Annotated in this window: 47 protein-coding genes; 24 read left to right on the forward strand and 23 right to left on the reverse strand. The window is 45.2% G+C overall.

Translation table 11 applies throughout. From position 1 onward, the window contains the following. From I3248_RS07205 to I3248_RS07215, 3 genes are all read left to right on the forward strand, one after another. Window positions 1-408: IS3 family transposase (locus I3248_RS07205; RefSeq protein ID WP_238063120.1), on the forward strand; the 408-nt coding region annotated here is incomplete at its 5' end. Window positions 409-438: 30 nt separating this feature from the next. Next, entirely contained in the window at window positions 439-1,926 is a 1,488-nt protein-coding gene (locus I3248_RS07210; RefSeq protein ID WP_238063121.1) for a hypothetical protein, read from the forward strand. Between the two features lie 84 nt (window positions 1,927-2,010). After that, a complete protein-coding gene (locus I3248_RS07215; protein ID WP_238063122.1) occupies window positions 2,011-2,589 on the forward strand; it encodes a hypothetical protein in 579 nt (192 codons plus the stop codon). A gap of 39 nt (window positions 2,590-2,628) precedes the next feature. Here the strand turns inward: I3248_RS07215 and I3248_RS07220 are convergent, their stop codons facing one another. From I3248_RS07220 to I3248_RS07245, 6 genes are all read right to left on the reverse strand, one after another. Next, window positions 2,629-4,125, reverse strand: coding sequence for a UvrD-helicase domain-containing protein (locus tag I3248_RS07220; protein WP_238063123.1), 1,497 nt, complete (start codon window positions 4,123-4,125; stop codon window positions 2,629-2,631). 277 nt (window positions 4,126-4,402) lie between these two features. Further along, a complete protein-coding gene (tatC, locus tag I3248_RS07225; protein ID WP_201611271.1) occupies window positions 4,403-5,281 on the reverse strand; it encodes a twin-arginine translocase subunit TatC in 879 nt (292 codons plus the stop codon). Continuing rightward, window positions 5,278-5,940, reverse strand: coding sequence for a Sec-independent protein translocase protein TatB (tatB, locus tag I3248_RS07230; RefSeq protein ID WP_238063124.1), 663 nt, complete (start codon window positions 5,938-5,940; stop codon window positions 5,278-5,280). Before tatB ends, tatC begins: the two co-directional genes overlap by 4 nt. A 74-nt stretch (window positions 5,941-6,014) precedes the next feature. Next, window positions 6,015-6,296: a Sec-independent protein translocase subunit TatA gene (gene tatA, locus I3248_RS07235; protein WP_201559488.1), complete on the reverse strand. Its 282-nt coding sequence runs from the start codon at window positions 6,294-6,296 to the stop codon at window positions 6,015-6,017. Between the two features lie 399 nt (window positions 6,297-6,695). Continuing rightward, window positions 6,696-7,535 (reverse strand): bifunctional phosphoribosyl-AMP cyclohydrolase/phosphoribosyl-ATP diphosphatase HisIE, encoded by an 840-nt coding sequence (hisIE, locus tag I3248_RS07240; RefSeq protein WP_238063125.1) that lies wholly within the window; start codon window positions 7,533-7,535, stop codon window positions 6,696-6,698. A gap of 132 nt (window positions 7,536-7,667) precedes the next feature. Beyond that, on the reverse strand, window positions 7,668-8,120 hold the full coding sequence (locus I3248_RS07245; protein ID WP_238063126.1) for a thioesterase family protein: 453 nt from the start codon (window positions 8,118-8,120) through the stop codon (window positions 7,668-7,670). Window positions 8,121-8,590: 470 nt separating this feature from the next. Here I3248_RS07245 and rpmI point away from each other — a divergent pair, with 470 nt between their 5' ends. The 5 genes from rpmI (at window position 8,591) to I3248_RS07270 (ending at window position 13,565) form a co-directional block, all read left to right on the forward strand. Further along, the gene (gene rpmI / locus I3248_RS07250; protein ID WP_025646050.1) at window positions 8,591-8,788 is read left to right on the forward strand and encodes a 50S ribosomal protein L35; all 198 of its coding nucleotides are present in this window, start codon (window positions 8,591-8,593) and stop codon (window positions 8,786-8,788) included. Window positions 8,789-8,840: 52 nt separating this feature from the next. Further along, window positions 8,841-9,197: a 50S ribosomal protein L20 gene (gene rplT / locus I3248_RS07255; protein ID WP_025646048.1), complete on the forward strand. Its 357-nt coding sequence runs from the start codon at window positions 8,841-8,843 to the stop codon at window positions 9,195-9,197. Between the two features lie 272 nt (window positions 9,198-9,469). Continuing rightward, entirely contained in the window at window positions 9,470-10,522 is a 1,053-nt protein-coding gene (gene pheS / locus I3248_RS07260; protein ID WP_238063127.1) for a phenylalanine--tRNA ligase subunit alpha, read from the forward strand. A gap of 98 nt (window positions 10,523-10,620) precedes the next feature. Further along, the gene (gene pheT, locus I3248_RS07265; protein ID WP_238063128.1) at window positions 10,621-13,026 is read left to right on the forward strand and encodes a phenylalanine--tRNA ligase subunit beta; all 2,406 of its coding nucleotides are present in this window, start codon (window positions 10,621-10,623) and stop codon (window positions 13,024-13,026) included. A gap of 239 nt (window positions 13,027-13,265) precedes the next feature. Next, entirely contained in the window at window positions 13,266-13,565 is a 300-nt protein-coding gene (locus I3248_RS07270) for an integration host factor subunit alpha (RefSeq protein ID WP_201559483.1), read from the forward strand. Between the two features lie 300 nt (window positions 13,566-13,865). On the opposite strand, the gene I3248_RS07275 is transcribed toward I3248_RS07270, so the two are convergent. Beyond that, on the reverse strand, window positions 13,866-14,222 hold the full coding sequence (locus I3248_RS07275; RefSeq protein ID WP_238063129.1) for a hypothetical protein: 357 nt from the start codon (window positions 14,220-14,222) through the stop codon (window positions 13,866-13,868). Window positions 14,223-14,827: 605 nt separating this feature from the next. Between I3248_RS07275 and I3248_RS07280 the strand changes: the two genes are divergently transcribed. Further along, entirely contained in the window at window positions 14,828-15,715 is an 888-nt protein-coding gene (locus I3248_RS07280) for a neutral zinc metallopeptidase (protein ID WP_238063130.1), read from the forward strand. Window positions 15,716-15,912: 197 nt separating this feature from the next. Here the strand turns inward: I3248_RS07280 and I3248_RS07285 are convergent, their stop codons facing one another. The 3 genes from I3248_RS07285 to trxA all read right to left on the reverse strand — a co-directional run bounded on the left by I3248_RS07285 (window position 15,913) and on the right by trxA (window position 18,762). After that, on the reverse strand, window positions 15,913-16,152 hold the full coding sequence (locus I3248_RS07285; RefSeq protein WP_025646038.1) for a hypothetical protein: 240 nt from the start codon (window positions 16,150-16,152) through the stop codon (window positions 15,913-15,915). 497 nt (window positions 16,153-16,649) lie between these two features. Continuing rightward, window positions 16,650-17,921 carry a transcription termination factor Rho gene (gene rho, locus I3248_RS07290; RefSeq protein WP_238063131.1) on the reverse strand — a complete coding sequence of 424 codons (1,272 nt, stop codon included), beginning with the start codon at window positions 17,919-17,921 and terminating at the stop codon, window positions 16,650-16,652. Window positions 17,922-18,435: 514 nt separating this feature from the next. Next, window positions 18,436-18,762: a thioredoxin gene (gene trxA, locus I3248_RS07295; protein WP_025646034.1), complete on the reverse strand. Its 327-nt coding sequence runs from the start codon at window positions 18,760-18,762 to the stop codon at window positions 18,436-18,438. A 350-nt stretch (window positions 18,763-19,112) separates the two neighbouring features. On the opposite strand from trxA, the gene I3248_RS07300 reads away from it, so the two are divergent. Continuing rightward, complete coding sequence (locus tag I3248_RS07300; protein WP_238063132.1) at window positions 19,113-19,883, forward strand: RluA family pseudouridine synthase; 771 nt, start codon at window positions 19,113-19,115, stop codon at window positions 19,881-19,883. 30 nt (window positions 19,884-19,913) lie between these two features. Continuing rightward, on the forward strand, window positions 19,914-21,557 hold the full coding sequence (locus tag I3248_RS07305; protein WP_238063133.1) for an NAD(P)/FAD-dependent oxidoreductase: 1,644 nt from the start codon (window positions 19,914-19,916) through the stop codon (window positions 21,555-21,557). 8 nt (window positions 21,558-21,565) lie between these two features. Here the strand turns inward: I3248_RS07305 and I3248_RS07310 are convergent, their stop codons facing one another. Together I3248_RS07310 and I3248_RS07315 are read right to left on the reverse strand one after the other, a co-directional pair. Then, window positions 21,566-22,510 carry a D-2-hydroxyacid dehydrogenase gene (locus tag I3248_RS07310; protein WP_238063134.1) on the reverse strand — a complete coding sequence of 315 codons (945 nt, stop codon included), beginning with the start codon at window positions 22,508-22,510 and terminating at the stop codon, window positions 21,566-21,568. A 9-nt stretch (window positions 22,511-22,519) separates the two neighbouring features. After that, the gene (locus tag I3248_RS07315; protein WP_238063135.1) at window positions 22,520-23,527 is read right to left on the reverse strand and encodes an NAD(P)-dependent oxidoreductase; all 1,008 of its coding nucleotides are present in this window, start codon (window positions 23,525-23,527) and stop codon (window positions 22,520-22,522) included. Window positions 23,528-23,825: 298 nt separating this feature from the next. On the opposite strand from I3248_RS07315, the gene rapA reads away from it, so the two are divergent. Both rapA and I3248_RS07325 read left to right on the forward strand, forming a co-directional pair. After that, complete coding sequence (gene rapA / locus I3248_RS07320) at window positions 23,826-26,726, forward strand: RNA polymerase-associated protein RapA (RefSeq protein ID WP_238063136.1); 2,901 nt, start codon at window positions 23,826-23,828, stop codon at window positions 26,724-26,726. Between the two features lie 323 nt (window positions 26,727-27,049). Next, window positions 27,050-27,952 carry an acyl-CoA thioesterase II gene (locus I3248_RS07325; protein ID WP_201603983.1) on the forward strand — a complete coding sequence of 301 codons (903 nt, stop codon included), beginning with the start codon at window positions 27,050-27,052 and terminating at the stop codon, window positions 27,950-27,952. An 88-nt stretch (window positions 27,953-28,040) separates the two neighbouring features. Here the strand turns inward: I3248_RS07325 and mutY are convergent, their stop codons facing one another. From mutY to I3248_RS07345, 4 genes are all read right to left on the reverse strand, one after another. Beyond that, a complete protein-coding gene (gene mutY, locus I3248_RS07330) occupies window positions 28,041-29,258 on the reverse strand; it encodes an A/G-specific adenine glycosylase (RefSeq protein ID WP_238063137.1) in 1,218 nt (405 codons plus the stop codon). Window positions 29,259-29,397: 139 nt separating this feature from the next. Continuing rightward, complete coding sequence (locus tag I3248_RS07335; protein WP_238063138.1) at window positions 29,398-30,318, reverse strand: GIY-YIG nuclease family protein; 921 nt, start codon at window positions 30,316-30,318, stop codon at window positions 29,398-29,400. A gap of 157 nt (window positions 30,319-30,475) precedes the next feature. Further along, the gene (ylqF, locus tag I3248_RS07340) at window positions 30,476-31,429 is read right to left on the reverse strand and encodes a ribosome biogenesis GTPase YlqF (RefSeq protein WP_025646017.1); all 954 of its coding nucleotides are present in this window, start codon (window positions 31,427-31,429) and stop codon (window positions 30,476-30,478) included. Between the two features lie 268 nt (window positions 31,430-31,697). Next, window positions 31,698-32,435: a dienelactone hydrolase family protein gene (locus tag I3248_RS07345; RefSeq protein ID WP_025646015.1), complete on the reverse strand. Its 738-nt coding sequence runs from the start codon at window positions 32,433-32,435 to the stop codon at window positions 31,698-31,700. A 174-nt stretch (window positions 32,436-32,609) separates the two neighbouring features. Here I3248_RS07345 and I3248_RS07350 point away from each other — a divergent pair, with 174 nt between their 5' ends. Beyond that, entirely contained in the window at window positions 32,610-33,185 is a 576-nt protein-coding gene (locus I3248_RS07350) for a YcgN family cysteine cluster protein (protein ID WP_238063139.1), read from the forward strand. A gap of 17 nt (window positions 33,186-33,202) precedes the next feature. Here I3248_RS07350 and I3248_RS07355 read toward each other — a convergent pair whose 3' ends face one another. Continuing rightward, a complete protein-coding gene (locus tag I3248_RS07355; RefSeq protein ID WP_238063140.1) occupies window positions 33,203-34,498 on the reverse strand; it encodes a DUF4105 domain-containing protein in 1,296 nt (431 codons plus the stop codon). Between the two features lie 298 nt (window positions 34,499-34,796). Between I3248_RS07355 and I3248_RS07360 the strand changes: the two genes are divergently transcribed. From I3248_RS07360 to I3248_RS07380, 5 genes are all read left to right on the forward strand, one after another. Beyond that, window positions 34,797-35,696 carry a CBS domain-containing protein gene (locus I3248_RS07360; protein WP_025646009.1) on the forward strand — a complete coding sequence of 300 codons (900 nt, stop codon included), beginning with the start codon at window positions 34,797-34,799 and terminating at the stop codon, window positions 35,694-35,696. 201 nt (window positions 35,697-35,897) lie between these two features. Then, a complete protein-coding gene (gene lnt / locus I3248_RS07365; RefSeq protein ID WP_238063141.1) occupies window positions 35,898-37,475 on the forward strand; it encodes an apolipoprotein N-acyltransferase in 1,578 nt (525 codons plus the stop codon). A 133-nt stretch (window positions 37,476-37,608) separates the two neighbouring features. After that, on the forward strand, window positions 37,609-38,076 hold the full coding sequence (locus tag I3248_RS07370; RefSeq protein WP_238063142.1) for a hypothetical protein: 468 nt from the start codon (window positions 37,609-37,611) through the stop codon (window positions 38,074-38,076). A 344-nt stretch (window positions 38,077-38,420) separates the two neighbouring features. Continuing rightward, window positions 38,421-39,983 carry a peptide MFS transporter gene (locus I3248_RS07375; protein ID WP_238063143.1) on the forward strand — a complete coding sequence of 521 codons (1,563 nt, stop codon included), beginning with the start codon at window positions 38,421-38,423 and terminating at the stop codon, window positions 39,981-39,983. A gap of 455 nt (window positions 39,984-40,438) precedes the next feature. Continuing rightward, a complete protein-coding gene (locus tag I3248_RS07380; protein ID WP_238063144.1) occupies window positions 40,439-42,256 on the forward strand; it encodes an aminopeptidase P family protein in 1,818 nt (605 codons plus the stop codon). A gap of 122 nt (window positions 42,257-42,378) precedes the next feature. Here I3248_RS07380 and I3248_RS07385 read toward each other — a convergent pair whose 3' ends face one another. From I3248_RS07385 to I3248_RS07395, 3 genes are all read right to left on the reverse strand, one after another. After that, on the reverse strand, window positions 42,379-43,170 hold the full coding sequence (locus I3248_RS07385) for a hypothetical protein (protein WP_238063145.1): 792 nt from the start codon (window positions 43,168-43,170) through the stop codon (window positions 42,379-42,381). Window positions 43,171-43,306: 136 nt separating this feature from the next. After that, the gene (gene fabF / locus I3248_RS07390) at window positions 43,307-44,629 is read right to left on the reverse strand and encodes a beta-ketoacyl-ACP synthase II (protein ID WP_238063146.1); all 1,323 of its coding nucleotides are present in this window, start codon (window positions 44,627-44,629) and stop codon (window positions 43,307-43,309) included. A 103-nt stretch (window positions 44,630-44,732) separates the two neighbouring features. Then, complete coding sequence (locus I3248_RS07395) at window positions 44,733-46,046, reverse strand: anhydro-N-acetylmuramic acid kinase (RefSeq protein WP_238063147.1); 1,314 nt, start codon at window positions 46,044-46,046, stop codon at window positions 44,733-44,735. A 120-nt stretch (window positions 46,047-46,166) separates the two neighbouring features. Here I3248_RS07395 and tyrS point away from each other — a divergent pair, with 120 nt between their 5' ends. From tyrS to I3248_RS07410, 3 genes are all read left to right on the forward strand, one after another. Further along, window positions 46,167-47,378: a tyrosine--tRNA ligase gene (gene tyrS, locus I3248_RS07400; protein ID WP_238063148.1), complete on the forward strand. Its 1,212-nt coding sequence runs from the start codon at window positions 46,167-46,169 to the stop codon at window positions 47,376-47,378. A gap of 85 nt (window positions 47,379-47,463) precedes the next feature. Beyond that, entirely contained in the window at window positions 47,464-48,045 is a 582-nt protein-coding gene (locus I3248_RS07405) for a GNAT family protein (RefSeq protein ID WP_238063149.1), read from the forward strand. Further along, complete coding sequence (locus I3248_RS07410) at window positions 48,035-48,274, forward strand: DUF1653 domain-containing protein (RefSeq protein WP_238063150.1); 240 nt, start codon at window positions 48,035-48,037, stop codon at window positions 48,272-48,274. The genes I3248_RS07405 and I3248_RS07410 overlap by 11 nt, the downstream gene beginning before the upstream one ends. Window positions 48,275-48,336: 62 nt before the next feature. On the opposite strand, the gene I3248_RS07415 is transcribed toward I3248_RS07410, so the two are convergent. Next, window positions 48,337-49,305: an alpha/beta hydrolase gene (locus tag I3248_RS07415; protein ID WP_238063151.1), complete on the reverse strand. Its 969-nt coding sequence runs from the start codon at window positions 49,303-49,305 to the stop codon at window positions 48,337-48,339. A gap of 209 nt (window positions 49,306-49,514) precedes the next feature. On the opposite strand from I3248_RS07415, the gene I3248_RS07420 reads away from it, so the two are divergent. Then, window positions 49,515-50,189: a hypothetical protein gene (locus I3248_RS07420; protein WP_238063152.1), complete on the forward strand. Its 675-nt coding sequence runs from the start codon at window positions 49,515-49,517 to the stop codon at window positions 50,187-50,189. A 71-nt stretch (window positions 50,190-50,260) separates the two neighbouring features. Here the strand turns inward: I3248_RS07420 and I3248_RS07425 are convergent, their stop codons facing one another. After that, window positions 50,261-51,007, reverse strand: coding sequence for an SDR family NAD(P)-dependent oxidoreductase (locus I3248_RS07425; protein WP_238063153.1), 747 nt, complete (start codon window positions 51,005-51,007; stop codon window positions 50,261-50,263). A gap of 94 nt (window positions 51,008-51,101) precedes the next feature. Beyond that, entirely contained in the window at window positions 51,102-51,749 is a 648-nt protein-coding gene (upp, locus tag I3248_RS07430; protein ID WP_025645982.1) for a uracil phosphoribosyltransferase, read from the reverse strand. 197 nt (window positions 51,750-51,946) lie between these two features. Here upp and I3248_RS07435 point away from each other — a divergent pair, with 197 nt between their 5' ends. Further along, window positions 51,947-52,579, forward strand: a complete 633-nt coding sequence (locus I3248_RS07435) for a DNA glycosylase (protein ID WP_238063154.1) — start codon at window positions 51,947-51,949, stop codon at window positions 52,577-52,579. Window positions 52,580-53,128: the final 549 nt, after the last annotated feature.

The following is a 53,128-nucleotide window of genomic DNA, read 5'->3' on the forward strand; positions in this document are numbered from 1 at the left end:
AAAGAGCTGGTCGGCTATGCGATCAACAAACGCATGACCGCAGATTTGGTCTGTCACGCATTGAACATGGCAATCAAAAACAAACGACCTGCCAAAAAACTAATAGTCCATTCTGACAGAGGCAGCCAGTATTGCAGCCATGCCTACCATAAGATCATTAAACAGCATCAGTTTACAGGATCTATGAGCGCTAAAGGTAATTGCTTCGACAATGCTCCAATAGAAAGCTTCTGGGGCACTTTAAAGAACGAGCTGGTATATCATCAGGATTATAAGACTAGATTTGCAGCGATCAACGATATTATTAGATACATCGAGCTGTACTACAATCAGACTAGAATTCAAAAGGGTTTGGGCTATAAATCGCCAAGACAGATGTGGTTTGACTCTTATCGTCAGGCTGCGTAATCAAAATCTCCCAAGTTTAAGTCTACGGGATTGACGGCAGGGGTCAAGATTGCTTCTAAAAGTAGCAGTAGTATAGATGCAGGTGCTTCGAGGGCTGGTAGCTATGTGATGACTAGAACAGTTGTTGAGCGTATAGCTGTTCCAATTGTCCAAAAGTTTATTGGAAGTAGAATTGATGATTCTGAACTCTATGTGCTTATAGTCGCTGCTTCTCCAGTATTAATTGATACTATTTATAATGATTTAAATAACTCTAGTTTGTCTGATGAAGAAAAGGTGAAAAGATCAGGTGAAAAAATTGCGACCTTTATTTTACGTGATTTTTTTAGTAATGGTCCATTAAGTAAGTATATTCAGAAAAAACTAAGTATTGATGTAGGTGAAGAAATAGCTAAGCAGATCATCATAAAAGCTGGTTTAAAAGCAGTTCCTTACGTGAATGCTGTCTCTTTAGGCTATGATGTCATAAAATTTGGTTTAGTATCTAGAAATATATCATTAGCAGTAGCTGATCTATCAACTGTCCCTGCCAAAATTGAATTTGATGTCGTATGGCCTTTAGAGGTATTTAGCTTTACACCTTTAGCCCATGATGTTGAAGATGGATCTGTAACGATTAAGTTCGAAGGTATAGGGTTACAAAAAGTAGCTAATAGTTATGCTATAGGAGATAACGGGTTTGGCACGAGTATCGCAACTACTCTATCTGGTATTAGTGCCAATGGTCGACAAGCTGGTATTACGTTAACTGAGTCTGAATTAATAGACTTAGAAAATAATGTCGAATTTAGCTTTTTTGAGCAAGGTGCATCCACAGGCAAAAGTCCTGAAGAGGTTTTAGAGCTTACAGCCAAGCTAGTTATTAAGAAACTAGAGCCCGATACGGTAGCAGTGAACGATCAGTTATGTGTTATTGGTTCAGGTTATAGTAATAATAATGCTGACAATAGAGTTCATTTAATGGGTGAAGATGGCGACATCATCTTGACTCCTTCAACTGCAAGCAGTAAAAAACTATGTTTGACAGTGCCACAAAAAGCAATTTCAGGAGATATTTTTGTCACTGTTGATAAGGATCAAACAGGTCTTGAAAAAAGTAACACGGCTTATTTGACAGTATTGAAGAGCGATATAGCCATTACATTTGGTGATAATGGCTCAGCTAACGATGATACTTTTGCCTTATTTGTTAATGGTCAATTGATTCATTCAATGAGTGCGCCAGCTCGCTCGGTAGGGCCATTCAAGATTGATAATCTAAAAGCGGGCGTTGTTCATACTATCCAATTACGAGGCATTACTGCTCCTGATGCTGTTGGAACTTACTATATTGAGTTCTCAGGCAATGATATTGATAGTATTGAAGGGGATAGTTATACAGGCTCTGACTTAACAGCAGGAGCCAGTAAAACGTGGAAGCTATTAATTATGCCAAAACCAAAAGCGGCTACCCGTACATTTAAGCTAAACTTTAATCAGGAAGCTGACACTGAGGTTCCTATTATTTGGCAAGAGTAAAATTTTTAAGATAAAAATAATAGCTTCTCAGTTGAGAGGCTATTGTTTTTTATATAGTTACATTCATAAGGAGGTAATAAGCACATGATGGAAATATGGCTACCCTTAACTCCTATAATAATATTCTATTTATTTATATCTCTATATAACCGCAAAAGAAAACATAGGACTATTTGGAAAGGTAGAGTGTTTGATAACTTTAGTATAATTTTTATATTGTCATTAGGTTTTTTTGCAGGTATTGCGCACATTTTAGATCCTAATAGCTATGCTAGAGGGATAGGAAGTGGGAACTTTAGTTATTTGTATACTACTGCAAGGATAATGGGCTGGTGGGTTTTAGCTTTAATGTATACAGGTATCCATCATAGATTTATGAAGAAAGAAAAATTAATATGTTGTGAAAAATCTGAGCTAGAAGACGAACTAGATTTACAATGGATAGGCTATAAAGTTATATTTGTACTGATGTGCTTTACGGCCATATTATCAGGTGGGTATAGTTTTTTGACTCGGAACTGTTGGGGTCTATTTGAAAGTCGTTATATTCAAGATCCCTTTATGTGGTGGGCAGAGCTTGGCTGGTGTATTGCAGGTGTTATTGGGCTGTTTGCTTATTTTAAATATATTCGCTATTGGGATGGTAGAGAAGAAACTCCCTAGCTCATCTGAGCTTCATACTTGAAATTATAAAAGCTAAACTTAAGACCCATAAATCACTTTTTTCCCTGTCTGCAATCCTGATATCAAGTCTTTAATATTATGAATGTCCAAATTATTCTGGGCGCGCGTACAAGCAACATAGAGCAAACGCAATTCTTCAGGGCTAATCTTAATGCCGTTGGTCGTGACATCATAATAGAAGTCATCATCGAGCTGTACCTTTCCCCACTCAAGCCCTTTGGCTTTGTGTGCGGTAGAGATGACATAATCGGCGTTCTCAACACGAGTTAAACTATTCACCGCGCGCGTCAAGACGCTAGTGCCATGATCATCGACCAATTTAACCAAAGTTTTTAGATCGCTGCCCTCATTGGTTTCTGAATACTCTTGCACATCCGACCAGTTATAGAAATACGCTAGCTCTGGCACGCCATAAGCAGATTTACCGTTTTTGAGGTTTTCTGCCGCTTGGCAGAACTTTAGCATACGCTCGGTATCAGCTTGTAGCGCCACACGGTGGCCTAACTTTAGACCGGTTAACAACTGCGCCATAGCCGCCGCGTTAGTACGGCAAAGAATGGCGTCTTTTTTACTATGGACCATGCCTTTCTCAGTAGAGGAGCTTTTATTAGGGTTGCCTTTAAGAGGCACGTCTTCTTGTAGCGCTTTGAGTAACGTATTCGCCACCTCAGCGATAGGTTCGCCGAAGCGAAACGACTGGGTCAATAAGGTTTGCGGCAGCGGTAGTTTTTTCATCGCATTGACCGCGCCGCGCCACTCATAGATCTGCTGATGAGCATCGCCAACATAGATAACTTGCTTTGATTGCTGCGTCAAGATACCCATCATCAAAGGGTCGGCATCCTGCGCTTCATCAAATAAGATAAAGTCGGCCGGGATAGTAGGCTTAGATAGCGCCCATAATTTAAGATAAATATCATGACCGATACCGGCAGGATGACGCGCGTCAATCGACTGTAGCCAGCGCTGCTCAACTGCCGGATAGAGCATTTCTCGTAGCTGCTCAGCGTCACTATCATCGAGCCAGTTCGGGAAGGCCAAATGCCTAGGTGCCGGATAGCTGGCATGCGTACTACAAAAGTTACTCACCGCATCACTGACAAATCGCGCAAGGCGGGCTGGCGTCAAAGTGATGTATTTATTCGAGCCTTCTATCTGCCGTCGCACTTGCACCGGCTGCAAGCCTAAGTCATCACCTAAGCGTTTCGGCGAAAACCGAGGCAATGATAGCTTAGCGGTAATGTCTCGCGGCACATGGCGATAGGCGAGCGAATGAAAGGTCCGGCAGTCGACGTGTCCTGGAAACTTGGCGCGCGCATCATTAGCTATAGCCTTGTTAAAGGCTAAGTACAAACCGCGACCACGCAGCCGCTCACCAATCAGCTTCAAAGTAGTCGTTTTACCCGCGCCGGCATAAGCGACCACCTTAAACGATTTATGATCCATCGCCATATTAAGCGCAGCAAGCTGCTCTTCGGTAGGGTCACTCATATAAGCGGGCATAGATGCAGACATAAAAAGCTACCTAAATGTAAAACAGAATAAAATGAAGCATGAAATAAAAGACACGGGGCTAAAAAAAGCCACTGCGTAAACAATGGCTCATTAGAAGAGAAAAAACGCAAATAAAGGCGCTTTCTTGATTGGAATAGGGTCTGTTGCGCATGCGTAAATGAGCACTACTGATTTTAACAGATTAGCTTTGTCTTTATGAGCAAACATTTGCTATCAGCAGTCATTGTCTTATAACGCACTAATCATTTCATAAAGCATTGATATCACTTTTGCTTTGTTAATGCTCTGAGTGCTCAGCGACTAGATCTTCTTTTTTGTCTTTAAGCAAGATTTTAGCTAAAAATAAGCCCAACTCAAACAACAGCCACATCGGAAACGCGAGCATCAACATCGATACCCCATCTGGCGGTGTCACTACCGCCGCTATGGCAAAACAGCCCACAATGATATAACGGCGTTTATCTTCTAAGCTTTGAATGGAGACAATACCGACCAATATCAACAGCAAAGTCACTACCGGAATCTCAAACGTCAGCCCAAACACCATAAATAACTTCAAGGCAAAGCTCAGATAACTGTCTATATCGGTCATCGGCAATACGTTTTGTGGCGCAAAAACGATAAAGAATTTAAGTACGCCTTTAAGTACCACAAAATAGGCAAAAGCCACGCCGGCATAAAACAGCATAATCGATGATAATAGTACCGGTATTGCGACTTTTTTCTCTTTTTTGTACAGCCCTGGTGCGACAAAAGACCAAATTTGATAAAGAATATAAGGCATGGCAAAAAAGGCAGCCACAAATATAGTCAAGCGAATGGGCGCCATAAAGTTAGAGGTAATGTCGGTCGCGATCATCGTTGAGTTAGCAGGCAGCTGCGCCACTAATGGGTCAGATAAAAAATCATAAAGCTCCCGTGAGAAACCAACCAGTGCTAAGAATACGATTAATACCGCGGCGCAGATCTTGATTAGATGCCGGCGTAGCTCAATCAAATGCTCAGTGATGGGCATGTCTGCAAGAGAGTCTAATAAATCATCGGATTTTTCGTCTTGAGCACTTTTAGTATCAACACTACCAAAAGATGCGCTATCAACTGCCTCTTCATGAGCTAGTTTTTCTTGCCGGCTTTTTTGGCGTTTAAACAATGTCATAAACTCGCCTCTCCATTATGAGGCATGGGGTTATCCGCATCGGTTTGGCTATAGAGCAAAGTATCAGCTTTATAATTCGGCATGTAAGGCGCAGCAGGCAGACGACGCGCCTTATCGTAAGCCCCTAAGCGAAACCACATATTCTCCCATGGACGCGTCATTATAGGCGTATTTATATCGTCGCTAGAGGCTGAGTCAGTATTTATAGCTTCGGACTGCTTATCAACCATCAAGTCACTATCATAAGCATATTGTTCATCTAAAGTTGGCGTCGCCGCGCTTTTGCTAGCATCGACAGCAGTATCATTATCCTTGTGAGCGTTTGGCTCTTTTTTTAAGCTAGTAGAATTATTTTCATCTTTTAAGCTGTGATTCTGAGCAGATTCAAACTCTTGCATGTTTCCGCGTAACTCAGCCATCTCGCGCTTCATTTGCGCTTCTGACTCGCGAATTTTTGCCATCTCTTTTTGCATCTGCTGGCGGGTCTCTGCCAGATCAAGCTCAGCTTCTATCTCGGACTGTAGCGTTGAGACAGTACGGCGAATTTTGCCATACCATTGACCAGCAGTACGCGCTGCTTGTGGCAGCTTCTCCGGGCCAAGCACGATTAAGGCAATAACGCCAAATAAGAGTAATTCTGAAAATCCGATATCAAACATAAGGCCTGAGCATCACTATCTATAGAGCAGGTAAAAATAACCAACGTAGCGGCTGTACTAACTACTCTGTCGAACTAAACTTTATGTTGATCATCGCTTGCAGCAGGACTGATTTCAATATCATCAACTTTGGTGCCGTGCGTTTTATTAGCACTGCTATTGGGGGGCACGCCAGCTTCATGATCGAGTACGCGGTGTTTTTTAACGTTTTCGGCTTCTTCGTCTTTGACCGCATCTTTGAAGCCTTTGACCGCGCCGCCTAAATCTTTACCGGCATTTCTCAGCTTAGAGGTGCCAAAAACGACGACCACGACCACCAAGAGAATGAGCCAATGTGTAATAGAAAAACTGCCCATAATGATATCCTTAATGTCTGAGACCTCATGTCTGAGATTTCTGAGTGTGAATGCTGCTCTTTAGTTGTTGACATCAGTATTGCCGCCACCGCGCTACTGTTATTTTATAGAATATTGATCTATTTGACAAAAATACAGACATAACGCTGACGTAAAAATACTATTATACCTTGCCGTTATGACAAAAAGGTGAAAGTCGCAACAATCACACAGAGTAAATAGGTAGTGGCACTTTTGTTTTCGACATATAGTCGATCCTAAATAAAACAGATACATTATATATCAACGTGCAACTGGTCTAAATTTTCCTTGCGTGCTGTGCCTACGTAGATAGAGGCTGCGAAAAACTTATTCCAGTCCCACTGTATCGTTTTTATACTGAACTCACTATATGATAGGTTATCTCGACGCTTTCTCATCGATGCCTGAGAGACCAAAGCGTCGTCCCAGCTCATTGAGTACGGCCTCAGACTCTATATCGAACCAAGCCAGACCAATTAAACTGTGGAACCACACGTCAGCCACTTCATAAATAAACTCATAACGCGCGGCATCAAAGGCTTCTTTATCTAGTTGCGCATCACTATGGGCCAAGTCTTTGGCCGCAATAATGCTCTCGGTCGCCTCTTCGCCTACTTTTTCTAATATCTTGTTAAGACCTTTTGCGTAAAGGCTTGCCACATAAGAGCTATCGCTATCTGCTTGCTTGCGGGCGCTGAGGACTTGATCGAGCTGCTGTAAAATGGAGTCTTCAGCTTGCAGGCTTTGATGATTCTCTTCAGCCAAGTTAGTGTTCGTTTTACTCGTAGTTTCTGTAGTTTCAGGGCTTTGAGAGTTAGTGCTATAGATATCGGCAGGGTCTTTTAATACCGGTTCCACTGCTTGCCAAGTGGGCTCTGAGCCCGACAAGTCCAAACGCTGATAAAAGCAGGACTCACGGCCAGTATGACAAGCGATACCGCCCACCTGGGTGACACTGAGTACGATAACATCAGCGTCACAGTCTAAGCGGATATCATGTACGTGCTGGGTATGCCCTGAGGTTTCGCCTTTATGCCACAGCTGATTACGAGAGCGCGAAAAGTAGACCGCTGTTTGCGTTTGGGCAGTCAGTTGCAGCGCTTCGCTATTCATCCAGGCCATCATCAAGATACGTCCTGATTGATGGTCTTGAGCGATTGCTGGAATGAGTCCGTCGGAATTAAAGGTGATAGCAGTGAGCCAAGCCGGTACAGTCATAATGTCTCTAGCGTCTGATAAAAAAGGGGAGGGCGGTTGATTAGCATTAGGCTAGATCGATAATACTATACAGGTGGCTTGAATGCGATACGATAATAAGAAAAACAGCAAGAAAAAACAGAAAAGTAGGGCTTAGGCGTTAGCCTGTTTACATTGATCAAGGGCCTGTTTGATTGTCTTGTTCAGCGTCGTGACTTTACCTGATCGATAATCATAATTAACAAAATGCTGGCGTGATTTGGCTACTAAAGAGCTATCATCCATGCGCGTGACCTTAATATTGATATCGCAGCCTTTAGTGGATAACTGCTGTACGCCTACCTCAAATAACAGCGCTTCACGCGTGCGCACCATACTAAAAAGGTTCAATTGCATATCAACTATAATAAGACCTTGGTAATCGGCATGAATCTGCTGGATACCTTTGGCATATAAAAATCGCTCGCGAGTCTCAGACAATAGGTGAGATAAAGACTCTGGCGTCAAAAAATTACCAACACCAATTTCGTTATTTCTTACCCGCATGACCGTCTCAAAGACGAATACAGTATCGTCGAAGACTAATTCTCGGTCTGTTGGTATCATCGATAGTATCTCCTAAAAGGATGCTTAAAAGGTAGAAGTTTGGGAGTGCCCTCGCCGAATCATTAATGCCACGTATTGCTATACAAATTCATATAGGAGCTAACACGAGCTAATCGTATAAACGGGTATCGTTAGAGTATATTATATTCATTTATATGAATAAATTATTATACGCATAGCTGCCGGATAATTTCAATATTTTTAGGGGTGAACGGTTGCTTTACGCGCTAAAAGGATAAACAGGCTGCCGCTGAAGAGAATTCGCTACTAGCTACTATGATAGCGTTTCACTAATTAGAGCTAAAATTAGAGCTAAAAATTGAAACTTTGGTTGGCAAATTAGTAGCGAGTCTGCTAAAATAGCGCCTCCCACCTCGAGGCAAATGGTTGATTGATGAGCAGATTTTATGAATCGCTGATAACAATCGTTTGACGACCAGGTTCTATCAAAGACAAAGAGGCAACTCATCATGAAAGTTAAGATGAAAACTAGAAGCGGCGCCGCAAAACGCTTCAAAAAAACCGCGAATGGCTTCAAGCGTAAGCAAGCCTTCAAAAGCCATATTTTGACCAAGAAATCTCCTAAGCGTATTCGCCAGTTGCGTGGTCTAAAGATGGTGGCCAAGTCTGACGAAGCAGCAGTTCGTCGTATGTGCCCATACATCTAATCGATCTTTGCAATTTATCGCTTATTATATCTAAAGAATCTTGGAGTAAATTATGGCCCGTGTAAAACGTGGTGTACAGGCAAATCGCCGTCACAAAAAAATCCTAAAACGTGCAAAAGGCTACTACGGTGCCCGTTCACGTGTTTATCGTGTAGCAGTACAAGCCGTAACGAAAGCGGGTCAATACGCTTATCGTGACCGCCGTAACAAGAAACGCTCTTTCCGTCGTCTATGGATCGCTCGTATCAACGCTGGTGCACGCTTAAATGGTTTGAGCTACAGCCGCTTTATCAACGGTATGAAAAAAGCCAACATCGATATCGATCGTCGCGTTCTAGCTGACATCGCTATGCATGATGCGGCTACTTTTAGCGTACTAGTTGAAAAAGCGAAAGCAGAATTGGCTTAAGTATTAGCTACCCTTAGACTTTATTGTTAAGTAATTAAGGGCCAGTTAATTAGCATGATTAGGTCAATATAAAAGAAGCTACCGCTAGTCGGTGGCTTTTTTTGTATCTTTGTCTCTTCCTCATATTCAAATAGGTCAAGAATTTACGATAGCGAACATCGCTATGTTCAACAGACCCTAATCCGTCCAGATAAAAAGACGGTAAATAATTTGCAATATTTGCGCAAACCCTTACAATCTATACTCTGTCTATACCAGGAATAATGCGTCTTATGACTACCCCTGTTGCTACCGATTTGTCGGCGCTACCGACTCTATCTTCGCAATTAAATGAGCTCGATGAAGCGCAGCTAAACGGTTTGGCCGACGCTGCTGTAGCGCTGATTGCGCAAGCGACCACCGTACCTGAACTGCAAGAGCTGCGCGTACAGCTGACGGGCAAAAAAAGCTCGCTGACCCAGTGGTCAAAACAAATGGGTAAGCTGGCTGCCGACGACAAAAAGACGTACGGCGGCTGGTTGCACGGGGTTCGTAGCCGTATCAATCAAGCTTTGAGCGAGCAGCAGCAGCAACTTGAGACTGCAGCCTTAAATGCAAAGCTTGCCAAAGAGAGTATCGATATCACTTTGCCTGCGCGCGGCGCTCAAAAAGGTCACTTGCACCCTGTGACTATGATTACTCAGCGCATGCAGCAGTTTTTTGTGCAAGCAGGCTTCAACGTGGCGACTGGCCCTGAAGTTGAGAGCGACTATTATAATTTTGAAGCGCTAAATATTCCCTCGCATCATCCTGCGCGCGCTATGCACGACACTTTTTATTTTGACGCGCATTATTTATTGCGCACGCATACGAGCCCAGTGCAAATTCGTACTATGGAGCAAAGCGCGCCGCCGATTCGTATTATCTGTCCAGGCCGCGTCTATCGTAACGACTCAGACCAAACGCATTCGCCAATGTTCCATCAGCTAGAGGGGCTTATGGTCACTGAGTCGAGCACTTTTGCTGAGCTAAAAGGCTTGATTAGCGAGTTTTTGCAAGCCTTCTTTGGCAAAGAGCTGACTGTCCGTTTCCGTCCTTCATTCTTCCCGTTTACTGAACCTTCAGCCGAAGTCGACATCTTAGATGATAATGGTAAGTGGCTAGAAGTCATGGGCTGCGGCATGGTACATCCGCAAGTACTAACCAACTGCGGTATCGATAGCGATAAATATACTGGCTTCGCTTTTGGTATGGGTATTGAGCGTTTTGCGATGCTCTATTACGGTATCGATGATTTGCGTCTATTCTTCCAAAACGACGTGCGCTTTTTGCAGCAATTTGGCTAACTGCTTGTCTGCTATAGACTTGTATTTAGGGCGCTAGGTGCTGATAGGCCTTTCCTTACTATAGAATCTTTATTATAAAATTCAGATCCGAGATATTTATGAAAATTAGCGAACAATGGCTACGTCAATGGGTGAATCCCGCCAATACTAGCGAGCAGTTAGCTGAGCAGCTAACAATGGCCGGGCTTGAGATTGACGATCGTTTTGCAGTTGCCCGCGCTTTTAGTGGTGTGGTCGTCGGCGAAGTGCTTAGTGTGGAACAACATCCAGATGCCGATAAGCTGCGCGTTACTCAGGTCAATATTGGTACTGCTGAACCATTACAAATCGTCTGCGGTGCACCCAATGTTTATGCTGGGATGAAAGCGCCCGTAGCTACCGTTGGTGCTGTGCTACCAAGCGATGACAAGACAGGTTTTAAGATTAAAAAAAGCAAGCTACGCGGCGTGGCCTCGAACGGTATGCTTTGCGGTGCTTCTGAGATTGATTTGATTGATGATATCGATGGACTCCTTGAGCTACCTGACGATGCTCCAACTGGCACTGATATCCGTGAGTACTTAGGCTTAGACAATCAAATATTAGATATCTCTGTCACGCCGAATCGCGGCGACTGTTTTAGCGTACGCGGTATCGCGCGCGAAATAGCCGTTATTAACGAGCTATCAATGCAGACGCCAGAGATAAACTTAGCTTTTGCCGCTAGTGAAGAGGTAAAAACTCCTAATGTAAAGATCACTGCCACCGAACAGTGCCCGCGTTATTTATTGCAAGCGATTAGCGCTATCGATCGTAGTATCGATACCCCAAAATGGCTGAGTGACGCGCTTATTCAATCAGGTCTACGTACCCATAACTTCTTAGTCGATGTGACGAATTATGTGTTGATGGAGCTTGGACAACCCCTGCATGCTTTTGATGCCGATACGATCGAAGGCGATATCCAAGTGCGTTTGGCTAAGCCGCAAGAGAGTGTTACTTTGCTCAATGATCAGACGCTAACGTTAAGCGGTGATGAGCTGGTCATCGCTGATGACCAAGGTATCTTAGCCCTTGCTGGTATTATGGGCGGCAAGCGCAGCAGCGTCACTGAAACGACGACCAATATCGTGCTAGAGAGTGCTTTTTTTAGTCCATTAGCTATCGCCGGTCGTGCTCGCCGTTTCGGTCTGCATACCGATGCCTCTCAGCGCTTTGAGCGCGGCGTTGATTTTGAGTTGCCACAGCTTGCTTTAGCGCGAGCTCGCGAACTAATCACCGCAGTTACAGGCGGCGTAGCAGGATCTATAGTGAGTGCTGAGAGTCCTACACAGCTACCCTCACGAGCGCCCATATCTTTACCTATTGCAAAGGTGGGCGAGGTGATAGGTATCGATATCGAACTTGAGGCGATGATACGTATTTTGACTCAATTAGGGTTTGACGTAGAGCAACAAGGGCATGTTTTAAAAGCTACGCCGCCATCGCATCGTTTCGATATGAGTATTGCTGAGGATTTGATAGAAGAGATTGCACGGATATACGGTTACGACAATATTCCCAGTACCCTGCCTCATCTACAAGTGAGTATGGACTATGACGATACTGCAGATTTGACTCATGAGATGAAGCTGGCACTAGTCGATATCGGCTATATGGAAGCGATCAGCTTTAGCTTCAGTGATGCAAAGATAGAAGCGCTAATCGAAGATGAGGCGCTAGGGGAGGTATTAGCTCTAGCCAACCCGATATCGAGTGATTTAGCCGTGATGCGCCGTACGCTATTATCGAGTCTGTTGCCCTGTGTGCAGTATAATCTTAATCGCCAACAGTCGCGTGTGCGCTTTTTTGAGACCGGTCTAAGCTTTGTTGGTCATAGCGTTAGTGAGTTGGTACAGACGCCTAGCATAGCGCTCGTTGCTGTAGGTAATGTTTGGGATGAACAAGCCTACCAAAACCGTGCAATTGATTTTTATGATCTCAAACATGATGTAGAGCAGCTACTTCCTGCTTTAATCGACGGCGCGCGAGTGCGTTACGAGCGCAGTGAGCTGGACTTTTTACACCCAGGTCAAAGCGCTAAGCTTTATATAGATGATCTATACGTAGGATGGCTCGGTCAGCTACACCCTAATACTGCTAAGCAGCTTGATTTGCCAGTCACTTGGGTCGCCCAGCTCTCACTAGCGCCTTTATTAGAGCTTGCTCGTGAACAGCAGACGATTACCACACCCAGCAAATTTCCACAGATACGCCGTGATATAGCTATTTTGGTCGATGATAAAATCAGCTTGCAGACTCTACAAGCTACCATACGTAGCGCGGCAGGCGAATTATTAACTGATTTATGGTTATTTGATGTTTATCAAGGGGATAACGTACCTGCAGGTCAGCGTTCACTAGCCTTTGCACTAGTATGGCAAGATTATAACCAAACCTTGTCTGATGACACGGTCAAAACAACGACCGATAAAGTGGTTGCGGCTTTGAGCGAGCAGCATGGGGCTCAATTACGCGACAGCTAAGCGGCACTCACTTATGCTAACTGGTTATTATTAAAGAATTTTATGATAACTAGTCATCAATTTATAAAAAAATCCTTTATAATGACAAGCGTTGAAAATCAATTCTTTCTTATGCCGTTTTTATAACACCGTAAGTTAAAGCAGGCTCTCTTAGCCATACCATTGATACAGTAACTATTCATTTTGTCACTGTACTATAGTATTCAAGGGAGCCTACCGCACCAATCAGGAGTTGCACTGTGAGTACCTTAACAAAGTCAGATATGATTGAACATTTAATGGATCATCTAGGCCTAAGCCGTCAAGAAGGCCGCTGTCTGGTCGAAAATTTCTTTGATGAGCTGTCTGAGAGTTTGATTGACGGTAAGGAAGTTAAGCTTTCAGGTTTCGGTAACTTTGAGCTCAAAGACAAAAGCAGTCGCCCAGGCCGTAACCCAAAAACCGGCGAGCCCGTAGCCGTATCCGCGCGCCGAGTGGTCACTTTCAAAACTGGCCAAAAATTTCGCCAAAAAGTCGATGAGCGTTTATTTGAAGCTTAAGTCTCGATTTTGAGTGCTATTTTATTGGTCTTGATAATAGTCGACTCAAACTTTCGGCTCCATTATGCTATTGAAGCAAGTCTTAGTCAGCTCGATGTAAGAGCTTTACTATTCTTATAGGCTCTGAGCCCTTGTTTATAGCTAATGACAAGTTTATGAATTGAGAATGATATAAATAAGTAGTATTTTTGGTTAAAAGAGTGGTTCGTTAAAATACCAAATAGTAGCCAAAAAAAAGAGAGCCAAGGCTCTCTTTTTTTATTAGTCAGGATTCATTACAAGTGTAATAAATTACTGAGCTTACTCTTCAACAACCACAACTTCGTCAGCAGCGTCTACAGCAGCAGTATCAGTTTCGCTAGCAACATCCATGCTAGTTGTTGTACCGTCGACAGGAACTTCAGCGTCCATCTCGTCAGTAGCAGTAGCAGCTTGTGCTTCAGCGATGTCAGCTTCAGCGTCAGCAACAGCAGCTTCAGCGTCAGTAGCAACAACTTCGCCTTCAGCAGCAGCTTCGTTTAGCTCTTCTTGAGCGTCTTGCACTTCTTCTTGAGCGTCAGATAAATCTTCAGCGGCGTTTTCAGTGCTGCTATCGCAAGCAGTTAGGCCAAAAGTTGCAGTCATGATACCGGCTAATGCTAGTAATTTAATATCCATAATGTTTCTCCAGAAAATGAAATAGTATGTTAGCTATAATAAAAGGGTGAATACGATAGACACTTAAAACCAGATACTTATAAGTATATTTATATTTAAGTATCTTGATATTCAACCGTCAATGGTCACAGCTACTCAGCTTCCCCGCATTCTATACTCTTTTTTTGCGAATGAAAAGACTTTATGTGAGTAATGAGCAATAAAAATGTAAACAATATTTACAAATCTTATTGCACTGTCTTTTTTCGTATAAAGTGATAAAAACAACGATATTGATTTATCGCTCAAAACAAAGGCTGATCAATATAAAAACTAAGTTAAATCTCGTTTTTAAATAAGCTTACAACCGTTATTAAATACCAAATAGAATTCGATATTGTCCTGATATATAAGTTCAGTTAGCGATACAAAATACAATAAGTAATCTAAACTCAGACTAACTCTATATGGTCTGTATCTGTAAAGATTGTACTATTAAAGAAAAGCAAATATCGTTTAAAGGTTTGAAGTTCTGTTGCGGTTTTGTAGTTCAAGAAATAAGTTAACCTTTAGCTTTATTGATTAGTTATAAAATAAATAAATGATTTATATAGAGGATAGCAATTATGAAGTGGAGAGGAAGAAGAGGCAGTACGAACGTGCGCACGAGTAGCGGCGGCGGTAAAATGATAGGGGGCGGTATTGGTGGTATTATTATCGCGGGTATTTTGTGGCTAGTGTTTGGCGTCAACCCTATGACCGCGCTACAAACGGGTCAAGTCGTCACGGGCGGCGGCGGCAGTTCTGCCACTGAAGTCGCAACTGGTGATGACCGTGATACCCAATTTGTGCAAGTGGTGTTAGCGGACACCGAAGAGGTTTGGGGACAAATATTTAATGAAGGCGGAAAAACCTATCAAGAGCCTTCATTGGTACTATTTAATGGTCAAGTTAGCTCCGCTTGTGGTAGCGCGACCGCCGCGACTGGGCCTTTTTATTGCCCAGGAGATCAAACTATTTATTTGGATACTTCCTTCTTCACTGAGATGCGTCAAAATCTAGGGATCAGTGGCGATCAGCAAGGCTCTGGCGACCAAGAGAACCGAGGAAGAGCGGGTGATTTTGCCCAAGCTTATGTTATCTCACATGAAGTAGGTCATCATGTGCAGACGTTACTGGGTATCAGTCAACAAGTGAATCAAGCTCGCCAGCAAGTGACACAAGCACAAGGCAATCATCTGTCTGTATTGCAAGAGCTGCAAGCTGACTGTTTTGCAGGGGTATGGGCGAATCGCAATCAGCAACGAGTACAGTTTTTAGAGCCAGGGGATATCGATGAGGCGATTAACGCTGCCGGACAAATAGGCGATGATCGTCTAGCACAGGCCAGCGGCCGCGCGGCAACGCCAGATAGTTTCACCCATGGTACCAGTCAACAGCGCGTGGATTGGTTCACTCGTGGCCTTGAAAGCGGTAATGTACAATCTTGCGATACTTTCAGCGGTGCTCTGTAACGGGTAATATCTAGCAGTACTTCTCTTTATAAAGCTCTGTTATTTAAAGAATCTGGATAAAGAGAAGCGTTAATTATAAGCTAAGCGTTATTATTAATGAGCAATAAAAAAGCCTACCTTTTATCAGGTAGGCTTTTTTGTTCGAGCGGTGTTGTCATTCATTTATGACAGTAGCAGAATTAACAACAGCTGTATGACTATCTGCTGTTTTCAAGAATATAAGCACCAGCACCGCCAATTGCCGCACCACCAAGTGCGCCGCGAGCGATATCTTTACTATCGCCGCCACTTCTAATAAGAGCGCCAGCGGCTGCACCAGCAGTAGCGCCTTTAGCAGTATTACTTAAGCCACTGTTGTAACCGGCAGTATTACAACCTGTCATAATTAACGCTGAGCTTGTAATCGCAGTCATTGCAAAAGTTTTAGCAAATTTCATATCATCACCTATTAAATTGTAAAATTGATCAATATTTTTATCATTGATAATTTGTCACTGCTAGTCACTTATCAATAAAAATGCTTATCAAAGGAGTCACTAGTTATCGTCATTAACTATTATTGTTAGCATATACCAATAATAAATATTGTTAGCATATACCAATAATAAAGTGGATAACCATAGATATAGCAATTATCAATAAAGATCAATACAGAAGAAATACACTTGTACTACTGCTCATAGTACGCTGATTATAAAATTTAGTCGTATTGAATACGCTATTGTTTACATCTGAGGTGTAAGCGATGTGTCTATACTGTTTCCTTAGTACGACTTTGACTCAACCTGCTTGTCAGATGAGCTGTAGTAAGCTAACGGTTTGTACGATGATTCTTCTGCTAATAATAAGCTAGTGCTATCTAGATGGATAAAAGGTATCGCCTAAACTAAAAAAGACCACTATGAAGTGATCTTGTTTAAACACAACGGTTAGGCTAGTTGACTTTAGATTTACGATTCATTTGTTCAAAGAACTCATCGTTGGTCTTCGCCTCTTTTAGGCGCTCAAGTAAGAACTCAGTGGCTTGCACCCCATCCATTGGCTGCAAGAGTTTACGCAGTATCCAGACTTTGCGTAATTTATCTTCATCAAGCAAACGCTCTTCGCGGCGAGTGCCAGATTTTTTGATATTAATGGCCGGGAAAACGCGTTTTTCGGCCAAATCACGCTCAAGGGTGATCTCTTGGTTACCCGTACCTTTGAATTCCTCAAAGATAACGCTGTCCATCTTACTGCCGGTGTCGATAAGGGCACTAGCAATAATGGTTAAACTGCCGCCTTCTTCTACGTTACGTGCCGCGCCAAAGAAGCGTTTGGGGCGCTCAAGCGCATTGGCATCCAGGCCACCGGTCAAGACTTTACCAGATGATGGCATTACTGTGTTATAAGCGCGGGAGAGTCGTGTGATAGAGTCGAGCAAGATAACCACGTCTTGCTTGTGCTCGACCAGACGTTTGGCTTTTTCGATGACCATGTCCGCCACTTGTACGTGACGCTGCGGCGGCTCATCAAAGGTAGAGGCAACCACTTCACCGCGCACAGTACGCTCCATCTCGGTGACTTCTTCAGGACGCTCATCAATCAAGAGTACAATCAAATAGCACTCAGGGTTATTGCGAGTGATCGACTGCGCCATGGTCTGCAGCAGCATCGTTTTACCGGCTTTTGGCGGGGCGACGATAATGGAGCGTTGACCTTTACCAATCGGAGCGATCAGATCGATAATACGGCCGGTCAGATCCTCAGTAGTGCCATTACCTAACTCTAATTTTAATTGTTCAGTAGGGAAGAGAGGGGTTAAATTCTCAAAGATAAGCTTATGACGCGAGCGATCTGGGGTGTCAAAGTTAATCTCACCGACTTTTAGTAGCGCAAAATAGCGCTCAGAGTCTTTTGGCGGGCGAATAGTACCCGCAATGCTGTCGCCTGTTTTGAGACTAAAACGGCGGATTTGGCTAGGGCTAACATAAATATCATCAGGACCGGCCAAATAAGAGCCCTCTGATGAGCGTAAAAACCCGAAACCATCTGGTAGGACTTCTAATACGCCGTCGCCATAGATGGCTTCGCCATTACGCGCATGGGTCTTTAATATAGCAAAGATAATGTCTTGCTTACGGCTACGCGCCATATTATCGAGCCCCATTTCTTTGGCAATAGCCAAGAGCTCAGAGATTGATTTTTTCTTTAATTCAGTTAAATTCATAGGAAAGTCATTAGCAGGTTATCAGGCGAGAGAGGTCATAAGCAGCACAACCCACGACATTGGTTCAAACAGTATTGAGTATGAGTAGAAGGTGTGCAAAGCATTAGGTTTATATTGTCTTGGATTTTTATATCAGCTCAGCGCCAATTGTAGGATATTACAATAGGGAGGCTCACAATGGATATAAAGAAGGTGACATAAGAGTCTTCGATAAAAGCTCAATATCAGTAATTATAGTTGGTAATGGTGCTTAATAATGATAGTTGTGTTTTGCAGTAACAAACACGAGGAGACTTGCGACAAGACGCTTATGAAAAACGGTTGTATTACTCTTGTCAGCAGACTATACGGTTATAGATAGGGGGTTGTCAATTATTTTTGTTAAAAAAAGTCGCTAATCGATTTATTTGTGCAAAAAGTCAGCAAAAAGCCATTATCTGTTATAGATAATGGCTTTTTTGAGGCATAAGCAATCAGTGATCAACTTATTATTACCGTGCTATTTTGGATCAGTTTATAGATGCTTATCTAAAACTTTAGCCAATTCTGCTTTTGGCTGTAGGCCCATAACTGAATCTACTTTTTCGCCGTCTTTGAAGACAAATAGTGTTGGAATGTTGCGAATACCGAAACGGCTAGCAGCTTGTGGGTTATTATCGACATCAACTTTGACGATTTTGACTTTGCCTTCATAATCGGCAGCCAAATCTTCTAAGATAGGTGCGATAGATTTGCAAGGACCACACCAAGTCGCCCAAAAGTCTACTAACACAAGCGTGTCAGCTTGTAGTACGTCTTTATCAAAGTCGCTATCGGTGGTGTTAACGATTAAATCTGACATAATATGTCTCTCTTTTTATTAAGTTTAAATTTTTATTCTTGGGTAAAATATAACCTTATGATAAAACCAATCAAGGCTATACGAGGGTTAGTCGTACTGTTATGAAAGATGATATATTAAAGGTGATGACTAACGCTAATACCCATGAATGAATATCGATATAGTAACATATCTGCTAAATCTTAATAGCGCTCGGCTCGTTAAAATGCTTAACAATTAATATTAGTACAATCAATCGCAACATAAAACAATAGCGCAGAATCTATCAATGGCATCTGCCTATCACCAGTAGTGTGATCTACTGTTCTATAGTTAGTGCTCGCTACCCCTATTTTATAATAAGCTCATTTATGCTCTTTACTGAAGAAGAAACTAACGCTCTTAACGAGCAAGAACAAAATTACCCGCTAGCGTTTTTTCAAGATTTCGCTAAAACGATAACGGTCTTTGAGGACGATGATATCTGGGTGGTTGATAAGCCTGCAGGGCTGTTGAGCGTTGACGGAAAAACCTTAAAGGTAAGCTTGCTTGCCCGGCTTGAGAAGGTGAATCCAAACGTTAAGCTTATTCATCGACTCGATATGGATACCTCAGGACTGCTTATATTTGCCAAAAATGCGGCGGCGCAAACCCATATCAGTAAGCAGTTCATCGAGCGTCTGCCGCAAAAGCTCTATCAAGCTCGCGTGTTTGGGCAGTGGCAACAAGTAGGAGACACAGGTAAGATATCTGCGCCCGTGCGTTATGAGCCAACGCTCAAACCGCGTCATATCGTTGATCCGAATTGGCCAAAGCAGGCCTTGACTCATTATGAAGTGCTCGCGCATGAGTGTCTCAATGCTCAAGGCGCCGGTGCGCAATCTTTAGAGCATAGCGCTGTTACGCAGGCAGACCAGCCGCAAATGGTAACCCGCGTCGCCCTAAAGCCTATCACGGGTCGCAGTCATCAGCTACGAGTACACATGGTGCACATGGGTCATGTGATCATCGGCGATCCGATTTACGCTGAAGGATCGGCGTTGACGATCGCACCGCGGCTTAACTTACATGCTCAGCAGCTGCGCTTAAAACATCCGGTGCTAGAAGCTTGGATGGACTGGGAGAGTCCGACGCCTTTTTAATATAGGCCAGTTTGCATAAGGAAAATGGGAATGATCGATATACGGACAACTAAAAAAGCGATAAAAGACACTATTAAAAAACGCTTAAGCGGCCGTGATGCCTCATCAGCTCCATCTTCAGCTCATCAGGCCAATGGCGCTCAGCGGGTAGACTGCGAGATGCTTATCATCGGTGCGGGCATCGCAGGTATCGGCATGGCGAGCCGTTTACAGCAGTCGCACAATAAGACTATCTTTGGGCGCAACACCAATCACCAAAAGCCCAATAGCGCTGAGCGCTTTATCGTGCTAGAAAAGCGCGCTGACTTAGGCGGCACGTGGGACTTGTTTAACTATCCTGGTATTCGCTCCGACTCTGATGCGCTGACCTTTGGCTATAGCTTTCGGCCTTGGCTCGATCACAGAATGCTTGCCAAAGGCGAAGATATTAAAAGCTATCTGGCAGATACGGCGAATGAATTTGATGTCACAAAGCACATTCGCTATCGCCATGAAGTTAAGCAGTTATCTTGGTCAAGTGCCGAGCGACAGTGGACGGCAACGGTCAAAAACCACGAGACCAATGAGACTTTAACCTTAACCGCGAACTTCATCGTTGGCGCTACGGGCTATTATGACTTTGATCAAGGTTATCGACCGCACTTCGAGAGGGAAGAAGACTTTAAGGGTCAGATTGTGCATCCGCAGCAATGGCAGGACGTCGACTATCAAGATAAAAAAGTGCTTATCATCGGTAGTGGTGCCACGGCGGTGACGCTGCTGCCAGCTCTGCTAGATGAGACTGAGGGGCAGACTGCCAGTCAGGTGACTATGTTACAGCGCTCGCCTTCGTACATTGCTAGCGTCGCCGCCGATGATTATGCGATAGGAAATCTCTCAGGCAAGCTCTTGCCTTTATCCAAACCGCAAGCTTACAAAATAGTGCGTGCCCGCAATGTGCTGATGCAACAAGCGACTTATCGCGCCTCACTCTATGCACCAAAACTGATGAAAGCCTTAATGAGCTATGGCGTCAAAAAAGAGCTCAAAGGTAGCGATATCGATATCAAACATTTTTCGCCTGATTATAATCCGTGGGATCAGCGCGTTTGCGCCGTGCCTGATAGTGACTTTTTTAAGGTGCTACAAAGCGGGCAGGCAGATATTGTAACTGATGAGATAGAGCGCTTTACCGAGACAGGGGTTTTACTAAAGTCAGGTCAGCAGTTGGGCGCTGATATCATCGTCACAGCAACTGGGTTGAATTTGCAGGTACTAGGCGGTGCTAAGTTAGTCGTTGATGAAGAAGAGGTTGCGATAGGCAAGCGCATGACCTACAAAGCGGTATTGCTCGAGGGCGTACCTAACATGGCAGTGTTATTTGGCTATACCAATGCGTCATGGACGCTAAAGATAGACATCGCCTGTCAGTACGTATTGCGATTGATCAGCTATATGAATAAGCATGATTATCAGGTGGCTGTAGCAAGCGCGCAAACCGCCACTGAGACCGCGCAAACACAAAAGGATACCGTAATGGGAGCTTTGTCGTCAGGGTATGTCGCGCGCGCAAGCAAGGTGCTACCTAAACAAGGCGATCGCTATCCATGGCGAGTAATGAATAACTATCTGCTCGACCGCATGATGCTTAAACACCGCAAAATTGCTGATAAGTGGCTGCATTTTACGCGCTAGTTTTAACCTTAGCCTGTTTTATCAATAAACGCGCTGACTTGCTTGCTCAGTATCCGCCATAGCGTCAGCTGCGCGCTCTCGCTACCCCAGGCATTATGCGGACTAAAGATAACGCGCGGATGATCTTTTAGGCTAAGCAGCGGATCGTCCTCAGTGATAGGCTCAGCTTCAAAGACGTCGCTGGCATAGCCTAATATCTGCTCATTATTCACAGCATTGGTTAGCGCTTGGCTGTCGACAATACCGCCGCGTGCGACATTGACTATCAAAGGCTGCTTTTGCATTTTTGCCAAAGTGTCTTTATTAATTAAGTGTTTGGTGTCCTCGTTCAAGGGGCAATGTAAGCTGATGACATCGGAGCGGGCTATCACCTCATCGAAAGCGGTATAATCCTCATTGCGCGGCGTTTGGCCTTGATGTTCCGCCCACAACACGGTCATGCCATAAGCGCGGGCAATCTGGGTCACTCGTTTACCGATAGTGCCAACGCCAATAATGCCTAACGTTTTATCTTCCAAATCGATCAGTGGTACATCTAATAGGCAAAAGCCACCGTCATCAGACCAAGAGCCATCAATGACCTTTTGATGGTAGTGGATAGCAGCGCGCATCGCCATAGTCATCAGCATAAAGGTATGCTCTGGCACACTTTTGACCGCGTAACCTGCGACGTTATATAGCGTCACCCCATGCTTATCGCAAGCGTCGCTGTCAACGTTATTCATGCCAGTCGCTGTCAATTGAATCAGCTTTAGCTTGGGCAGATTACTAATCACCTCAGCGCTCATCTTAATCTTATTAGTAAAGATAATGTCTGCATCTTGGCAACGTTCGACTATAGTTTGAGTATCCTCTGGGCTATCGCTGTAGACAACATAATCGGTGACTCCTGCTGGCGCTGGCAAGTCTAAGTCCTGAGAAAACGTGCCTCTATCCAAAAATACCGCTTTCATACTGCCTCCTTACTTATTTTTCTTATGATTACTGGAGCTATCATTTGATTTTTCATCGGTGTTATTAATATCGGTGTTATTAATAAAGGTGTTAATTTGCTCTTGGACAATCTGCCATAATTTATGATGCGCGTTCTTGCTGCCTGACGCCACGTGCGGGCTAAAGATAACTCGCGGATGCTGCTGCTCTGCCAGTTTAAGTAAAGGATCGTCTGTGGCGATGGGTTCTTTTTCAAAGACATCGGTTGCGTAACCGAGTACTTGCTGATTTTCTATCGCTTGTGCCATAGCCTTAGAGTCGACTACTGCGCCGCGTGCTACATTGACGATCAGCGGCTGTTTGCTCATTTTGGCTAAGGTGTCTTTATTAATTAGATGTTTAGTCTCTGGTGTGAGCGGACAATGTAGGCTGATAACATCGGCGGCGGCAAGCACGGTCTCAAAATCAGTATAATCGTCGCTGCGGGGCTCGACGCCTTGATGTTCAGCCCATAGTACGGTCATGCCAAACGCTTGTGCAAGCTCACTTACGCGCTTACCAATGGTACCTACGCCAATGATGCCTAAGGTTTGCCCCTCGACATCAATCATCGGTGCTTGGTTAATCTGTGAGCTGCGATCTTTACGCCAACTGCCATCAGCGACCTTTTGATGATAATGAATGCCAGCACGTAGCGCATTTAACATCAGCATAAAGGTGTGCTCAGGAACGCTTTTAGCAGCAAAAGCAGAAGCATTGTATAGCGCAACCTTATTTTCCTTGCAGGCCTCTTGGTCTATGGTGTTCATACCACTTGAGCTCAGTTGTATGAGTTTGAGATTAGGGAGCGCCTCAATCACTTCGCGTTCGATCCTCAGGGTGCCGCAGATCATGATGTCGGCATCTTGGCAGCGCTCAATGATTACTTTATTGTCTTGCGGCGTTTTATCAAAGGTGACGTATTCGCTGACCTTTGCAGGCTTGGGTAGCTCAAGACCTTCTAAAAATCTGGCTTCGTCGAGTAGTACCGCTTTCATAGAGAGTCCTTTTTAGTTTTAGTTATGAGTAGTCGTTATTTTATAAGCCTCTAATGTAGCATGCTGTAGCAAAAAGCAAAACTAACCTACTAAAGCGAAGACTGCAGCGAGCAGAATGCAAATCCTAAAATAACGGCTGGGTGATAAGCTCTTGAAAAACACAATTAGCGCAACCATCTAACCGCTAACGCTATATAATAGTGCGACTTTGCAGCGACGTTGCTTGTTGCTCATTATCTATAGTGTGACTACTTTCATCTTCTATTTTTATCATTTAAGTACAAAAAGATACCGCCCTATGACTATTTCTGCCGCCTCATTACTCAGTAGCGAATTCGCTGTTGGTCAACGTTATTTATCTGATACCGAGTCTGAGCTTGGTTTAGGTGTGGTGATCGACGTCGATGATCGCTGCGTGCACATCTTGTTTCCGCAAAGCGAAGAGACGCGCGTCTATGCCAAAAACTCTGCTCCGCTCTCGCGCGTGGTATTCAAAATCGGTGATAGTATCGCTGATCAGCAGGGTAATAACTATACCGTTACCGGCGTCGATGAGGTAATGGGCGTACTTAAGTACAGCGTCGAAGATGATGAGCAAGGGGTGGAGGTTAAACCTATTATGGAGACGCGCTTGGCGGCGAATATTACGCTCGCTAAGCCCCTTGAGCGCTTGCTGGCTGGCCGTATTGAGCGTAGTGACTGGTATGATCTGCGCCAAGATATCTTGCGTATGCAGTCGGCATTGGCCGGTCATCCGCTCAAAGGTCTCATGGGCGCGCGCGTCGATATCATTGAGCATCAGCTCTATATCGCTCATGAAGTGGGTAAGCGCCTTGCGCCGCGCGTCCTGCTCGCTGACGAGGTGGGATTGGGCAAAACTATCGAAGCCGGTCTTATTATCCATCAGCAGCTGCTTACCGGTAAGGCTGAGCGCGTATTGATACTCGTGCCCGATAGTTTGCAGTATCAGTGGATGATTGAGCTGCGTCGCCGTTTTAATCTAAACTTTGCGCTATTTGATCTGGTGCGTACGGCGGCGATAAAAGAGCACGACCCTGAACAAAACGTCTTTGCTACTGAGCAATGTATCATCGCCGGTATGGACTTGTTGCTTGATCATGACGATCTGTATGAGCAAGCCATAGAAGCTGGGTTTGATCTGCTTGTCGTCGATGAAGCGCATCACTTGCATTGGGATGAGGCGCAAGGCGGCAATGATAAATACGAGCTCGTCGCTGACTTTGCTAATGAAACGCCAGGGGTGATGTTACTCACTGCCACGCCAGAGCAATTGGGCGCGCAAAGTCATTTTGCCCGTCTGCGTCTGCTTGATCCCAATCGCTTCGATGATTTGGATGCGTTTATTGAGTCCCAAGATGCCTTTGCCGAAACGGCGGCAGTTGCCAATATCTTGATAGAAGATAAGCCTTTGAGCTCCAATCAGATTGAAGCTTTAAGCGGCCTGCTCGATATCAGCACCGAGGAGTTGGCAAACATCAATGAAGATGAGAAGCTGCGTAATTATGCCCTCAATGAGCTGCTAGATCGTCATGGGACGGGGCGGGTGTTATTCCGTAATACGCGCGAAAGTGTCAAAGGCTTCTACGGCCGTAGCAGTCAGTCGCATCCATTGCCGCTGCCTGAGGCTTGGATAGACAGCTATCAGACCACAGGTAAACTGCGCGAGCAGCTATGGGGCGAAGAAAATCAGCCCGATGGTGGCTGGCTTGAAGACGACCCACGCGTGCCTTGGCTGATCGATATCTTAAAAGGCGAGCTGAAACAAGAAAAAGTATTACTTATTGCCCGTAGTGGCGCGACAGTTGAGAGCTTAGAGGCGGTACTGCGTTTGCATGCCGGTATCAAGACCGCTATCTTTACTGAGCAGATGACGCTTCTTGAGCGTGACCAAGCTGCGGCGTTTTTTGCTGATAGAGAAGGGGCGCAAATACTACTGTGCTCAGAGATTGGCTCAGAAGGTCGTAACTTCCAATTTGCAAGCCAGCTGATACTTTGGGACTTACCGGCCAATCCTGATACTTTAGAGCAGCGCATTGGCCGCTTGGATCGTATCGGCCAGACGCAGCGGATTACACTACATGTGCCTTATGTGGAGAGCACGGCGCAAGAGCGTCTGTATCACTGGTATAACAGCGCGCTCAATATATTCAATCAGATATCGCCAACAGCGCAAAGCGTGCAAGAGGAGTATATTCAGACCTTAAAGCCGCTGTTAGAAGGCGCAGATACCGCGGATAACCAGCAAGCGCTACAAGCGGTTATCGCTGAGGCGAAGCAGACGCGTTTAGGTTTAGAGGCTCAGCTACAAGCAGGCCGCGACCGCCTACTTGAGTATAACTCGTGCCGTCCGCGGGTGGCCTCGCGTATCAAAGATGCGATGGTGGATTTTGATAGTCATAATCTACTGCCGCAATTCGTCGAGCGTTTTTTGGCGTCCGCGAATATCGATCATAGCGTACAGCGCGATGGCTCATGGGTGATTGCGCCGATCGATAGTAATGAAGTCAATGAGTATATGGAGAGCTTACCACTCAGCGAAGATGGCATGAGCTTGACCTTCGAGCGCAAGCTGGCTTTGCAGCGCGAAGAGATTGATTTTATTACTCATGAGCATCCTTTGATGCGCGCTATCTATGAGCTGGCGAGCACCAGCACCTTTGGTAATACTACTGTTGGTATGCTAAAGAGCGCCGCAATGCCGCAGGGCGCAGTACTGCTTGAGATTAACTTTCGGGTCGAGACTATCGCGCCAAAAGTACTCAATCTGCCTGCAACCTTGCCGACTCAAAATATTCGGGTGTTTATGAGTGAGCAGGGCGGCGATTTATCAAGTCGTATCAGCGCCGAGATGATTATGCCGCATATCGAGCGTTTAGATAACAATCGAGCGCGGCAAGTGATTAAGGCGCGCGGTGATGTTATCGAGCAGCGCTACTATGACGCTGAAGATATCGCCCGTGCGCAGCTGGCTGAAATAGGAGCGCAGGCAAGTAGCCGCTTTATTCAGCAGTGGTCACGTGAGATCAAGCGTCTCAAGCACTTACAAACCATCAATCCTAATGTGCGTGACAGCGAGATTGAGCGCTTAGAGCAGCTGCAAGCCCAAGGCGAGCAGGCCCTAGCGAGTCTATCGCTAGTACCTGACTCTATCCGGATTTTGGTGGCAGTAAAGCCCTAGTCTAAGCTAGCAGTAGTATAAAAAGGGGTGCTCGTTAGCGCCTCTTTTTCGTATTAGGATTTAGCACGAAATAAAATAGAGCCAAGGAGCGGTATAGAATCCATTTATGGAACTGGCAGAGACTATTTTTTAGGCGATACAGTCATCATAATAGTCGCTGAGTCATATGACATCACTGGTCAAAAATCTCGTTATTGGTTACTATGTTTAACTTTTAATAAACTTTCTAAAGTGATCATTTTTACTAACAAGTATTGTCATTCAAAGCGAAAATGTTTGTTAGTAGAAATATTAGAATAAGGAAAATAAGCGCTATGTCTGATATGTTTGATAACTCGCAACTTATCGACGAGCTGTTAGCGACAGTCGCACTCACTGAGCTCAGTCCGGATGTTTTTGAAGGCGCAAGCCACGACTATGTGGGCTCACGTATCTTTGGCGGACAAGTGCTCGCGCAAGCAATTATGGCAGCGTCTCACACCTTGAATGAGGACAAGCCTTGCCATTCACTGCATGGGTATTTTTTGCGTGGCGGCGATATCAAGCAGCCTGTCATCTACCAAGTGCGCCGCTTGCGAGACGGTCGTAGCCTATCCGCGCGAGAAGTGACGGCGATTCAGTACAAGCAAGTAAAAGGCAAAGAGCCTATAGAGCAAGTGATATTTTCGATGATAGCGTCGTTCTCGCCTGCTGAGGAGGGGCTTGAATATCAAGAGAGTATGCCAGTGTATCCGCCGCCAGAAGACTTAGCTTCAGAGCAAGAGCTAAAAGACGAGCACGTCGGCAAAGTACCAGACGCGCTCAAAGCACGGTTTATGCGTCGTCGTCATGTCGAGATCAAACCGGTCAAACCGCGCGATCCGATCAACCCAACGCCTATGAAACCTAAGCAGGCCAACTGGCTACGTATTCGCGAGCTTGGCAATCAGCCTGTCGCTATTCAGCAGGCATTATTAGCGTTTTCGTCGGACTTTTATTTAGTAGGCACGGGACTGATGTCGCATGGTGTCAGCTTTATGACCAGCGGCCTACAAGCGGCGAGTATCGATCACTCCATGCATTTTCATCGTCCGTTCGATCTCAATGATTGGCTACTCTATGATATGTGGAGCGACACCACTTCTAGCTCTAAAGGTCTTAATCATGGCCAGTTTTGGCAAGACGGTAATCTCGTCGCTACCGTGCAGCAAGAAGGGCTGATGCGTCTGCGAGTGCCAAAGTCTTAGTTGGCAGAAGTTTTCGTTAAAGATAGATTTTTTAAACATCTAGTTCAAGAAGCTGGGCTAAAGCGCCAGCCTACGGTTGAGCTTAATTTCAAACCTCAATAATCTTAATCATTGCGCGCGGTAGTCCGAGACTATCGCGCGCTTTTTGCTGCCCTAACCACTTAAACTCTATATCGGCAGCGTTTAACTTATCTTTTAGTTCTGCAATCTGCTTATTATCAACAACCACTCTTTGTGGCTGCAAATACCAGTGAAAATGAGTCAGTGAATGTTTAATAGGCGCATTCTCTAATAATGTATTGCTCACAGGTGTGGCAACTAAATTATTCTCAATTAGCCAGTCATTAATGATTTGCTCAGCAGTGGTAAATTCGCTCTCGTAGACTTTTTCATTGCTACTGACATTCAGGTTTTGCGTCCCAGTCGCAACTTTGCTATTAGTATCACTCTCTACCTTTTCGACAAACTGTAATGGCAAGCTCCATAGGCCACCCCAAACACCATTGTCAGGACGTTGTAGCCAAAGTATCTCGCCGTGATCATTTTCGATAATAAGCGCATTGCTAAATTTGCTCGGCTTGGGCTTTTTCTTGGCTTTGACAGGATAGTCCATTTCGCGACCTTGCGCGTGAGCGATACAGTTGGCCTTTAGCGGACATAGCTGACAGTTAGGATTACGGCGCACGCATAAAGTCGCGCCCATATCCATCATCGCTTGTGCAAAGAGTCCTGAGTTATCTTTTGGCGTTAACCGCTCTGCCAAAGCCCAAAGCTGTTTGGTGGTTGCTGATTTGGTAATATCACCGTCAATTGCTGCCCAGCGTGTCAGTACGCGTTTGACATTACCATCGCAAATGACGCCATATTTATGTAGCCCCATTGCCATAATTGCGCCAGCTGTTGAAGGTCCAACGCCTGATATCGCCTCCCAACCCGCTAAAGTCTGCGGGAAATCGCCTGTCTCATCAATTATTTCAACCAGCTGCTTTGCGCCTTTATGCAGGTTACGCGCCCGCGCATAGTAGCCCATCCCTGCCCAGTGCTCAGCGATCACCTCCCAATCCGCTGCGGCTAAATCCTGCACGGTCGGAAAAGAGTCCATAAAACGCGCAAAGTAGGGCAGCACCGTCTTAACTTGCGTTTGTTGCAGCATAACCTCGGATAGCCAAACGATATAAGGATTGGGGGTGTCAGTCTGGTGCTGTTGCCAAGGCAGGTCATGACGGCCATTTTCGGCAAACCAGTCGAGTAGGCGAGGGGCGAAGGTGTTTAATGATGAGCTTGACTGAGAAAAATGAGTAGGCAAAAGTATTCCTTGTAGGTCGTAAACTAGTCTTGGCAGGTAGGGTGCGCCTCGCACACCGACAATGAAGAGTTTGCTGATATTAAAGGTAATTTATCTATTCGTATATGAGGTTCACTAGGCACGATATAAAGGTATTTGACTAACGGTAAACGCTGTCTAAAGTTTTACCCGCTTCGTTTTTCCATTCAATCCAGCCATTTGTCGAGCGTCCTGAGACTAATGAGCTAGCTCCGCTAGGTGTCTTAAATAGTTGGTTCTCAGTTAGCTGATAACTTTTATTGTTTATCGGCGTTAACTTGCCGCTACTCAATAAATTCTCTTTTATTTTAGTAACGAATGGTGGGGCTGAGATAGCTTGTGCTTGCCGTATTAACGATCCTGCCAATATGACAAAGCCATCATCGTCATAATAACCTTTGGCATCACCATCTTTCGCCTTATAGTAAAACAGTGTTGGCTGTGAATCAGCGATAGGCAAGGCATCAGCAGTACTGATTAAAGGAACAGCAACGTCACCCGAAGACTGATTCTTAATGTTGTTATTTTCTTTAATATTTAAAGACTCAAAAACGGGTTGCCCTAAAGTCGATAATAAAACATCAAGGGTATAAAACAGCTCTTCACAATCCGCTTTTAAAGGATCAGGCGTGTGCGGCTTATTGCCAGTATTGCCGTTTTTAATCTCGTAGCGCCCAACTTGAGTGGCGGTCGCTATAGCTTTATGTTCCATATATAGCGCGTGCGTTTGCGTCATTGAGTTATTCGTTGAAAGCATAACAAAGGCACGCGTCCAAAAGTCTTTGTCGTCATGTTGATTTAATCGTCTTCTTAGGTCGCCAGTCTGGCCGATATATAGTAGCGGCTTATCGGTACTTTCTGTTTCACCTATTAAAAAATATAAGCCTACTTGATTGGCATCAGGCATCGCAAAAAAATCATCAATATGGATACGCGGAATCTCAATCAAACGTACCGTACGCGTGGTCATCTCAGCCAAACGTAGTCCGCGAGGATTACCTTTGGGTAAATAGATTTGAATGGTTTTAGCGGATGGAATCATAGTCGTCTTATTGAACGTTAATTTTCTAAAGCTTATGTTTTAAAATTTCAGTTAAATCTGGGTAATTACTACAAAGTTTATTACATTGTTGGTTAAATTGCGCCAACTATCCGGTGCGCGAGGCACACCCTACACCCTAGTAATAAAACATAAAACCCTACTTCCGATTCTTCCGAGCCCGCTTTTTACGCATTCTCTTTTCCTCAAGCTTGGCTTCTTTTTTGGCTTCAGCAGCGATTCTTTGTTCCGCCACGACTTTCTCTTCTGCTGCCATCATCTCAGGCGTCTCAAGGGTAATGCGACCGAGCGTACCACTGCGCAGCTCATTGATGAGTATCTCTGACATGCGGTAGGTATCGACGATACCGCCTTTTTTGAGTAGGCCGCGATTGCGTCCCGCTACTTCAAAAAACTCCCAATCGGTTGTTGGTAGATCTTCAACTTTGTAGCGCGACTTCAATAATTCAGGATAATCTTTGATCAAATACTCAGCGGTGTAGCCTGCGACATCAGCGAAATCAAAGGCAGTATCACGAATGCCGCCCGTCGCCGCTAAGCGATAGCCTGAATGTTCGTTTTCAACTTTTGGCCAGAGCATGCCGGGGGTGTCATAGAGCATAATGCCGCCATCGAGTTTTATCAGTTGCTGTGACTTGGTGACCGCAGGCTCGTTGCCCGTCTTTGCAACCGAGCGACCGGCTAAGGTATTAATCAAGGTTGATTTGCCAACGTTCGGAATACCCATAATCATCGCTTTGATTTGCCGGCCGGACTCTGCTTTACCCGGCATCATTCTTTTGCACAGTTCAATGATTTTATGGACGTCATCGGCTTTATTATCATCAAAAGCAATCGCTTTGACACCATTTTGCGCCTCAAAGTGATCAAGCCATATTTGCGTGCGCTCGGGGTCGGCGAGGTCAGCTTTATTAAGGATTTTGATCACGGGTTTTTGACCGCGCAGAGCAGCAACCATAGGGTTCTCGCTGCTATAAGGAATACGGGCATCAATGACTTCGATGACAATATCCATCTCTGGCATGATTTCTTTGACTTCGTTACGGGCTTTATTCATGTGCCCGGGGAACCACTGAATCGTCTCTTTGACCATTGTTTTACTACCTTTTTAAATTGATGACTCTCTAAAACGGAATGCTAAGCCAAGCTGTTAGCGGTTTGTTTTTATAATGGCGTTAAGTTTACTATACAATGAGAAGCTGAGTCAGGCTAAAGTAAGTCTATAGGTTTTGGCCGGTTGTAGGTGATAAGTCATATTTTATAAAAGGCGTTACCTTGTGAAAAGCAGAGCATAAAAAAGCGGAGCATGACATGCATGCTCCGCTTTTCGGCGTATTATATGATTGGCTTTAAAAGTCCAATTAGCCTAGATTCGCTTTCATAAAGTCTAGCATTTTACTCCAGCTGTCATTCGCAGCTTTCTCGTCGTAGCCCAAGTCGATATCATTTTTGGCAGCGCGCTCATCGGCATGCGGGTTGGTGAAACCATGCTTAGCGCCCTCATAGACATCGACGCTATAGTCAGCACCAGCGTTGTCCATCTCTTTTTTGAAGTCCTCAACGGCGTCCATAGAGACCATACTATCATCACCGCCATGAGCCACTAGTACTTTGGCATTGAACTTGTCATCGGCTGCTTGCTTAGGCGCTAGGTTGCCATGGAAAGTCGCAACTGCCTTGAGCGGCATGCCAACGCGAGCCATATCTAACACGACTTTACCGCCGAAACAAAAGCCAATAGCGCCTAAGTTATCCCCATTTACTCCCAGCTGATCGCCGAAGTCATTCAAAATCAAACGGCAACGATTCATCAGCATGTCTTGGTCCGCGAGCACTTGTTCCATCCACATATTTGCCATCGACGCCTCTGTGGTCAGTTTGCCTTCGCCATAAACGTCCATCGCGACTGCTGCATAGCCCGCTTTGGCTAGACGTTCAGCCACTGACTTGGGATGATCAACGACGCCCCACCATTCTGGAGCGACTAGAATGCCAGGTACTGGACTGTCGTTTGTGGCTTTTTCTGGAAGGGCGACATAGCTGATCAGCTCAACGCCGTTTTCGGTGGTACTGATTAATTCCAAAGTCTTAATTGACATATTATTGTCCTTATTATGTTATGAGTTTTAGTTGTACTTATCGCGTGATTTATGAGGTTGCTTTTTCACTACTCAACCACCTTAACGCCCATAGCGGACAAAAACAGCTATAATACTGTAACGCAATTTATCAAAATGGTTTTCATTGAAAACTTTAGCAACTATAGCGAGTCTATGAGGTTGAATGTGTTATCAAACCCCAAAGCAAAACATCAAAACAAAGCCGAGCAGCAAGCAGAGTTGGCCGCTAATGCCAATGTGCAAGTGGCAGACACTTTACGCCCACAGTTTTGGTCACGCTTTCGCCTCGATGAGCTGAATCATAGCGAATGGGAAGCGCTGTGCGATGGCTGCGGCTGTTGCTGCTTGATTAAGTATATCGACGAGGACGAGCAGGGCGAGGTGGACGAAGAGTTGGTTGAATATACCGATGTCGCCTGCCAGCTGATGAACTGTGAAACGGGCTACTGTCAGCATTATGAGAGCCGTCAAGAGTACGTGCCCGACTGTATTCAATTGACTATCGATAAATTGCCAAAGATGATGTGGCTACCATCGCACTGCGCCTATAAGCGCCTGTATAAAGGACAGGCGTTGCCAGAGTGGCATCTATTACTGACGAAAGATGCCGTAGCGACTCAGCAGCAAATGCGCGCGGCAAATATAGGCGTTGCGGGGCGCTGCATCTCTGAGGTTGGCATCTCTGATGAGGAAATGGAGGAGCGGGTGGTCAATTGGGTGACGCCTTAACTGTCAGGTTTTTAAAATTAACTAGAAACTCTAGCCGCTGACTTAGCGCGACTCTCCGCCTCCATCTGCGAATCAGCAAGTGGCGGCATAGGCAGACCTTGACGAATTTGCTTAGAGAACTCACGACTATTCTCGATAAGCTGCTGCTCATTAAGCTCTATGTCTGCATTATTATCGAACCCTTGCACTTTTGGGTTAATATGGGTGCGCTCGTACCACGTATCCATCGACCAAGGTTGTCCTTGCTCTTTAGGATTGGCATCTAACATACCGATATCAAAAAGATAATTGGGCAGCCAGCCTGAAACCCAAATCCGATAATCCCACGGCAGCCGCTCACCACTGACGATACGCGCCATATAAAATATAATATTGGTACAGTTCGTGGTAAAAGTATTGTACCAAGACGGCTTAGCCACTAGCTCATCAGCAGCTTTTAGATAAGACTCAAACAGTGCCTTAACCTCGTGCTTTTGCAGATGACTGATCGGAAACAAGTAAACTTGCTCGCCGCGAGCATTACTCCGCGTATAGATAATATCACGCTCCTCGCTAGCGATAAGACTGAGCTCAAAGCGCCGAAAAAACCCAGCAAAAGCAGAAAAAGACTCATCGTCTTCTTTACGAATCTCAAAGGAAAAAGCGAGCGGTCTATCATCCTCAAAGCGAAAGCTCACTAAAGTATGCGCAATCAGCGGTCCCATCCAATATGAGTTGGTCACATCAATGCCTGATAACTTTGACATATCTATCGTACGCGTCTCCCAGCGCTCGTTCGCTAAAATCTCTGCAGCGCCGTCAGTCTCTTTCTCTGCAAGATACCAATCAAAGTTACGCACCTTATAAAAGGTAATCAGATTAGGATTATTAGCACCACGAGTGTAGGACAGCACCTCGCTAACTTCTGGCTGCCAGTCGCGATCGCTTTTGGCCTCGATAGAAAAATACCAGCCGACGCCTACTAGCCAGAGCCCGCTATATAACATAGCCAAAAATTTACTTAGTTTTTTGGTTCTAAGCGTCTTATTAATGATTTTATTTGCCAGTGTTGGAGCGTACTCTAGCATCGTTATCGAGGCTAAAAGACCCACGATAAAGACACTTGCCAGCCAAGTAATAGGGCTGAACGTACCGAACTGATACCAAAGCGCTAATAATAGCCAAAGTGCCGACAGCATTAAGGCCACGACGATAAAAAAGCGCACGATACGGCATAGCCAGCTTGGAGGATTAGCCAAGGTTTTGGTATTTGTATCGCCATGAGCTTGGCGACGCGGCGCTAATAGCCGAGAGAAAAAGAAGCGACGAGACATAAGAGTGAACTACGTAAACGAAGGCTTTGACCATAGCAAAGTTTATAACACACTGACAGTACAATTTGGATAAATTTGTCGTTGAATGTCGCTTTACCTTGGGATAAAGTGAAGCTAAATAGGCTAGTGTTTTATGCTATCGCCGAATCGTTGTTTTTATTTACAATTTTATCCCCATGTATACTCGGTTGAGTAAAAATTTTGTAGTCGCTGTTTTGCTATTAGTAATTGTAATAGCAGTCACTTAAATAGCCATTATTTCCCTGTCCATGAACTTAAGAGGTTAACTCACATCACTATGTCTGATGATGCTCCCAGTCCGAGTAGTTGGTCGATGCGCGGCTTAAAACGCTGGCTATCGACCGCTCCTGAAACCCGCGATGAATTGATCAGCTTGGTGCAGCAGTCGCGCCAGTTCTTAGAGCCTGATACGGTTGATATGTTAGAAGGCGTATTAGATCTACCAGCGACGCAAGTGCGCGAGATTATGACCCCGCGCCCGCAAGTGATAGGCCTGCACGAAAGCACGAGCCTCAAAGAGGTCATGGATATTATTCTTGAGACCACCCACTCACGCTACCCTGTATTTGACAGCCAAGATGATGATGCGGTTATTGGTATTTTATTAGCCAAAGATTTAATCCCTATCTTAGTGCATATGATGCGGGACCAAGAAGAGAAAATCGATAGTAAGCGTCTCAAAGATCTAGTGCGTCAGCCCTTATATATTACTGAGACCTCGCGCTCTGATACCTTACTGCGCTCCTTACAGCGTACGCAGGTGCATATGGCAATCGTCGTCGATGACTTTGGTAACTTCGCAGGCGTCGTGACTATGGAAGATTTGTTAGAGGAAATCGTTGGTGATATCGTCGATGAGCATGATGATTTCGATGAAGATAGCGACATTAATAATATTGTCGCACATCCAGAAAAGCCAAATACTTGGCGGGTGCAAGCCTCTACCGTGATTGAGGACTGTAACGATGAGCTAGGCAGTCACTTCGACGATACGGAGGTCGATACGATGGGCGGGCTTGTGATGCAAGCGCTGGGATACGTCAGCGACTTAGAAGGCGAGAGCGTCACTATCGATGATTGGCAGATTACTATCACTGATGTCGATGGCCGCTCTATTAATGATCTTGAAGTGACCAAAACCAACGCCGACTCTCATATCCTCATAGGTAGCCATTAGCGTTAATGCAGGCAGCCATTAGCGATAAAGGGCGCAAGCTAAGCGCTTCTTTTGTCGTTTAAAAAACACGATTGCGGTCGTGTTTTTTGCTTTTTTACCCTTTTATGATGACAGGCTGTTATTATGAGCCCATTTCATTTACAACCGTCATTGATAGCCTCTCATCTTAGGCTTAAAGATTTAGAATTTGGATAATTTGCTATGCGTCTGTCTACTGATGATTTACAAAAGCGTTTAAAGCCCAAACAGGCTTATCAGATGCCACTTGGACTTACCGCTATCATTGCCGCTTTGGCAGGAGCGATATTTATATTTGCGCTCGCGCCTTACGGCTTTTGGCCGATCGCTTTTGTCTCGCCAGCGATTTTGTATGCGCTTTTATTGCCAAAGATGAGCGGCAAACGTGCTTTTATTATCGGTGAAGCTTATGGCACTGGACTGTGGTGCGTTGGTGCCTTTTGGTTATTTACCTCTATCAATGACTATAGTGAGACGCCGACATGGCTGGCACTGATTTTGATTGCGTTGATGGGTTTGGGGATGGGGCTGTTTCATGGCTTCTTAGCGCTGATATTTAATCGCTTCGTTGGTCGTCAGCCTTTCTCGTTTGCGGCGCTTTGGATCTTACAAGAGTGGCTGAAGACTTGGTTATTTACCGGTTTTCCTTGGCTATTCTTAGGTTACGCCTTTACCGAGCAGTACTGGCTATCCTCGTTGGCGCCAGTAGCTGGCGTGTTTGCTGTCTCTTTTGTGGCAGTATTGCTCGCGGCAAGTGCTGTCGAGCTGATGCGTCGCCGCGCCCATTACCTTATCGTGTCATCGGTATTATTGTTATTCAGTGTTGGCTTATGGCTGATTAATCCGCAATGGACTAAACCTAAAGGTACCCCGGATCTGTCGGTGTCCTTGATTCAGGGTAACATTCCGCAAGATATGAAGTGGCTGACTGAGTATCAGTTCGAGACTTTGAAGATTTATGCCGGATTGACGCGTGATGAGTGGGGCCGCGATCTTGTGATTTGGCCGGAGTCGTCTATTCCGATGTTTCAGACTGAGGCGGTAGGCTTTATCAGTGAAATGGTAAAAATGGCTAAGGAGACCGATACCACTTGGGTAACCGGCATTCCTTATAAGGATGAGGCCGCCTTTGATCCAGCGACGCAGAGCTATCCGCCGTTTTATAATAGTGTAATCGCCCTTGGCAGCAACGCGCAGGGCATGTATAAAAAGCAGCGCTTAGTACCGTTTGGTGAGTATATTCCGTTTCAGGGGATGCTCGATATTTTGCCCAGTCTTGCTGGTAGCCAAGAGATATTGAGCTATAGCCGCGGCGGTCCTCAGCAGTCGCCATTGCAAGTCCGTGGGCACGACTTAGGCGCCGCGGTCTGTTATGAGGTCGCTTATCCAGATACCACGCGCCGCAATGCTATTGGCACAGATTTTTTATTGACGATATCTAACGACGCTTGGTTTGGAACTTCAGCAGGCCCGCTACAGCATCTACAGATGGTACAAATGCGCTCGCTAGAAAACGGCCGCTGGTTTATGCGCGCGACCAATACAGGCGTGACCGCCATCATCAATCATAGAGGGCAAATCGTTGAGCGCGCACCGCAGTTTGAGCGTACAGTACTGCGCGGCGATGTCCAAGCGCGCGTGGGCAACACCCCTTTTATGGTGGTCGGTCATTATCCTATTTTAATAATTATAGCGTTATTATTGGGTCTAAGTTTCGCCAGTAAGCGCTCGATCACTAGGACGCGGCCCAAGCGTAGTTAGTCAAGTCAGATAAAAATGAACGGTCTGACTAGTAATAATACCTTTAATTGGTTAAGGGATTTAACAAACCGCTATAAATTGCGATATAATAGCTCAATATTTCACATATTCTTTGTTGTAAGGTAGATAAGCTATGTCAGAGCATGTTGTTAATAACAATCCAAAAAAAGAGTTGCTATTTGCCTTAGGCGGCATTGGCTTATTTTTAGGCATCGTGTTACTCATTGGTATTTCTGCATTTTTGCGCCCAGCGGGTGAGCATATTACTGCTGAGCCTACTGAAGAGTCAGTCGCAGCTGATGAAGCGGCAGTGATTGCAGCTGAAGCCGACACAGAAGAGGCAACAGTCGCTGAACCAGTCGCAACTGATGATGCCGATGCTAGTATTGGCGCTGGAGAGGCCACGGCGGATACGGCTGCTGATGCAACGACTACGCCGACTCCGAGCAGTAATGATGCTGTTATCGCTACCGGTTCAGCTACCGCGACTGCTGATGGCACGGTAGACCAAGCAGCGGCAGCTGATGCAGACTTGACTGCAGAACAAGCCGATGGCGATGCCGACGCTACTGTTGATGCTGAAGAGACTGCTGCCGAGTAAAGCCAAGTTATCGTCATTTATACCTTAATCATTTATGATGATAAATGAGTCATCACGTTTATAACAAACGCTGCCAATATCGATAACGCTGCTGAGTGGATCTGTGTCGGTACAACTGCTTATCGGCCTTATCAAAAATACGCCTTACTACTAAAATATAAGCTTGCATAATGCCCTGTTCTTCGATGAGAGCAGGGTTTTTTTGTGGGTATTTGTGTAATTATTGAGCAATGGCTTGTTTACTTGAATTTGTACAAGTGAAACAATATTGCGCTTATATGACCATTAGTCGTCATTAATAATCACTTCGTCATACATAGAGTGCTTTTTGAAGGAATAGAAGTATGAGCAAAACATCAAAAACCCAGGGAAGTGACGCTGAGCTGGAAGCGCTAGAAAACGGCTTTATGGGACATCCTAAACCCTTACGTCCGCTATTCTTCACTGAAATGTGGGAGCGGTTTTCTTATTATAGTATTCGGCCACTTTTAGTCCTGTTCATGGTGGCCACTGTGGGTAGTGGCGGTTTTGGTTTCGATGAAACGACCGCTTCTGCTATCTATGGCATCTTTGCTGGGTCATTGTATTTGGCAGCCGTTCCTGGCGGCTGGCTGGCAGATAACTGGCTAGGACAAGAGCGTGCCCTGTGGTGGGGTAGTATCATTATTGCGCTAGGACATCTGTCTATTGCCTTGTCCGCCATGTTTGGTATGACCCTGTTTTTTGTCGGTCTCATTTGTATCGTCTTAGGGTCAGGTCTATTCAAGACTTGTATCTCAGTCATGGTCGGCGCGCTATATCCTGAGGGTGATGTACGCCGTGATAGTGGCTTTACCATATTTTACATGGGTATCAATATCGGTGCGTTACTCGCGGCGCTTATCGTAGGCGTGTTCAAAGAGCAAGGCATGTGGCATGTCGGTTTTGGGGTCGGCGGCCTTGGCATGCTAGCCTCACTACTTATATATCGTTTTTCAGCGCGAAAAACACTAACCCACTATGCACAAGCCAAAAACATCACTCCTGAATGGGAGCGCGTTAATGATAATCACAAAAACATAGGTCGCTGGGTGCTTGGGTTTTTGGGCCTACTCGCAGCTGTGGTTGTCTTAGTGGCTACTGGGATTATGCCGTTCAATCCTGAACAGGTAGTGACTTATATGACCTATATCATCGCAGCTGTGGTGATAGGGTATTTTGCTATCTTGTTCGTTTTACCGAAGTTTGATAAAACCGATAAGCTGCGTTTGCTGATTTGTTTTATTCTGATTATCGGCTCAACGCTGTTTTGGTCAAGCTTTGAGCAGCAGCCGACCTCCTTTAACTTGTTTGCCGATAACTATACTGATTTGGATGTATTAGGGTTTCAAGTTCCGAGCATTTGGTTCCAATCGCTAAACCCACTGTTTATATTATTACTTGCGCCAATTGTGAGTATTATATGGGTCAAGCTCGGTAATAGAGGAGTTGAGCCTAGTAGTATGGTGAAGTTCGCTCTTGGTATGCTCTTAGCAGCAGCGGGATTTGGGCTGATGATTCTAGCGTCTAAGAGTATTTTAACCAATGAGGGCGGCTTGGCTTCGCCTTTATGGTTAGTCGGTAGTCTTTTATTATTGACGCTTGGCGAATTAGCGCTGAGTCCTGTCGGTTTATCTTCTATGACTAAGCTGGCTCCAAAAGGGATGCAAGGGCAGATGATGGGGTTATTCTTTGCCTCTTTAGCGATGGGTAACTTGGTTGCTGCATTCTTTGGTGGATATGTGTCGGCAGACAAGATCGAAGGGTTGCCCGGTCTATTTACCACGATGACTATCTTCTTGGTAGTAACAGCAGTGATTTTGTTGCTATTAGCCAAACCGATCAACACTATGCTCAAAAAGAGCGAGCAGGCGGATGCCAAAGTTTAATGGCCGTGACGCGTCGTACTCATAAGCAGCGCTGATAATCAGTCAGTCGCTACTCAAAAGAGCATCAGTCAAAACGTGTTACCTTAGGTGGCACGTTTTCTCTTTTATAAAAAGATAGCTCAGCTTAGCTATTGAAAACCATCTACACGCCCAAACCTCTACTGATATCGACAACTAGTTATATTAGCGTTAATAAAATAAGACGATTATTGATAATCGCTAGCTCAAAAGAACAAATCAGTCAAAACTGACTCATCAAAACGACTTAATTAAAAACAATCAGTACATAATATAGTCGATACACTCTAAAAATGTCATAGCGCTACTGGGATGCTCTTTTTAAAACATAAGTTGCGCAGCATCGAAGGAACGCAGCACGCAAGTAAAATTTATACCAGTAGCGCGTTTAAATCCATAACAGTTTTACATTCAGCTAACTATATAAGGAACACCCAATGAGTAAACAAGCTATTCACGACCGTATCGACAGCCTACGCCAAGCGCTGGTAAAGCAGGACCTGAGCGCTATTATTGTCCCTTCTGCGGACCCGCATTTATCTGAGTATCTACCGGAGTATTGGCAAGCTCGCCTGTGGCTCTCAGGGTTTACCGGTTCGGTAGGTACGCTAGTGGTCACCGCTGACTTTGCGGGGCTATGGACCGATAGCCGTTATTGGGTGCACGCCGCTGATCAGTTAGCCGATACTGGGATTACTCTAGAGAAGCTTGCGCCTAAGCAGCCCAACCACATTGACTGGTTGAGCGAGCACTTGAGCGAAGGCGATAGCGTAGCGATTGATGGTAATGTGCTCTCCATCGCTGAGCAAGACCGTCTATTAGACGCTTTTGAAGCTCACGACATTACCTTAATTACGGATCGTGATGTGTTGACTGACATTTGGGCAGATCGTCCCGCACTACCAACTGCGAAGCTATATGAGCACGACGAGCAGTTTGTGTCGCAGTCTGCCGCCGATAAGTTGGCTGCTGTACGCTCAGGCATGCAGGAAGTAGGTGCAACCCATCACTTGCTCTCAAGCTTAGATGATATTGCTTGGTTGACCAACCTACGCGGCTCTGATGTCGACTATAACCCCGTGTTTTTATCGCATATGCTAATCAGTGCAAACGAGGCAACATTGTTTGTCGATAAGCAAAAAGTCAGTAGCGGTATTGAAAAAGAGCTCAAAGACAGTGGTATCACGCTTGCTGATTATGACGCGGTGCAACAAGCGCTTAGCGAGCTGACAGTCGATGACTTACTGCTACTAGACCCTAACAAAGTCGCTGTTGGCACGTTATCGCAGATGGTCGATGGCGTTGGTTTTATTGAGCAGATAGCGCCGAGCACTTTACTGAAGTCCGTCAAGTCAGATGCCGACGTGGATCATGTTCGCGAAGCCATGCGTCAAGATGGCGCAGCACTGTGTGAGTTTTTTAGTGCGTTCGAGGAGCGCTTGGCAAGCGGTGAGCGTTTAAGCGAGCTGGATGTCGATAGTATGCTGATCGACGCACGTAGTCAGCAGCCGCATTATGTTTCTCCGAGTTTTCCGACCATTGCTGGCTTCAATGACAACGGCGCTTTGCCGCATTACCGCGCGACGCCAGAGAAGTTTAGCTATCTAGATGTCAATGAGGGCGAGGGCGGCTTACTACTGATTGATTCGGGCGCTCAGTACCAAAACGGTACGACTGACATTACTCGCGTTGTCGGTATTGGCCAAGTCACAGACGAGCATAAGCGCGACTTCACTACGGTACTCAAAGCGCACATTGCACTGGCGCGCGCGCACTTCCCCGACGGTATCGCTTCGCCGCTTATTGATGCGATTTGCCGAGCGCCGCTGTGGCAAGCGCAGATGGACTATGGTCATGGTACTGGCCACGGCGTCGGTTACTTCTTGAACGTCCATGAAGGCCCGCAAGTGATCGCTTATAGTGCCAGCACGCCAAAAGAGCGCGCGATGAAAGTAAATATGATCTCAAGCAATGAGCCGGGACTCTACCGTGAAGGTAAGTGGGGTATCCGTATCGAAAACTTAGTTATCAATAAAGCCGTGGCGAACCCTAATGAGACAGAATTTGGTGACTTTCTAAATTTTGAAACGGTGACTTACTGTCCTATCGATACTCGTCTTATTGAGAAGTCGCTTTTAGATCAGGTAGAGATTGATTGGTTAAATGACTATCACAGCCAAGTCTATGCTGAGCTAAATACCCGCGTCGAGGGAGCAGCGCTTGAGTGGCTCACTAAGCGTACGCAAGCTATCTAAAAAAGCTGTATTGATGGTCAGTCATTCTAGATTCTGACCTATCAGACATAAAAAAGCGCTCGGCCAGTTCAGGCTTGAGCGCTTTTTTGAGCTTATTTTTTGGCTTTATTATTATAAGCGGCTTATTGCTTCTCGCTTAACTGACGCGTGACCTCCGCGCGTAGCCAAGACTTTAACGTTTCGGACAGCTGCATCATCTGTTCGGTTAAATAGTCATCGATATGAACTTCTAACTCATGAATCATTTGTTGCTCAGCTGCGCTAAGTGTCGTATTTTTTAACGATAGATCGATGGAAGACGCCGCATGAGACACTTTATCATCGACTGCATTAATCAGCTGCTCATCGTGAGCACTCGTCTCTTTTTTATCAGCACTGGACTTAGGATCAGTTTCTTTTAAAGTGGCAGTTGCAGCATTGGCTTCGCGGTTATGAGAGGTATGTGCATGAAGAGTATATGAGCTTAGTTTTTCTTCACTAGCGCTTGGCTCTTGATTGTCTTTTTGCTGAATGTTTTGCTGCTGTTGTCGCTGTTCATTTTCTGCGTCGGCTTGCGCTTTTTCTTCTGCCGCTTGTTTTTCAGCCTGCGCTCTGACTCGAGCTAAGCGCTCGGCCTCTATACGTTCTGCCTCTAAGCGCTCTTCTTCTAAACGTTGCTGCTCCGCCTCAGCTCGCAGTGCTGCTTGTTCGTCAGCAAGTGCTTTTGCCGCCGCTTGCTGCTTCTCGTGTGCACCGTATAAGTCATCAAGATGAGCATCGAGATCATGATTACTAAAGACAAACTGCTCAAACGAGGTGTCTGCTCGTAATAGCGCAGTGATGTCTTTTAGTTCTTGTACAATAGCGGCGCGTACTGGCTGAGGAGCTCCTGTCCAATGCTGATAGAATTCATGAGAAAAAGAATAGCTCGACATAATGGCTTCCATAAACTGCTAAAAATTACCCCTTATCATACGCAAGTATAATAAGGGGCTGCAAGAGGACAAACGTAGCAAAACAATTATAAACCTTACGCTAATCAATTTAGCTTATGAAGATAAGGTGTTTGCTCTAAGACCAACGGGCAAAAATAAGCGAGCCATTGGTACCGCCAAAGCCGAAGCTATTGGATACCGCATAGTTAAGCTCAGGCACATCACGCGATTGATTTGCCACATAGTCTAGATTGCAGTTGTCTTCGACATTATCTAGATTGATCGTTGGCGGAACCTCTTGATGATGCAAGCTAAGCACCGTAAATATCGCTTCGATACCGCCTGCCGCGCCTAGCAGATGCCCAGTCATAGACTTAGTCGAGCTGACAAGGATGCTGTCTTTTACTGCTGAAAATACCGACTCAATCGCCAAAGATTCAGCGACATCACCTGCCGGCGTACTCGTGCCATGGGCGTTGACATAACCGACTTTGGCGGCATCAATGCCTGCGTCATTGAGCGCGTTTTGCATCGCGCGTGCCGCTCCGCGACCATCCTCTGGCGGTGCGGTAATGTGACTGGCGTCATCACTCATCCCAAAGCCGACTAGCTCTGCAAGGATAGTCGCACTGCGCGCTTTAGCATGAGCTAGACTCTCTAATACTATGACACCTGAGCCATCCCCTAAGACAAAACCATCGCGATCTTTGTCGAAAGGACGTGAAGCACGGGTCGGCTCCTCATTACGCGTGGAGAGCGCATGCATAGCGCCAAACCCTGAGATACCTAGCGGGCTTGAGCCTTTTTCACTACCGCCTGCGAGCATGATATCAGCATCACCATGAGCGATCAGACGTGCCGCTAAGCCGATAGCATGCGTCGCGGTGGTACAAGCGGTGGCAGTCGCTAGATTAGGGCCTTGTAAGTTGTGCTTAATAGCCACTAAGCCTGCCGCCATATTGACGATAGAACCTGGAATAATAAAAGGCGAGACTTTTTTAGCGCCTTTATCACGTAACGTGTCACGGCTATTTTCAATGGTTTGAATACCGCCAATCCCTGAACCTAGAATAATACCAAAACGCTCTGGATCGACATGCGCTACAGGACTATCATCAGCACTGACCTCATCTATAAACCCTGCGTCTTTTAGCGCCATACTCGAGGCTGCTATACCGTAATGAATAAACTCATCATAGCGCCGCGCGTCTTTGGCATTTATAAATTGCTTAGCATCGAAGTCTTTGACGGTGCCGGCGATTTGTGTACGATAGTCGCTAGCATCGAAGTGCTCAATAGGAGTGATACCGCTTTCGCCGGCCAGCAGGCGCGTCCATGTACTTTCAACGTCCAAGCCTAGCGGGGTAATAGCGCCCATGCCAGTGACTACCACACGCATCTCATCGGAGCGCTCATAATGCGGCTGCTTTTGACGCGATTTTTGCTGCTGTTTGCTCATAGCTATATCCTATCCTGACTATACAAAAATGATATTATTTTAGCAGTCATTATAATATACATTAGTGTACGTTTGTAAACTCATGATGCCTGCTAATGACAGTTTAAGCAAAACAAACTTGACCGAGTACCACGCCTTTACGCGCGCCTGTGACTGCCGGCAGATTACCAGTCTCGCCCATCAAGGTCTGCCGCGCCAGCCAAGCAAAAGCGACTGACTCTACCCAAGTCGGCTGCAGTCCTAATTCAGTGGTAGTAGTCACCGCCCAGTGCGGAAGATGCGCTTGCAGACGCGTCATTAAATAGCGGTTGAGCGCGCCGCCTCCGCATACATAAACGCTGCTTTGTTTTTGATTACTAATAAACTGATTGATCTGATCGCAAGCACTGATAGCGGTCAGCTCGGTCAGTGTCGCTTGTACGTCAGCAGATGAATAGCGTGTATCGGTCGCCGTTTTATCAAAGGCTTGTAGCTCAGACTTTAACCAAGATAAATTAAAGTCCTCGCGTCCGGTACTTTTAGGGTGAGGCTGGGCAAAGAATGGATGCTCTAAGAGTTGATTAAGCAGTGGTTCGATCACTTGTCCTGACTGCGCCCATGCCCCATCTTGATCATAGTCTTTATCGATATGCTGTTTGGCCCAAGCGTCTAACAACAGATTGGCAGGGCCGGTGTCATAGCCTATGACCGGATCATCATTAGCTGGCAGCACAGTAATATTCGCAATACCGCCCAAATTCAGTAAGATACGAGTGCTAGCGGAGTCAGAAAATAAAGCCTTGTGAAAGGCTGGCACTAAAGGCGCGCCTTGACCGCCAACTGCCATATCGCGGCGCCGAAAATCACTGACCACACTGATAGCGGTGCGCTCAGCGATGATATTGGCATCGAGCAGTTGTAAGGTGACCGCCATTTGTGGACGATGACGTACGGTTTGTCCATGACAGCCGATCGCCAGCACCGACTCGCTATCAGTATCGGCTTGCTGTAGTAACGTATTGACCACTTCGCTAGCAAACTCACTGTACTCACGACTGGCCCAACCGAACCAGTCCAGCTCACTTACCAAATCATTGGGCTCATCGAAGTTAGGGGTCAAAGCAGCGGTACCGTTTGGCTGACACAGAGCCAGTAATACCTCACGCAGACGCGCTGGAAAGTTTTGGCTATGGCTTGTGATGAGCTGCAGCGGTTGCTGTGTGTTCTCACTATCACTTGCAAACTGACACAGCACTGCATCCATACCATCTAAGCTCGTCCCTGACATCATACCGATATATAAGCCGTCATCGAAATTCTCAAACACCGTTTGTTCTAGGGCATCAGTGAGAGCGGTGTAGTCTAGGTTGTCATAATCGTTAGTAGTCGGCTCAGCGTCATTATTATTTGTATTTATAGTAGGTGCGGCGTTACTCATGGCAATTTCCCTTAAAAAAAGCTAATATATCTCTCAAATTCTAACACTTTTTATAGGCCTTCAAGATTCTAAAAGCCCTTGAGGAATTCATCATTTAATAAAGATAAACAAGAGAGCAACATGACAGAGCAGTCCTACAATTTAGAAGAACAACTGGCCCTGATTCAGCGCGGTACTCAAGAAATTTTATCCGAAGAGGATTTAGTCGCTAAGCTTAAACTGAACCGCCCGCTACGTATTAAGGCCGGTTTTGATCCTACCGCACCGGATCTGCATTTAGGCCATACGGTACTCATCAATAAGCTCAAGCATTTTCAAGACTTAGGTCATGAGATTTATTTTCTTATTGGTGATTATACGGCCAAGATTGGCGACCCTTCGGGTAAGAACAGCACGCGTCCGCCGTTGACCGATGAGCAAATCAAAGTCAACGCGCAGACTTACGCTGAGCAAGTGTTTAAGATTTTGGATAAAGAAAAAACTCGTATCGTCTTTAATTCCGAATGGTTCAAGGATATGTCAGCAGGCGATATGATTCAGCTCTCAAGCCAGCTGACGGTCTCGCGCATGCTTGAGCGTGATGACTTCTCCAAACGCTACGCGGCACAAACGCCAATTGCCATCCATGAGTTTCTCTATCCGTTAGTGCAAGGCTACGACTCTATCGCCCTTGAAGCCGATGTCGAGCTGGGAGGTACCGATCAGACCTTTAATATCTTGATGGGCCGCACTTTGCAAGGCCGTTATGGGCAAGAGCCGCAAGTGTGTATCACCGTGCCAATCTTAGAAGGCCTAGATGGCGTTAATAAAATGTCGAAGTCACTTGGCAATTATGTGGGCATTTATGATGCGCCGGGCACCATGTACCAAAAACTGCTATCGATGCCAGATACCTTGATTCGCCGTTATTTTGAGTTTTTAAGCTTTAAGCCGATGGATGAAGTCGAAGGCTTGATGAACGAGATGGAAAACGGTCGCAATCCACAAGAGATCAAGCGTATCCTCGCTGAAGAGTTAATCGAGCGCTTCCATGATGCTGATGCTGCAGCTAATGCGCACAAGTCTGCCGGTAACGTCTTAGCAGATGGTGAGCTGCCAGTCGATTTGCCAGAGGTAGTATTAAACTTAGAAGGAGCGGACGCGCTATTTATCACGCAAATCTTAAACCAAGCTGAACTTGCCAAAAACAACTCAGCGGCTAAAGATATGGTCAAACGCGGTGCGGTAAAAGTCGATGGTGAAGTGGTCGATGGCGGATTTAGTTTAACCTCAGGCCAGAGCGTCGTTATTCAGGCGGGCAAAAAGGGCTATGCTAGAGTAACGGTGGGCTAAGCTCTCAAAGTATTTGATTATTAAATACCAAGGCAAACTTATCAAACGGCATATGAAATAAAATATTTTTTAATGAGAGTAACACATGCTAAATCAACCAACCCTGTCACATAACGGTGTTACTCTTGAGCCGTTAACGCTAAGTCATACCAATGAGTTAATGGCGGCTTGCCAAGATGGTGAACTTTGGAAAAAAACAACCACATCTGTACCTACGCCGACAACAGTGGCTGACTATATTAATAAAGCCACAAATATGACAGATAGAGTGGCTTTTGTAGTGATAGACGAAAGGACAGGAAAAGCTATCGGAAGTACAAGTTACCATGACATCTTATCTCAAGCAAAGCGTTTAGAGGTTGGTTATACATGGTATGCCAAATCGTACTGGCGTAGTCATATCAACACAACCTGTAAGCTCATGCTATTAACTCATGCTTTTGAAACTTTAGAGTACCTAACCGTTGGATGGCGTACAGATATTGAAAATACTCAATCGCAACAGGCAATTGAAAGAATAGGTGCCAAAAAAGATGGCATCATACGCGGTATTAGAGTACGTCGAAATGGTGTGGTCACGGACACGGTGATGTATAGCATGTCAAAAGATGAATGGTTTGAGCATAAAATCAAGTTAATAGAGAAGCTAGCTAAGTATGAAAAATAATAATTTTGAAACCATCCCCCAAGGCATTTATCGCCATTACAAAGGCAATCTTTATCAAGTCCTGCATACGGCTCAGCACTCCGAAACCGAAGAGGCGCTAGTCGTTTATCGTTGTCTGTACGGCGAGTATGGCGTTTGGGTTAGGCCTTTGACGATGTTTACCGAAATGGTTACCCGTGATGGTAAGCAAATACCACGCTTCGAGCTTATTAAAGCCTTAACGGGTTAATCTTTAAGTTTTGGCAACTTCTCATAAAAAAGCGACTTTATAAGTCGCTTTTTGGTTCCTACTCATAAATCATTCTCAAAAAATCTCTTTAACACCTTGTGAAAACCGATAGGCTCATCTAGCGGTATGGCATGACCAGCTTTGGGCAACACAATCTCCCTAGCATTAGGCAACATCTGCGTCACTTTATGCTGCCATTTTGGATCGTAGAGCTTGGAGCGCCCGCCAATGAGATTGACGACCGGAATCGTCACTTTATCTAACGCACCGCGAAAGTCATAAGGCAAGGTTAGATAAGCTTGCAAGCATTGCCTTTTATGGTTCCAAAGACGATGCTCATACAGCGCAAGCTTAGGATCGTTCTTATAAGTCATCGCTTGTATAAACGCTTTTGAGCGCGTACGATTGACGGACAATAATGAGAATAAGCGCTCGACGTCAGTAGCGTGCCGTTTCAGTGTAAAGGGCAGGTGAGTAAAGCTTTGGGCATCGGCATATGGCAGACTCATATCGATAACACCGCGAAAGATATCGAATACCTTTTGTTGGCGGCTGCCAAATAGTCCGCCTTGCCAATCGTCTTGATTATGAATGGCAGGGCTTTGATCGATATTGAGATAGCGGCTGACTCTGGCTGCGCCAAACCTTTCAAAATAAGACCACATCACTTGCGCGCCCATCGAGATGGCGGCGACGGGCAATGCGTCTATGTTGCGTGCCAAACAAATTTGCTCAATGACGACATGGAGGTCATCGGCATATTGGCGCACAAAATCAAACTGCGTAAGACCGATGGGCTGTGCCAGTCCAAAGCCGCGCAAATGCGGCAAATAAAAAGTGTATTTGCTAGCAAGCGGTAAGATAAAAGGCAAAAATTCACGTGCATCCATGCCGTAGGCATGCAGTATCAGCACAGGCGCGCCTTGTCCGATAACAGAGATAGGTAGTCGCGTGCCATCAGTCATCGTAATATGAGTAGTTTGCACTTGATACTGGTCGGGTATCGGCAGTGTGAGTAATTTTTTTATCATGAGTTCTATTCTGTGCGCTCGCATATTAGCCATAATTGAGGTTGCTGACTTCAACAGACCCGATATACTTGCAGTAAGACTGCTATAGTAAAATCAGCTCATTGACCATAGCATAAAAGTGAGCTTGCAATACCGAATAATCATCAGCGCTAATTTATCAATCATAATAAATAAAAATAACAACCTGACTCTTAAAAGGAGGCCTAAGTATGAGTAGAGCGACTTTAGCGTCGTTAGATATGAGCCTCTATCCGCTAGTATGGGAGCAGCAGACTTTTATAGATTCGCAGCAATTCTTGATGGCGATACTGACCCAGAGCGCTGAGATAAGACCAGAAAACTTCACCAAGCTGCTGCTAAACAACCCTGTCTATCAAGAGTGGATTAACGCAACTGTCTTTGGGCGCTATATTCAGCGCAGTTTTGCCGCCTTCTATCAGCAGACGGAAGACAGCTTCAATATGGATATGCCCGCGCTATTTCGTAACGAGCTGACGCGCCATGCTCAATATCTGCCCCTTCATCAAACCTTATTTTTTGCAGGCGAGATGCCAAAAAGCGTAAGACAAGAGAGGCTGTTTACCACCACAGTTAATCCTGCTACGGCGCTTGCCGCCGCAGAAAAGCTCAATCAACACTCGCTACAATCAGGGCGAGCAAGCCATCCGTCCCTTATTATCAATCAGCTAACTATAGCAGGCAAGCAAGTTATGGGCTTTCCGATACGCCATAATAAGCGTACCAGCGAGCGCACCCGTAATGAAGTGCTCATACTGGATTTTAGAGATTTGCGCTTGGTGAATGAAGAGGTAATCGAGACAAGCGAGATAAAAAAAAGCAATATAGCCGAGACTATATTGCTTCGTTATTATGAATTACGCTAACTACAATAATTACGGCTATTTAGACATCGCTTGAGCTTGCAGGCTTACTTTTTATAGTTAGTCTTTTATAGTCAGTCTTTAGCAATCGTCAAACCATTATAGGTCTGTGCTACTGGCATGACTTCTAAGCGATTGACGTTAATATGCGTAGGAGACTCAATCAACCACAGTAAGATATCGCCGATATCTTCACCGCTCATGGTTTTAAAGCCGTCATAGACCTTTGCTGCTTTTTCGTCATCGCCGTGATAACGCACATTTGAAAACTCCGTACCCGCCACATTACCTGGCTCAAGGTTAGTGACGCGCACTTGCGTACCAAGTAGATCCGCACGCAAATTGAGACTAAACTGCTTTACAAACGCTTTGGTCGCGCCGTATACATTGCCACCATAATAAGGCCAACTGCCGGCAATAGAGCCGACATTGATGATATAACCACTGTTGCGCGCCACCATAGTCGGCAAGATGGCATGAGTCAGCGCCATTAAGCCTTTGACATTGGTATCGACCATTTGCATCCAGTCATCGAACTTGGCATTTTGCGCAGGCTCAGTACCTAATGCCAACCCTGCATTATTCACCAAGACATCGATTTGGCTAAAGTCTTTTGGCAGATCAGCGATAATTGGAGCAATAGACTGGGTATCGCTGACATCCATAACGACTGGCAAAAACAGCTCACCTAAAGTCTCTGCCATCTCGTTTAGTTTATCCAGGCGCCGAGCACAGCCAATCACGCGGTGGCCTTGCGCTACTAACTTCTCCGCCAGCGCTTTACCGAATCCAGCACTCGCTCCAGTGATTAATACATTCATGATCTATCCTCTACCTATTCTTGATAGCCTAAAGCGCGTGTTATAACGAGTCATCAGCGATACGACTATCTACCAAAACTACCGTTTACTAAAATTATTGTCTGCCAAATATCTTGTCGCCAGCATCACCAAGCCCCGGGATGATATAACCATGCTCATCTAAATGGCTATCGAGAGCAGCGGTGAAGATCTGCACATCAGGATGCGCGTCATTGACCAAGCGCACACCTTCAGGCGCGGCGACCAAAACCAAAGCCTTGATGTTTTTGCAGCCGTGCTTTTTAAGCATATCAATGGTCGCCACCATCGAGCCGCCCGTTGCCAGCATTGGGTCAACGATAAGGGCAGGGCGTTTGTCCATGTGGCTGACGAACTTCTCAAAGAAAGGCACAGGCTGCAGAGTCTCTTCGTCACGTTGTAGACCGACGACCGAGATTTTAGCGGTTGGAATCAGGTCGAGTACACCATCGAGCATACCTAATCCTGCACGCAAAATAGGTACCACTGTCGCTGTCTTACCAACGATTTGCTCGCCTTCTATCTCGCCACACCATCCTGCCATCGGAAAGGTCTCAATCTCAAAGTCGTGGCTTGCCTCATAAGCCATAAGGCGGGCAAGCTCTTTGGTCAAAGTGCGAAACTTATAAGTACTACAGTCTTTTTCGCGCATAAGGCTTAGCTTATGACGTATTAATGGATGATCGATGACGGTAATGCTTAAGTCGTTATTTAGCTCGCTCATAAAGTCTCTCTTATCTATCAAGTTTGGCTATCAGCCTTCATATCTATTTTAGGTTTCGATTTCGAATTTTAATCGTATGCTATGATAACAAAAAAACTGCTTTTCTAATGAAGAATGTTATGACCAATAAAACTTATAAGACTAAAAGCAGTGATAATAAATTTACAAATACGATTGATGCGAAGGAGAACATAAGGATGGAAGCAACTACTACCGAAATAGAAACTCACCCTTTTGAACCCGTCCTGCCACCGAACGCTACACTAATGATGATGGGTACCTTTCCGCCAACCTCTGATAAATGGGCAATGCAGTTTCATTATCCGAACTTCTATAATGATATGTGGCGTATCTATGGCGGCGCGTTCTTCGATGATGTGAACTACTTTAGAGTCGGGGACGAAAAGCACTTTGACCCTAAGCGTATCCGCGACTTTTTGTTTGAGCGCGGCATCGCTCTATGTCCCACGGTCAGACAGGCCATTCGTGAGACCGGAAATGCGTCTGATAAGAATTTAACGGTCGTGACCCCAGTGGATTTAGATACTATTTTGCCGAAGGTTCCTAAGTTAGAAGCCCTATTTACCACAGGGGGTAAGGCAACTGAGGTGCTGCTGAATTTATTAAATAATCCGCCTATTAAGTCAAAACAGCCCAAGACCAATCAAAGTATCGACTATCCGTACCAATGGCATAATCAAAGCACCAAAGCACAAGCACCAGAGTTGACTCTATATAGACTGCCTTCTACGTCGCGCGCTTATCCACTAGCACTAGATAAAAAGGTAGCTGCTTATAAAGCCTTCTTTGAAAAGATGGGTAAGCTATAACTCATATAGAAGGGAAGCGAGTAGGGTGTGGTTGATGCAGCGTAATCCATCATTGAATGCCAATACTGAGGGTAAGTTACCCTTAAAACACTGATAAATAAGCAGTAAACCGGGTATCTAAAATTTATTTAAAATAAACCCAAATTTAAGCTTGACGGCCAAACTAAACTGCGTATAATACGCCCCTATCGGAACGAGAAGCGGCACTGATACTTAGCAAGTTAAGCAATTAACGGTTAGGTTAGCAGCTAGCAAGTTTGATAAGAAGTTTAAATCTTTTAAGATAAAAACTTCAAATTAAATAAAAATACTTCTTGACTTTCAAAACAAACCGTCTATAATACGCACCTCATTAAGCGACAGGGCGAGATACAGACTAAATAACTTAGTCAAATCAGCCTCTTAACTTACTGAAACAAATTATAAAAAAGCTTGACAAACATAATCAACATGATATGATAGTCAGCTCGCTAATAACAATAAGCACATTGCTAAGTTATTAGTTATATAACTCTTTAACTGGACGACAGTAAAGAGACACTATTTAAA

The organism is Psychrobacter sp. Ps3 (assembly GCF_022129275.1).
In the GTDB taxonomy this organism is placed as follows: Bacteria; Pseudomonadota; Gammaproteobacteria; order Pseudomonadales; family Moraxellaceae; genus Psychrobacter; species Psychrobacter submarinus.

What these genes read in the sequence shown, in the direction of transcription:
- I3248_RS07215 (WP_238063122.1), top strand. Translation starts at nt 2,011, where the DNA reads ATGATGGAAATATGGCTACCCTTAACTCCTATAATAATATTCTATTTA.
- I3248_RS07220 (WP_238063123.1), bottom strand. Translation starts at nt 4,125, where the DNA reads ATGTCTGCATCTATGCCCGCTTATATGAGTGACCCTACCGAAGAGCAG.
- tatC (WP_201611271.1), bottom strand. Translation starts at nt 5,281, where the DNA reads ATGACATTGTTTAAACGCCAAAAAAGCCGGCAAGAAAAACTAGCTCAT.
- tatB (WP_238063124.1), bottom strand. Translation starts at nt 5,940, where the DNA reads ATGTTTGATATCGGATTTTCAGAATTACTCTTATTTGGCGTTATTGCC.
- tatA (WP_201559488.1), bottom strand. Translation starts at nt 6,296, where the DNA reads ATGGGCAGTTTTTCTATTACACATTGGCTCATTCTCTTGGTGGTCGTG.
- hisIE (WP_238063125.1), bottom strand. Translation starts at nt 7,535, where the DNA reads ATGACTGTACCGGCTTGGCTCACTGCTATCACCTTTAATTCCGACGGA.
- I3248_RS07245 (WP_238063126.1), bottom strand. Translation starts at nt 8,120, where the DNA reads ATGATACCAACAGACCGAGAATTAGTCTTCGACGATACTGTATTCGTC.
- rpmI (WP_025646050.1), top strand. Translation starts at nt 8,591, where the DNA reads ATGAAAGTTAAGATGAAAACTAGAAGCGGCGCCGCAAAACGCTTCAAA.
- rplT (WP_025646048.1), top strand. Translation starts at nt 8,841, where the DNA reads ATGGCCCGTGTAAAACGTGGTGTACAGGCAAATCGCCGTCACAAAAAA.
- pheS (WP_238063127.1), top strand. Translation starts at nt 9,470, where the DNA reads ATGACTACCCCTGTTGCTACCGATTTGTCGGCGCTACCGACTCTATCT.
- pheT (WP_238063128.1), top strand. Translation starts at nt 10,621, where the DNA reads ATGAAAATTAGCGAACAATGGCTACGTCAATGGGTGAATCCCGCCAAT.
- I3248_RS07275 (WP_238063129.1), bottom strand. Translation starts at nt 14,222, where the DNA reads ATGGATATTAAATTACTAGCATTAGCCGGTATCATGACTGCAACTTTT.
- I3248_RS07280 (WP_238063130.1), top strand. Translation starts at nt 14,828, where the DNA reads ATGAAGTGGAGAGGAAGAAGAGGCAGTACGAACGTGCGCACGAGTAGC.
- I3248_RS07285 (WP_025646038.1), bottom strand. Translation starts at nt 16,152, where the DNA reads ATGAAATTTGCTAAAACTTTTGCAATGACTGCGATTACAAGCTCAGCG.
- rho (WP_238063131.1), bottom strand. Translation starts at nt 17,921, where the DNA reads ATGAATTTAACTGAATTAAAGAAAAAATCAATCTCTGAGCTCTTGGCT.
- trxA (WP_025646034.1), bottom strand. Translation starts at nt 18,762, where the DNA reads ATGTCAGATTTAATCGTTAACACCACCGATAGCGACTTTGATAAAGAC.
- I3248_RS07300 (WP_238063132.1), top strand. Translation starts at nt 19,113, where the DNA reads ATGCTCTTTACTGAAGAAGAAACTAACGCTCTTAACGAGCAAGAACAA.
- I3248_RS07305 (WP_238063133.1), top strand. Translation starts at nt 19,914, where the DNA reads ATGATCGATATACGGACAACTAAAAAAGCGATAAAAGACACTATTAAA.
- I3248_RS07310 (WP_238063134.1), bottom strand. Translation starts at nt 22,510, where the DNA reads ATGAAAGCGGTATTTTTGGATAGAGGCACGTTTTCTCAGGACTTAGAC.
- I3248_RS07315 (WP_238063135.1), bottom strand. Translation starts at nt 23,527, where the DNA reads ATGAAAGCGGTACTACTCGACGAAGCCAGATTTTTAGAAGGTCTTGAG.
- rapA (WP_238063136.1), top strand. Translation starts at nt 23,826, where the DNA reads ATGACTATTTCTGCCGCCTCATTACTCAGTAGCGAATTCGCTGTTGGT.
- I3248_RS07325 (WP_201603983.1), top strand. Translation starts at nt 27,050, where the DNA reads ATGTTTGATAACTCGCAACTTATCGACGAGCTGTTAGCGACAGTCGCA.
- I3248_RS07335 (WP_238063138.1), bottom strand. Translation starts at nt 30,318, where the DNA reads ATGATTCCATCCGCTAAAACCATTCAAATCTATTTACCCAAAGGTAAT.
- ylqF (WP_025646017.1), bottom strand. Translation starts at nt 31,429, where the DNA reads ATGGTCAAAGAGACGATTCAGTGGTTCCCCGGGCACATGAATAAAGCC.
- I3248_RS07345 (WP_025646015.1), bottom strand. Translation starts at nt 32,435, where the DNA reads ATGTCAATTAAGACTTTGGAATTAATCAGTACCACCGAAAACGGCGTT.
- I3248_RS07350 (WP_238063139.1), top strand. Translation starts at nt 32,610, where the DNA reads ATGAGGTTGAATGTGTTATCAAACCCCAAAGCAAAACATCAAAACAAA.
- I3248_RS07355 (WP_238063140.1), bottom strand. Translation starts at nt 34,498, where the DNA reads ATGTCTCGTCGCTTCTTTTTCTCTCGGCTATTAGCGCCGCGTCGCCAA.
- I3248_RS07360 (WP_025646009.1), top strand. Translation starts at nt 34,797, where the DNA reads ATGTCTGATGATGCTCCCAGTCCGAGTAGTTGGTCGATGCGCGGCTTA.
- lnt (WP_238063141.1), top strand. Translation starts at nt 35,898, where the DNA reads ATGCGTCTGTCTACTGATGATTTACAAAAGCGTTTAAAGCCCAAACAG.
- I3248_RS07370 (WP_238063142.1), top strand. Translation starts at nt 37,609, where the DNA reads ATGTCAGAGCATGTTGTTAATAACAATCCAAAAAAAGAGTTGCTATTT.
- I3248_RS07375 (WP_238063143.1), top strand. Translation starts at nt 38,421, where the DNA reads ATGAGCAAAACATCAAAAACCCAGGGAAGTGACGCTGAGCTGGAAGCG.
- I3248_RS07380 (WP_238063144.1), top strand. Translation starts at nt 40,439, where the DNA reads ATGAGTAAACAAGCTATTCACGACCGTATCGACAGCCTACGCCAAGCG.
- I3248_RS07385 (WP_238063145.1), bottom strand. Translation starts at nt 43,170, where the DNA reads ATGTCGAGCTATTCTTTTTCTCATGAATTCTATCAGCATTGGACAGGA.
- fabF (WP_238063146.1), bottom strand. Translation starts at nt 44,629, where the DNA reads ATGAGCAAACAGCAGCAAAAATCGCGTCAAAAGCAGCCGCATTATGAG.
- I3248_RS07395 (WP_238063147.1), bottom strand. Translation starts at nt 46,046, where the DNA reads ATGAGTAACGCCGCACCTACTATAAATACAAATAATAATGACGCTGAG.
- tyrS (WP_238063148.1), top strand. Translation starts at nt 46,167, where the DNA reads ATGACAGAGCAGTCCTACAATTTAGAAGAACAACTGGCCCTGATTCAG.
- I3248_RS07405 (WP_238063149.1), top strand. Translation starts at nt 47,464, where the DNA reads ATGCTAAATCAACCAACCCTGTCACATAACGGTGTTACTCTTGAGCCG.
- I3248_RS07410 (WP_238063150.1), top strand. Translation starts at nt 48,035, where the DNA reads ATGAAAAATAATAATTTTGAAACCATCCCCCAAGGCATTTATCGCCAT.
- I3248_RS07415 (WP_238063151.1), bottom strand. Translation starts at nt 49,305, where the DNA reads ATGATAAAAAAATTACTCACACTGCCGATACCCGACCAGTATCAAGTG.
- I3248_RS07420 (WP_238063152.1), top strand. Translation starts at nt 49,515, where the DNA reads ATGAGTAGAGCGACTTTAGCGTCGTTAGATATGAGCCTCTATCCGCTA.
- I3248_RS07425 (WP_238063153.1), bottom strand. Translation starts at nt 51,007, where the DNA reads ATGAATGTATTAATCACTGGAGCGAGTGCTGGATTCGGTAAAGCGCTG.
- upp (WP_025645982.1), bottom strand. Translation starts at nt 51,749, where the DNA reads ATGAGCGAGCTAAATAACGACTTAAGCATTACCGTCATCGATCATCCA.
- I3248_RS07435 (WP_238063154.1), top strand. Translation starts at nt 51,947, where the DNA reads ATGGAAGCAACTACTACCGAAATAGAAACTCACCCTTTTGAACCCGTC.